Source organism: Paenirhodobacter hankyongi (assembly GCF_003664585.1).
GTDB lineage: Bacteria > Pseudomonadota > Alphaproteobacteria > Rhodobacterales > Rhodobacteraceae > Rhodobacter > Rhodobacter hankyongi.
Window position 1 is genome coordinate 1 of the sequence record NZ_RCHI01000021.1, and the last position, 51,421, is coordinate 51,421.

45 protein-coding genes are annotated in these 51,421 nt (G+C 68.9%); 30 read left to right on the forward strand and 15 right to left on the reverse strand.

Annotated elements, in window-relative coordinates:
- The first annotated feature begins 424 nt into the window (after positions 1–424).
- The gene (locus tag DYS74_RS16560) at positions 425–1,063 is read left to right on the forward strand and encodes a TetR/AcrR family transcriptional regulator (protein ID WP_121534828.1); all 639 of its coding nucleotides are present in this window, start codon (positions 425–427) and stop codon (positions 1,061–1,063) included.
- Positions 1,064–1,210: 147 nt separating this feature from the next.
- On the opposite strand, the gene hpbA is transcribed toward DYS74_RS16560, so the two are convergent.
- Positions 1,211–3,247: an N-methyl-L-proline N-demethylase HpbA gene (hpbA, locus tag DYS74_RS16565; RefSeq protein WP_121534786.1), complete on the reverse strand. Its 2,037-nt coding sequence runs from the start codon at positions 3,245–3,247 to the stop codon at positions 1,211–1,213.
- 479 nt (positions 3,248–3,726) lie between these two features.
- Here hpbA and DYS74_RS16570 point away from each other — a divergent pair, with 479 nt between their 5' ends.
- From DYS74_RS16570 to DYS74_RS16590, 5 genes are all read left to right on the forward strand, one after another.
- The gene (locus DYS74_RS16570; protein WP_121534787.1) at positions 3,727–4,587 is read left to right on the forward strand and encodes an ABC transporter permease; all 861 of its coding nucleotides are present in this window, start codon (positions 3,727–3,729) and stop codon (positions 4,585–4,587) included.
- A complete protein-coding gene (locus tag DYS74_RS16575) occupies positions 4,584–5,360 on the forward strand; it encodes an ABC transporter permease (RefSeq protein ID WP_121534788.1) in 777 nt (258 codons plus the stop codon). Before DYS74_RS16570 ends, DYS74_RS16575 begins: the two co-directional genes overlap by 4 nt.
- A gap of 54 nt (positions 5,361–5,414) precedes the next feature.
- A complete protein-coding gene (locus tag DYS74_RS16580) occupies positions 5,415–6,455 on the forward strand; it encodes an ABC transporter substrate-binding protein (RefSeq protein ID WP_121534789.1) in 1,041 nt (346 codons plus the stop codon).
- Positions 6,456–6,523: 68 nt separating this feature from the next.
- A complete protein-coding gene (locus DYS74_RS16585; RefSeq protein WP_121534790.1) occupies positions 6,524–7,141 on the forward strand; it encodes a cupin domain-containing protein in 618 nt (205 codons plus the stop codon).
- Complete coding sequence (locus DYS74_RS16590; protein WP_121534791.1) at positions 7,131–8,195, forward strand: ABC transporter ATP-binding protein; 1,065 nt, start codon at positions 7,131–7,133, stop codon at positions 8,193–8,195. The genes DYS74_RS16585 and DYS74_RS16590 overlap by 11 nt, the downstream gene beginning before the upstream one ends.
- A 30-nt stretch (positions 8,196–8,225) precedes the next feature.
- Here DYS74_RS16590 and DYS74_RS16595 read toward each other — a convergent pair whose 3' ends face one another.
- A complete protein-coding gene (locus DYS74_RS16595; protein ID WP_121534829.1) occupies positions 8,226–8,477 on the reverse strand; it encodes a CBU_0592 family membrane protein in 252 nt (83 codons plus the stop codon).
- A gap of 196 nt (positions 8,478–8,673) precedes the next feature.
- Between DYS74_RS16595 and DYS74_RS16600 the strand changes: the two genes are divergently transcribed.
- The 6 genes from DYS74_RS16600 (at position 8,674) to DYS74_RS16625 (ending at position 16,740) form a co-directional block, all read left to right on the forward strand.
- Positions 8,674–9,591 carry a LysR family transcriptional regulator gene (locus tag DYS74_RS16600; protein WP_121534792.1) on the forward strand — a complete coding sequence of 306 codons (918 nt, stop codon included), beginning with the start codon at positions 8,674–8,676 and terminating at the stop codon, positions 9,589–9,591.
- 130 nt (positions 9,592–9,721) lie between these two features.
- Positions 9,722–11,275: an ABC transporter substrate-binding protein gene (locus DYS74_RS16605; RefSeq protein ID WP_121534793.1), complete on the forward strand. Its 1,554-nt coding sequence runs from the start codon at positions 9,722–9,724 to the stop codon at positions 11,273–11,275.
- Positions 11,275–12,234: an ABC transporter permease gene (locus DYS74_RS16610; protein ID WP_121534794.1), complete on the forward strand. Its 960-nt coding sequence runs from the start codon at positions 11,275–11,277 to the stop codon at positions 12,232–12,234. The genes DYS74_RS16605 and DYS74_RS16610 overlap by 1 nt, the downstream gene beginning before the upstream one ends.
- Before the next feature lies 1 nt (position 12,235).
- Positions 12,236–13,066, forward strand: a complete 831-nt coding sequence (locus tag DYS74_RS16615) for an ABC transporter permease (RefSeq protein WP_121534795.1) — start codon at positions 12,236–12,238, stop codon at positions 13,064–13,066.
- On the forward strand, positions 13,063–14,658 hold the full coding sequence (locus DYS74_RS16620; RefSeq protein ID WP_121534796.1) for an ABC transporter ATP-binding protein: 1,596 nt from the start codon (positions 13,063–13,065) through the stop codon (positions 14,656–14,658). The genes DYS74_RS16615 and DYS74_RS16620 overlap by 4 nt, the downstream gene beginning before the upstream one ends.
- Positions 14,659–14,730: 72 nt before the next feature.
- Positions 14,731–16,740: a CocE/NonD family hydrolase gene (locus tag DYS74_RS16625; RefSeq protein ID WP_121534797.1), complete on the forward strand. Its 2,010-nt coding sequence runs from the start codon at positions 14,731–14,733 to the stop codon at positions 16,738–16,740.
- Between the two features lie 277 nt (positions 16,741–17,017).
- On the opposite strand, the gene DYS74_RS16630 is transcribed toward DYS74_RS16625, so the two are convergent.
- Positions 17,018–18,022 (reverse strand): GntR family transcriptional regulator, encoded by a 1,005-nt coding sequence (locus tag DYS74_RS16630; protein WP_121534798.1) that lies wholly within the window; start codon positions 18,020–18,022, stop codon positions 17,018–17,020.
- A gap of 291 nt (positions 18,023–18,313) precedes the next feature.
- Here DYS74_RS16630 and DYS74_RS16635 point away from each other — a divergent pair, with 291 nt between their 5' ends.
- The 12 genes from DYS74_RS16635 to DYS74_RS16690 all read left to right on the forward strand — a co-directional run bounded on the left by DYS74_RS16635 (position 18,314) and on the right by DYS74_RS16690 (position 29,565).
- Complete coding sequence (locus DYS74_RS16635) at positions 18,314–19,336, forward strand: ABC transporter ATP-binding protein (RefSeq protein ID WP_245965321.1); 1,023 nt, start codon at positions 18,314–18,316, stop codon at positions 19,334–19,336.
- The gene (locus DYS74_RS16640) at positions 19,336–20,253 is read left to right on the forward strand and encodes an ABC transporter permease (protein ID WP_121534800.1); all 918 of its coding nucleotides are present in this window, start codon (positions 19,336–19,338) and stop codon (positions 20,251–20,253) included. The genes DYS74_RS16635 and DYS74_RS16640 overlap by 1 nt, the downstream gene beginning before the upstream one ends.
- Positions 20,254–20,256: 3 nt before the next feature.
- Positions 20,257–21,099: an ABC transporter permease gene (locus DYS74_RS16645; protein ID WP_121534801.1), complete on the forward strand. Its 843-nt coding sequence runs from the start codon at positions 20,257–20,259 to the stop codon at positions 21,097–21,099.
- Positions 21,099–21,827, forward strand: coding sequence for an SDR family NAD(P)-dependent oxidoreductase (locus DYS74_RS16650; RefSeq protein WP_121534802.1), 729 nt, complete (start codon positions 21,099–21,101; stop codon positions 21,825–21,827). The genes DYS74_RS16645 and DYS74_RS16650 overlap by 1 nt, the downstream gene beginning before the upstream one ends.
- A 24-nt stretch (positions 21,828–21,851) precedes the next feature.
- On the forward strand, positions 21,852–22,604 hold the full coding sequence (locus DYS74_RS16655; protein ID WP_220668870.1) for an SDR family NAD(P)-dependent oxidoreductase: 753 nt from the start codon (positions 21,852–21,854) through the stop codon (positions 22,602–22,604).
- Positions 22,605–22,690: 86 nt separating this feature from the next.
- Positions 22,691–23,911, forward strand: a complete 1,221-nt coding sequence (locus DYS74_RS16660; protein ID WP_121534804.1) for an ABC transporter substrate-binding protein — start codon at positions 22,691–22,693, stop codon at positions 23,909–23,911.
- 67 nt (positions 23,912–23,978) lie between these two features.
- Positions 23,979–25,046: an ABC transporter ATP-binding protein gene (locus DYS74_RS16665; RefSeq protein WP_121534805.1), complete on the forward strand. Its 1,068-nt coding sequence runs from the start codon at positions 23,979–23,981 to the stop codon at positions 25,044–25,046.
- A 22-nt stretch (positions 25,047–25,068) separates the two neighbouring features.
- Positions 25,069–25,947, forward strand: coding sequence for a polysaccharide deacetylase family protein (locus DYS74_RS16670; protein WP_121534806.1), 879 nt, complete (start codon positions 25,069–25,071; stop codon positions 25,945–25,947).
- 69 nt (positions 25,948–26,016) lie between these two features.
- On the forward strand, positions 26,017–26,346 hold the full coding sequence (locus tag DYS74_RS16675; RefSeq protein WP_121534807.1) for a hypothetical protein: 330 nt from the start codon (positions 26,017–26,019) through the stop codon (positions 26,344–26,346).
- The gene (locus DYS74_RS16680; protein WP_121534808.1) at positions 26,343–27,377 is read left to right on the forward strand and encodes a CobW family GTP-binding protein; all 1,035 of its coding nucleotides are present in this window, start codon (positions 26,343–26,345) and stop codon (positions 27,375–27,377) included. Before DYS74_RS16675 ends, DYS74_RS16680 begins: the two co-directional genes overlap by 4 nt.
- Positions 27,374–28,570, forward strand: coding sequence for an ABC transporter substrate-binding protein (locus tag DYS74_RS16685; protein WP_245965322.1), 1,197 nt, complete (start codon positions 27,374–27,376; stop codon positions 28,568–28,570). The genes DYS74_RS16680 and DYS74_RS16685 overlap by 4 nt, the downstream gene beginning before the upstream one ends.
- A gap of 11 nt (positions 28,571–28,581) precedes the next feature.
- Positions 28,582–29,565, forward strand: a complete 984-nt coding sequence (locus tag DYS74_RS16690; RefSeq protein WP_121534809.1) for an asparaginase — start codon at positions 28,582–28,584, stop codon at positions 29,563–29,565.
- A 4-nt stretch (positions 29,566–29,569) separates the two neighbouring features.
- Here the strand turns inward: DYS74_RS16690 and DYS74_RS16695 are convergent, their stop codons facing one another.
- From DYS74_RS16695 to DYS74_RS16735, 9 genes are all read right to left on the reverse strand, one after another.
- Positions 29,570–30,010: a MarR family winged helix-turn-helix transcriptional regulator gene (locus tag DYS74_RS16695; RefSeq protein ID WP_121534810.1), complete on the reverse strand. Its 441-nt coding sequence runs from the start codon at positions 30,008–30,010 to the stop codon at positions 29,570–29,572.
- 22 nt (positions 30,011–30,032) lie between these two features.
- The gene (locus DYS74_RS16700; protein WP_121534811.1) at positions 30,033–30,734 is read right to left on the reverse strand and encodes an ABC transporter ATP-binding protein; all 702 of its coding nucleotides are present in this window, start codon (positions 30,732–30,734) and stop codon (positions 30,033–30,035) included.
- The gene (locus tag DYS74_RS16705) at positions 30,727–31,497 is read right to left on the reverse strand and encodes an ABC transporter ATP-binding protein (protein ID WP_121534812.1); all 771 of its coding nucleotides are present in this window, start codon (positions 31,495–31,497) and stop codon (positions 30,727–30,729) included. The genes DYS74_RS16700 and DYS74_RS16705 overlap by 8 nt, the downstream gene beginning before the upstream one ends.
- A gap of 1 nt (position 31,498) precedes the next feature.
- A complete protein-coding gene (locus DYS74_RS16710; RefSeq protein ID WP_121534813.1) occupies positions 31,499–33,370 on the reverse strand; it encodes an ABC transporter permease in 1,872 nt (623 codons plus the stop codon).
- Between the two features lie 63 nt (positions 33,371–33,433).
- Entirely contained in the window at positions 33,434–34,636 is a 1,203-nt protein-coding gene (locus DYS74_RS16715; RefSeq protein ID WP_121534814.1) for an ABC transporter substrate-binding protein, read from the reverse strand.
- Between the two features lie 105 nt (positions 34,637–34,741).
- On the reverse strand, positions 34,742–35,326 hold the full coding sequence (locus DYS74_RS16720; RefSeq protein ID WP_121534815.1) for an amino acid synthesis family protein: 585 nt from the start codon (positions 35,324–35,326) through the stop codon (positions 34,742–34,744).
- Positions 35,326–35,910: an amino acid synthesis family protein gene (locus tag DYS74_RS16725; RefSeq protein ID WP_121534816.1), complete on the reverse strand. Its 585-nt coding sequence runs from the start codon at positions 35,908–35,910 to the stop codon at positions 35,326–35,328. The genes DYS74_RS16720 and DYS74_RS16725 overlap by 1 nt, the downstream gene beginning before the upstream one ends.
- A complete protein-coding gene (locus DYS74_RS16730; RefSeq protein ID WP_121534817.1) occupies positions 35,903–36,760 on the reverse strand; it encodes a UPF0280 family protein in 858 nt (285 codons plus the stop codon). The genes DYS74_RS16725 and DYS74_RS16730 overlap by 8 nt, the downstream gene beginning before the upstream one ends.
- Positions 36,757–38,208 carry a 6-hydroxynicotinate reductase gene (locus tag DYS74_RS16735; RefSeq protein WP_183077574.1) on the reverse strand — a complete coding sequence of 484 codons (1,452 nt, stop codon included), beginning with the start codon at positions 38,206–38,208 and terminating at the stop codon, positions 36,757–36,759. Before DYS74_RS16735 ends, DYS74_RS16730 begins: the two co-directional genes overlap by 4 nt.
- Before the next feature lie 551 nt (positions 38,209–38,759).
- Here DYS74_RS16735 and DYS74_RS16740 point away from each other — a divergent pair.
- Together DYS74_RS16740 and DYS74_RS16745 are read left to right on the forward strand one after the other, a co-directional pair.
- On the forward strand, positions 38,760–40,823 hold the full coding sequence (locus tag DYS74_RS16740; protein ID WP_121534819.1) for a hydantoinase/oxoprolinase family protein: 2,064 nt from the start codon (positions 38,760–38,762) through the stop codon (positions 40,821–40,823).
- Positions 40,820–42,565, forward strand: coding sequence for a hydantoinase B/oxoprolinase family protein (locus tag DYS74_RS16745; protein ID WP_121534820.1), 1,746 nt, complete (start codon positions 40,820–40,822; stop codon positions 42,563–42,565). Before DYS74_RS16740 ends, DYS74_RS16745 begins: the two co-directional genes overlap by 4 nt.
- A 60-nt stretch (positions 42,566–42,625) precedes the next feature.
- On the opposite strand, the gene DYS74_RS16750 is transcribed toward DYS74_RS16745, so the two are convergent.
- Both DYS74_RS16750 and DYS74_RS16755 read right to left on the reverse strand, forming a co-directional pair.
- A complete protein-coding gene (locus DYS74_RS16750; RefSeq protein ID WP_121534821.1) occupies positions 42,626–46,090 on the reverse strand; it encodes a molybdopterin cofactor-binding domain-containing protein in 3,465 nt (1,154 codons plus the stop codon).
- Complete coding sequence (locus DYS74_RS16755) at positions 46,087–46,560, reverse strand: (2Fe-2S)-binding protein (protein WP_121534822.1); 474 nt, start codon at positions 46,558–46,560, stop codon at positions 46,087–46,089. Before DYS74_RS16755 ends, DYS74_RS16750 begins: the two co-directional genes overlap by 4 nt.
- A 346-nt stretch (positions 46,561–46,906) precedes the next feature.
- On the opposite strand from DYS74_RS16755, the gene DYS74_RS16760 reads away from it, so the two are divergent.
- The 4 genes from DYS74_RS16760 (at position 46,907) to DYS74_RS16775 (ending at position 51,195) form a co-directional block, all read left to right on the forward strand.
- Complete coding sequence (locus DYS74_RS16760; RefSeq protein WP_121534823.1) at positions 46,907–48,124, forward strand: aminotransferase-like domain-containing protein; 1,218 nt, start codon at positions 46,907–46,909, stop codon at positions 48,122–48,124.
- A 79-nt stretch (positions 48,125–48,203) separates the two neighbouring features.
- Entirely contained in the window at positions 48,204–49,232 is a 1,029-nt protein-coding gene (locus DYS74_RS16765; RefSeq protein ID WP_121534824.1) for an NAD-dependent epimerase/dehydratase family protein, read from the forward strand.
- A gap of 146 nt (positions 49,233–49,378) precedes the next feature.
- A complete protein-coding gene (locus DYS74_RS16770; RefSeq protein WP_121534825.1) occupies positions 49,379–50,647 on the forward strand; it encodes an ATP-binding protein in 1,269 nt (422 codons plus the stop codon).
- Positions 50,644–51,195, forward strand: coding sequence for a response regulator transcription factor (locus DYS74_RS16775; RefSeq protein ID WP_121534826.1), 552 nt, complete (start codon positions 50,644–50,646; stop codon positions 51,193–51,195). Before DYS74_RS16770 ends, DYS74_RS16775 begins: the two co-directional genes overlap by 4 nt.
- Positions 51,196–51,300: 105 nt before the next feature.
- Here DYS74_RS16775 and cydX read toward each other — a convergent pair.
- On the reverse strand, positions 51,301–51,421 hold a 121-nt coding region (gene cydX, locus DYS74_RS16780; protein ID WP_121534827.1), incomplete at its 5' end, for a cytochrome bd-I oxidase subunit CydX.

Consider the following 51,421-nt stretch of genomic DNA (forward strand, 5'->3'; position numbering starts at 1 on the left):
GCTCTTCGCTGAAACGGCTTCTCTTCATCGTCTGTCTCCTTGGTTGGAGAACAGGCTAACCTCAAAACGAGGACGTTTCAGGGGAGCAGGTCACCATGCGCACACCTGCCGAGGCATTCAGATTAGCGGCTTAAACTGAGCAGATTCCGCTGGGTCAATACAAATCTTCGATCCCATCAACGACCCCCGGCGGAAGCTGCCACACCGCCGTCGGACCGAACTCCGCTCCGGGCAAGCAGACACCCCAGAAGCGCATTGTGCGCTTGCGCAATCAGAGCGCCCGGCCACGCCACCCGGCCACGCCACCCGGCCACGCTACCAATGATACGTCTCCCTATCTCTATACCGAACGCGCCCGTCACGAACGGGGGACCTAAGAGCGGAAGGCTTGCTCTTGCTTGCCATCCTGTCCTATGAAGTCGACATGACTGACCAATCTGATGCGGAAACCGGCTGGAGAGGCTCCTACGAAGGTTGGCTCGAGGCGGCCTATGAGGCGCTCGTCGAGAACGGCATCGACGCGGTCAAGATCCTGCCCCTTGCCAACCGTCTCAAGCTGTCCCGCACCAGTTTCTACTGGCATTTCAAGGATCGGGAGACGCTGCTCCAGGCGCTCGCCAGTCGTTGGGACACGCGCACGACGGCGCCGCTTGTCGCGGCGGCATCAAGCTATGCCGAAACCGAGGCCGAGGCGCTTTTGAACGTGATCGGGTGTTTCCTGCGCGAGGAGACCTTCGATGACAGGCTTGAATTCGCCGTGCGGAGCTGGGCGCTTCAGGACGACCGCATCATGGAGAGGGTCCGGGCCGCGGATTCACTGCGGCTGACGGCGCTTTGCGATCTGCTGCGCAAATGGGGGCATGAGCCGATCGACGCAGACGTGCGCGCCCGCACGATCTACCTTGCGCAGATCGGCTATATCTCGATGCAGGTTCGGGAACCGCTTGCCCTTCGCATGGCGCGGATCCCGAATTACGTCGAGATCTACAGTGGCGGCAAGGCGCCGGAGCCGCGCGAGATGGCCCGGTTCTATGCCAGGCATGACTATGTGCCCGTCAGCTGATCTGCGCGAGTGGACGGGGGGATTCCCGTCCGCTCGGTCCGTTGTGCCCTGCTCGCCGCGAGGATCTCGGCGCGCGTGCGACAGTCGCCGCCAACGGCCTTCGGGCAAGCGACACGCCGGCCCGAAGGGGCGCGGTGCGGGCCGGAGTCACAGATCCTTCACCAGCCGCAGCGCGTCATAGAGCGCCGCATGGGTGTTGCGCGCGGCCACCGCATCACCGATGCGGAACAGGCGGAACGCCCCGTCGGGATTGGGGGCGAGGGTCTGCAGACCGCCGGTCGTCAGGGCCTCGTAATCGACCTCGCCGAGGTTCGACGACAGCGGCTTCAGCTCGAAATAGAGCTCGTCGAGCGGCCGGGTGCCGTGGTTCACCACGACCTGATCGACCAGCCGGTCGCGCGTGACATCGCTGTAATCCGAGCCCAGCACCGCCCGCAACCGATTGCCCTCGCGCGCGACCGCGTGCAGCCGCCAGGTCACGGTGAAGGTCGTGTCGCGCTTTTGCAGATTGCGCATGTAGGGCACGAGGTTCATCGCCATCACCTCGGGCGCGAAGCTGCGGTCCGGGGTCACGATCTCGACCGCGGCGCCGGTGCGCGAGATCAGGTCGGCGGCCTGCAGGCCCGCGTGATCGCCCGCATCGTCGAAGATCAGCACCGTGCGGCCGGGCTTCACATCGCCCGAGAGAATGTCCCAGGCCGAACAGACGAGGTCGTTGCCGGCCGTGAGCACCTCGGTATGGGGTAGCCCGCCGGTCGCGATGATCACCTCGTTGGGCGCGGTGGCCAGAACGGTCCCGGCATCGGCAACAGTGTTGAAATGGAAGGTGACACCCTTCTTCTCGCATTGCGCCATGCGCCAGGCGATGATCGAGATCATCTCGCGGCGGCGTTCGTCAAGGGCAGTGAGGCGGATCTGGCCGCCGGGTTCGTCTGCCGCCTCGAAGACCGTCACCGCATGGCCGCGCTCGGCCGCGACACGGGCGGCCTCGATCCCGGCGGGACCGGCGCCGACGATGGTGACGCGGCGCCTTTCCGTGGCGGCGGGGATGGTCTGCGGCATCGTCTGCTCGCGCCCGGTGGCGGGGTTGTGCAGGCAAAACGCCATGCCGCCCTGGTAGATCCGGTCGAGGCAGTAGTTCGCACCGACGCAGGGGCGGATGTCGTCCTCGCGGCCCTCGATCACCTTGCGCACCAGATGCGGGTCGGCCATGTGGGCGCGGGTCATGCCGACCATGTCAACGAGCCCCGCGGCGATCGCGTGACGTGCCGTCGGCACATCGGGGATCTTGGCGGCGTGGAAGGTCGGGACATTGGTCGCGGCGCGGATCTTGCCGGCAAATTCCAGATGCGGCGCGTTGCGCATGCCCTGCACCGGGATCACATCGGTCAGCCCGGCGTCGGTGTCGATATGGCCCTTCACCACATTGAGGAAGTCGACCAGCCCGCTCTCCTTCAGCTTGTGCGAGATGGTGAGGCCGTCCTCGGCGGTCAGCCCACCGGGCAGATCCTCGTCGCCGGTATAGCGCACGCCGAGGATGAAATCCTCGCCGCAGCGGTCGCGGATGCCGCGCAGGATCTCGAAGGTGAAGCGCAGCCGGTTGTCGAGGCTGCCGCCATAGGGGCCGTCGAGATCATTGGTCAGCGGCGACCAGAACTGATCCATCAGATGGCCATAGGCCTGCAGTTCCAGCCCGTCGAGGCCGGCGGCCTTCATCCGTTCCGCCGCGTCGACATAGTCGTTGATGATGCGGGCGATATCCCAGTCTTCCAGCTTCTTCGGGAACGACCGGTGCGCCGCCTCGCGCTCATGTCCGGGCGAGACGACGGGCAGCCAGTCGGCCTTGTCCCAGCGGGTGCGGCGCCCGAGATGGGTCAGCTGGATCATCACCGCTGCGCCATGATCGTGGCATTCGTCGGCGAGCTGCTTCATCCAGCCGACGACCTCGTCCTTCCAGGCGAGGATGTTGTTGAACACCGGCGGGCTGTCGCGCGAAACCGAGGCCGATCCCGCCGTCATCGTCAGCGCCACCCCCGCCTTCGCCCGCTCGACGTGATAGGCGCGATACCGTTCCTTCGGCATGCCGTCCTCGGGATAGGCCGGCTCGTGGCTGGTGATCATGATGCGGTTGCGCAGCGTGAGATGCTTGAGCTGGAAGGGCTGGAGGAGGGGATCGTTCGACATCGGAGCGGCCTTTTCGGGTGGGATGTACGGAGAGATTGGCTGATAATGTTCACATGTGTCAATTAAAAGTCCGCGGGTGAACTCTCCGGGCGCCAATATGCCATCGAGGAGTACAGAGGTGGACATTATTCGTGCCGAGCGCGCCGGCCGGCCCGGCATGCCGTCCGTTCTCCATCGTCGGATCGAGCCGGATCAGGGGAGAAAACGCCACGGGACGGAAACGCCGCAACCGGATGGGGGGGGGCGTCCTTCGGGCACGGGGGCAGGCTTCGGCATGGCGACGATCGACCCCTCGGGATTTCAAGGCGGGTTTCCTCTCACCGGCTTTTGCAACCGGGCCGGGCGGCGAACGCAACCAACGCGCGGCACAGGGCATTTGACAGAAATGAAAATGACTCATAACTTTTCACGAAACGATAAATTATGGATCCGGTTTTCGATTCCCGCCGTGATCCCCCCGACATGGGAGGGGAGAGAAGATGCGACGACTGGCAAACGGGGCGGGGTTCCTGTGCGCGATGTCCTTGCCCGGCGCGCTGGTGACCTTCGGACTGGTGGCCTTTGCGCTGGCGCTGGTGCTGGGGCTCGGGTTCCGGGTCAATGACCAGGGGCTGCTGCGCGGCCCGCTGACGCTGGGCAATTTCGCGCAGATCCTGGCCGACCCGCTCTATGCCAAGGTGATGCTGCGCTCGCTCTGGATCTCGGGGCTGGTGACGCTGGCCACCGTCGTCACCGCCTATCCGGTCGCCTGGTATCTGGCCTTCCGCGCCGGGCGGCATCGCGGCCTGCTGCTGTTCCTCGTCACCTTGCCGTTCTGGACGAGCTACCTGCTGCGCGTCTTCGCCTGGAAGATCGTCCTTGCCTACAACGGCGTGCTGAACTCGGCGATGATCGAGCTTGGCCTGTGGGACAAGCCGTCGATGATGTTCCTGAACAACCCGGCGGCGGTGGTGCTGACGCTGGCCCATGCCTATGCGCCCTTCGCGATCCTGCCGATCTATGTCGCGCTGCAGACGATCCCGCGCTCGCTGCTCGAGGCGGGGGCGGATCTTGGTGCCACCAAGGCGCAGCTGTTTCGCCGCGTGGTGCTGCCGATCTCGATGCCCGGGGTTCTGGGCGGGGCGCTCGTCGTCTTCGTGCCGACGCTGGGCGACTACGTCACGCCGGCGATGGTCGGCGGCCCGGCCAGCACGATGATCGGCACCCTGATCCAGGCGCAGTTCGGCAAGGCGAACGACTGGCCGTTCGGCGCCGCACTCGCCACCGCCACCATGCTCGTCATCCTGATCGCCGTCGCGCTGGTGCGGCAGGCCGATCGCCGCTGGGGGAGCCGGACATGAAACAGGGCCGCCTGCTGCCGATCTACATCGGCGCCTATCTCGTCTTTCTCTATCTGCCCGTGGCGCTGATCCCGCTGTTCTCCTTCAACGATTCGATCCAGGCCGCGTTCCCGATGAAGGGGTTGACGCTCGAGTGGTATCGCACGCTGCTGCAAACCCCGGCGATCGGGCAGGCGCTGAGGAACAGCCTGGGCATCGCGATCGCCGCGGCCAGCATCGCGACGCTCTGCGCCACCACGATCACCTATCTCGAGGTCTTCCCGCGCCCCGTGCTGTCGCGGCTGATCGGGGTGCTCGCGCGGCTGCCGATCCTGATCCCGGGGGTCATCGTCGGCATCGCGCTGCTGATCCTCGTCAATCTCGCCGGCCTCGGCCCCTCGCGGATCGCGATCGTGCTGGGCCATGTGCTGGTCTGCCTGCCCGCGGCCGTCACCGTGCTGCGCGCGCGCTTCGCGGCGATCCCGCGCTCGATCGCCGAGGCGGCGGCCGACCTTGGCGCCTCGGATTTCACCGTGTTCCGCCGCGCCGTGCTGCCGCTCGCCTGGTCGGCGATCGGCTCGGCTTTCACGTTGTCCTTCCTCACCTCGTTCGACGAGTTCATCGTCGCCTATTTCCTCGCCGGCACGGAGCCCACGCTGCCGCTTTATATCTGGAGCCAGCTGCGCTTCCCGAAATCGCTGCCGGTGGTGATGGCGCTTGGCGCGCTGATCTTGCTGGTCTCGGCCCTGCTCGCGGGTCTCGCGGAGCTGCTGCGTCGGCGCAGCCGGGTCTGAGCCCGCCCGGAACGACAAGAAAACCAAGACGAACAACAACAGGAGGTCATACCAATGAAGAAGACGCTGCTTACGCTGACGCTTGCCGCCGGGGTCGCCACGCCCGCCTTGGCCGAGGACAAGCTCAGCTATTTCACCTGGTCGGGGTACGAGCTGCCCGAGTTCAGCCAGAGCTTCCTGAAGGCGCATCCCGACGCGCTCGAGACCTCGGTCTTCGGCGATGACGACGACGCCTTCACCAAGGTCAAGGCGGGCTTCCCCCCCGATGTCGCCCATCCCTGCTACGACAAGATCGCGCGCTGGAACAAGGAAGGCCTGCTGCAGCCGATCGACACTACGCGGATCAAGAACTGGAACAGCATCTTCCCGGTTCTGCGCGAGCTGCCCGACATCCAGGCGGGCGATGGCAAGGTCTGGATGGTGCCGTGGGACTGGGGCAATACCTCGGTGCTCTACCGCTCCGACATGGTCGCGCCCGATGCCGAGCAGAGCTGGAACATGCTCTGGGATCCGCAATATGCGGGCCGCCTTGCCACCATCGACGCGGTGCATGACACGCCGGTCGTCGCCGCGCTTCTGGCGGGGGTCAGCCCCTTCGACATGGACGCCGACGGCCTGAAGAAGGTCGAGGAGAAGCTGCGCGAACAGCGCCCGGTGCTGTCGAGCTATACCACCGACATGACCTCGGTCGAGCAGTCGCTCGCCTCGGGGGAACTCGTCGCGGCGATGACCTGGAACGCCTCTGCGGTGGCGCTGAAGAAGCAGGGCGTGCCGGTCGAGTTCATGAACCCGAAGGAAGGCATGCTGACCTGGACCTGCGGCTTCGTGCTGCTGAAGGACGCGAAGAACGTCGATCTCGCCTATGATCTGATCAACAGCCGCCTCGAGCCCGACTCGGGCAAGGCGCTGATCGAGAATTACGGCTATGGCGCCTCGACCGCGACCGCCTTCGCCGAGGTGCCGCAGGAGAAGCTCGACGAGCTGAAACTGCCCGCCGATCCGCAGACGATGCTCTCGACGACGGTCTTCACCGGGCCGATGAAGCAGAATGACGAGCTTGCCAAGATGTTCGAGCGGATCAAGGCCGGCGGCTGAGCAGGGCCAGGAACAGGGCGGGGGCCGGTGGCCTCTGCCCACAGCCGGAAAGCGAGAAGAAAGAGACGATGGGTCAGGACATTTCCACCGACGCCGCCGACACCGCGCGCGACGAGAACAACGCCGACGTCATGGTCGGGCGGCGCCTGCGCGCGCTTCGGCTCGAGGCGGGGCTATCGCTGACCGAACTTGCCGGGCAGGCGGGGATCTCGGTCGGCGCGCTCAGCCAGATCGAGCGCGGGGTCTCCTCGCTCCGGGTGCGCACGCTCTGGCCGCTCGCCACCGCGCTCGGCGTCGATGCCGCGCGGCTGCTCGAGGACAGTGCCGAGAGCAACGACATCTACTGCGTGCGCGCGGGCAACCGGCGTGACATCCCGGTGCATTCCGAGGGGGTGCGCAAGCAGCTCCTCTCCCCGCCCGGCGCCGCGCTCACCGGCATGCTGGTCGAGGTCGAGCCCGGCGGCGGCACCGCCGAGGCCTATTCGCATCAGGGCCACGAGTTCGGCTTCGTGATGCAGGGCACGGCGCAGCTGGTGATCGACGGCACCACCTATCATCTGCGCACCGGCGACAGCTTCGCCTTCCGCTCGTTGCTGCTCCACTCCTTCCGCAACGAGGGAGACGAGCGCTGCATCATCATCTGGATCAATGCCACCAAGAAATCGGAGGTGCGCGATGACGAATGACCCGCTCCTGAGCCTGCGCAAGGTCAGCAAGATCTTCGGCAACGGGCATTTCGGCCTGAAGGACATCGACCTCGACATTGCGGCCGGCGAATTCGTGAGCCTGCTCGGCCCCTCGGGCTGCGGCAAGACGACGACGCTGCGCGTGGTCGCGGGGTTCGAGGCGGCAAGTTCGGGGCAGATCCTGCTGGGCGGTGCCGAGATCGGCCATCTGCCGCCGAACCGCCGGCCGGTGAACACGGTGTTTCAGGATTACGCGGTCTTTCCGCACATGGATGTGGCCGAGAACGTGGCCTTCGGGCTTTCGGTGCGCGGCACGCCGCGGGCCGAGATCCGCCGCAAGGTGGCCGAGGCGCTCGAGCTCGTGGGCCTTGCCGACAAGGCGAAACGCCCGGTCTCGGCGCTCTCGGGCGGGCAGCGCCAGCGTGTGGCGCTGGCCCGCGCGATCGTCTGCGAGCCGCAGCTTCTGCTGCTGGACGAGCCGCTCTCGGCGCTGGACGCGAGCCTGCGCGAGCAGATGCAGATCGAGCTGAAGAACCTGCAGGCGCGGCTTGGCACCACCTTCGTGATGGTCACCCACGACCAGACCGAGGCGCTGTCGATCTCGGACCGGATCGCGGTGATGCAGGGCGGCGAGATCGAGCAGATCGCCTCGCCGGCCGAGCTTTACGATCGCCCCGCCACCCGCTTCGTCGCGGGGTTCATCGGCACGATGAACCTGCTGCCGGGCAAGGTCTCGGCCGATGGCCGGCTCGAGGTGCCGGGATCGAGCCTGCCGATGCCGGCCGAGGCGCATGGGTTCGGCGCGGGCAGCGCCGTGGTTCTGGGCCTGCGCCCCGAGGATCTCGAGCTGTCGACCGCCGCCGCCGGCATCCCGATCCGGGTCGAGAACGTGGTCTTCCACGGCCGCAGCCTGCGGGTGATCGGCCGGGTTTCCAGCGGCGAGGAGATGATCCTCGACGTGCCGCGTTCGGCCGCGGCCGAACTGCCCGCCGCCGGGGCGAGTGCGGCGCTGCGCCTGCGCGCGGGCGCGGTGCCGGTGGTGCTGCCGGCCTGAGCCCGGTCCGATCTTTACGGGTGGCGCGCCTCAGGCGGCGCGCCGCTGCGGGGCCGCGTTGCGCAGGAACCCCACCACGGTGAACAGCAGCCACGCGCCTTGCGACACGAAGGCGCCCAGATTCCACTGCCAGAACAGCGACGTCAGCAGCGCCAGCGCGCCAAGCACGTTCAGCAGCGCATAGCGCCCGTCGCGGACGGAAAGCCGCCCCATCTGCAACAGCGCATAGGCGCCAAGGTAGGCTCCGGCCCCGACAAGGCCGATCACGTCAGGCAGGTTCATGCCCGTCACTCCGAGACTGCCGGGTGCGACCGGCGGGATATCTTGCGCGGCCGCGACGCGCGTCCGTGTGCCGCCGTTCTAGACCACGCGGTGGAAAACGAAAGGGGGGCTTGCGTCTGGAGCCATGATAAATTTTCATGGCGGGTGTCCGGCCGGTTTCATGCCATTCCTGCCGCCATCTCCACTCGAGGAACGCATGACGACCGGCCCGCGCATCCCCCCGCTCAACGCCCTGATCGCCTTCCAGACGGTGGCGCGCTGCGGCTCGATCTCGGCCGCGGCGCAGATGCTTGGGCTGACGCAAAGCGGGGTCAGCCGGCAGATCTCGCGGCTCGAGGACCACGTCGGCGCGGTGCTCTTCGAGCGCACCGCCGCGGGGGTCGCGCTGAACGCGCTTGGGCAGGAATATGCGCTGCAGGTCGGGCAGGCGATGGATGCGCTCTCGGTGCTGGGCGAGGGCATGCAGGGGGCGCGCGACAGCCACCGTGTGGTGCTCGCCTGTTCGCAGGGCGTGGCCGATCTGTGGATCATGCCGCGCCTTGCCGCGCTGCGCCGCGAGCTGCCCTGGCTGGAGCTGAAGCTGCGGGTGGACGAGAACATCTCGCAGCTGCGGCCCGACGAATACGATCTGGGGATCTATCACCGCCCGGTGCGGATGGCCGATTTCGTCATGCAGCCGCTTGGCCCCGAGCAGATGGTGCCGGTCTGTGCGCCCGGTCAGCCGCCGCTGGTCGAGATGGAGGCGCCGCTGTTGCTGACCATGGAGGAGACCTTCAAGGAATGGACGGACTGGGGCAATTGGCTGTTCAGTGCCGATGTGGCGCTGCCGCCCGACACGCTGCGCTGGAAGATGGGCAGCTACCGGCTGGCGATCGAGGCCGCGATGCAGGGCATCGGCGTCGCCATGGGCTGGACCTGGCTGGTGCAGGACCTGATCGACGCCGGCCGGCTGGTCGAGGCGCATCCGCATCGCCTGACCGGGCAGGGACAATATTACCTGATGCGCTCGAGCCAGCGCCACCTGCGCCAGTCGGCCCGGCGTCTGGCTGACTGGCTGGTCGCCAGCAACCGTCACGGCACCGGCGCGCCCGCGCCGCCGGGGCCGGGCGACTGACCGTCCGTCACGGGGGTATGACGGAAATTCATTTGCCCGCCGGGGCGGTTTCCCTAGGTTCGAGTGAACAACGAAGCGACCCCGGTCAGGGGCAACACCAGGGAGACGCCGCGAAAGCGTGCGGGGCAAGATGACGACACGAGGAACGGGATTTCAGATCGGGCGCCGCGGCCTGCTGGCCGGCGCCGCGGGGCTTTCGGCGCTGTCGCTGCTGCCCGGGCAGCTGCGCGCCGAAGACGCGCCGAAGCGCGGCGGACTGCTGCGCATGGGCATCGGCGGCGGCTCGACCACCGACGATTTCGACCTGCGCAAGCTGAACGACTGGGTGCCGGTGAACCAAGCCTACATGGTGATGAACGGCCTCGTCGAGATCGACGCCGACAACATCGCCCGGCCCGAGCTGTTCGAAAGCTGGGAAGCGGGTGCGGGCGCGCTGGAATGGGTGTTCAAGGTGCGCCAGGGCGTGACCTTCCACAACGGCAAGACGCTCACCGCCGATGACGTGGTCTATTCGCTGAACCTGCACCGCGGCGACAGCTCCTCGGCGGCGCGCTCGGTCGCGGCGGCCTTTGCCGATGTGCAGAAGCTGTCGGAGCACGAGGTGAAGATCACCCTCGCCTCGGGCAATGCCGACCTGCCCTATGTGCTGTCGGATTATCACTTCCTGGTGGTGCCCACGGGCTTTGACGACTGGGCGAACCCGATCGGCACCGGCCCCTTCATCCCGGATAGCATCGAGCCCGGCGTGCGCGCCCGCTTCACCCGCAACCCGAACTACTGGAAGCCGGGCTGTGCCAATGTCGATGCGGTCGAGGTGATCGTCATCAACGACATCGCGGCGCGGACCAATGCGCTGATGTCGGGGCAGGTGCAGGCGATCAACAGCCTCGACTTCAAGACCGTCGACCTGCTCGCCCGCAACAAGAACCTGCAGATCGTGCGCTCGAAGGGCGGGCAGCACTACACCTTCCTGATGGATTGCACGCAGGCGCCCTTCACCGATGTGAACGTGCGCCAGGCGGTGAAATACGCCGTCAACCGCGAGCAGCTGCTGCAGACCGCGCTTTTGGGCTATGGCACGCTTGGCAATGACCACCCGATCCCGGTCACCGACCGCTTCTTCAACACCGAGCTGGCGCAGCGCGCCTATGACCCGGAGAAGGCGAAGTTCTTCCTGAAACAGGCGGGCATGGACGGGCTGAAGCTGACGCTGCAAAGCTCGGATGCGGCCTTCCCGGGGGCGGTCGACGCGGCGGCGATCTATCGCACGGCGGCGGCGCCCGCCGGCATCGAGGTGTCGATCCAGCGCGAGCCGGCCGATGGCTATTGGGACAATGTCTGGATGAAGGCGCCGTTCTGCATGTCCTATTGGGGCGGGCGGCCGACGGCGGACCAGATGCTGACCATCGCCTATTCCTCGGCCTCGGCGCAGAACGACACGCATTGGGCCAATGCCGATTTCGACCGGCTGCTGGGCGAGGCCCGCGCGCTGCTCGACGACCAGAAGCGGCGCGAGATCTATTGGGAGCTGCAGCGCATGATCCATGACGAGGGTGGCGCGATGATCCCGATGTTCGGCGACTATCTCGACGGGGTGTCGAAGAAGGTGAAGGGCGTGACCCCGCACCCGATGTTCAACCTGATGGGCGCCCGGCTCGCCGAAAAGGTCTGGCTGGACAGCTGATGGGCAAGCTGATCGTGCAACGTCTGGGGCTGGGGGTCGTGACCCTCGCCCTGGTTTCCGTGCTGGTCTTCGCCGGCACGGAACTCCTGCCCGGCGATGTCGCCGCGGCGATCCTGGGACAGAATGCGACGCCCGAGTCGCTGGCCGCGCTGCGCGAGCAGCTGGGCCTGAACGCCGGGCCGGTGGCGCGCTATCTCGGCTGGGCCGCGGGCATCGTGCAGGGCGATCTGGGCGTGTCGCTGGCGAACCGGCAGCCGGTGGGCGAGCTGCTCTGGCCGCGGTTCTGGAACACCATGGCGCTCGCGGGCTATGCCGCGGTGATCGCGGTGCCGCTGGCCGTCGGGCTGGGCATCGCCTCGGCGGCGTTCCGCGGCTCGCTCTTCGACCGGGTGGCGACTGTGGTGGCGCTGGCCACCGTGTCGCTGCCGGAGTATTTCCTCGGCCTGCTGCTGATCCTCTTCGTGTCCGTGCAATACGGGCTGCTGCCGAGCCTTGCCGACACCTGGTCGGGGATGGGGCTTGCCGCCTGGCTCGAGGCCACCACCCTGCCGATGCTGGTGCTGGTTCTGGTCACCGTGGCGCAGATCATGCGGATGACGCGCACCACCGTGCTTGCGGTGATGGACCAGCCCTATATCGAGACCGCCTATCTCAAGGGCATGAGGAACGGCCGCGTCGTGCTGCGCCATGCCGCGCCGAACGCCCTGGCGCCGATCGTCAACGTCGTCGCCTTCAACCTGACCTATCTGATCGCCGGCGTCGTGCTGGTCGAGTCGATCTTCAACTACAACGGGCTGGGCCGGTTCATGGTCGATGCGGTGTCGAAACGCGACCTGCCGATGGTGCAGGCGGCGGCGATGGTCTTTGCCGCGGTCTATGTCGTGCTGAATCTCGTGGCCGATGTCGCCGCGATCGCGCTGAACCCGCGCCTGCGCCATCCGCGCGCGAAGGAGGTCTGAGATGACCCTTCCGGTTTTCGGGCGGCTGCCGCTTTCTGCCCTGCTCGGGCTGCTGATCGTCACCGCCACCGCGGCGCTGTTTCTGTTCGGGCCGATGCTCGCCCCCTTCGGGCAGGAGGAGGTGCTGGGTACGCCCTTCGCCGACCCCTCTGCGGGCCATCTGCTCGGCCTCGACCAGAACGGGCGCGACATGCTCTCGCGGCTGCTCTATGGCGCGCGGATGTCGGTCGGCGTGTCGCTTGCGGCGGTGGTGATCTCGTTCTGCATCGGTGTTCCGCTGGGCTTTCTGGCCGCGCTGAACGGCGGCTGGCCCGACCTGATCGGCGCGCGGCTGATCGACGTCATCATGTCGATCCCGGTGCTGATCTCGGCCCTCGTGGTGCTGCAGGCGCTCGGCTCCAGCCTGCCGGTGCTGATCGGCACCATCGCGCTTTTGGACAGCACGCGGGTGTTCCGGCTGTCGCGCGTGGTGGCCCAGGGCATCGTGGTGATGGAATATGCCGAGGTCGCCCGCCTGCGCGGCGAGGGGCTGTGGTGGATGCTGCGCCGCGAGATCCTGCCCAATGCGCTGCCGCCGCTGATGGCCGAATTCGGCATGCGCTTCTGCTTCACCTTCCTGTTCGTGGCGGGCCTGTCCTATCTGGGCCTTGGCGTGCAGCCGCCCTTCGCCGACTGGGGCGGCATGGTGCGCGACAACCAGCAGGGCATCCTTTACGGCCTCTACGCGCCGCTGTTCCCGGCCGGGGCGATCGCGCTGGTCACCATCGGCGTCAACCTCGTCGTCGACTGGGCGCTGGCCGGCCGCACCACCGTGCAGGGGGAAAACCGATGAGCCATGTGCTTGAAATCCGCGACCTGCGGGTCGAGGCGCCGAATGGCGCGGTGCTGCTGCACGGCGTCTCGCTCGATCTGAACCCGGGCGAGGTGCTCGGCCTGATCGGCGAATCCGGGGCCGGCAAGTCGACGATCGGTCTGGCCTCGATGGGCTATGGCCGCGGCGGCTGCCGGATCACCGGCGGCGAGATCCGCCTTGTCGGCACCGAGATGCGCGAGGCCTCGCGCCCCACCCGCGAGGCCCTGCGCGGCACCCGCATCGCCTATGTCGCGCAAAGCGCGGCCGCCGCCTTCAACCCGGCGATGCGGCTCGATACCCAGATCCTCGAGGTGCCGCTGCTGCACGGGCTGATGCCCGAGGCCGAGGCCCGCGCCTGGATGCTCGAGCTGTTCCGGGCGCTGCAACTGCCCGACCCAGAGCATTTCGGCGCGCGCTATCCGCATCAGGTCTCGGGCGGCCAGCTGCAGCGCGCGATGATCGCGATGGCGATGGCGGGCAAGCCCGACATCCTGGTGCTCGACGAGCCCACCACCGCGCTTGACGTGACGACCCAGATCGAGGTGCTGGCCCTTCTGCGCGAGGTGATCCGGCGCTATGGCACCGCGGCGCTCTACATCACCCATGACCTCGCCGTGATCGCGCAGATCGCCGACCGGCTGATGGTGCTGCGCCATGGCCGCGAGGTGGAAACCGGTCCCACCGCCGCGCTGCTCGAGGCGCCGCAGCAGGACTATACCCGCGCGCTGGTGTCGGAGCGGCGCGAGAGCCTTGGCGCGGTCTCGGGCGCGCATCACCGCACCGGCAAGGCGCTGCTGTCTGTCGAGAAGGTCACTGCAAGCTATGGCCAGACGCCGGTGCTGCATGACGTCTCGCTGACGCTGAAGCGGGGCGAGACGCTGGCGGTGGTGGGTGAATCCGGTTCGGGCAAGTCGACGCTGGCGCGGCTGGTGTCGGGGCTGTTGCCGCCGCGCGCCGGCTCCGTCGCCTTCGACGGCACGTCCCTGCCGCCGCGGTTCCGCGACCGGAGCCCCGCGCAGCTGCGGCGCATCCAGCTCGTCTATCAGCTGCCCGACGTGGCGCTGAACCCGCGCCAGAGCGTGGGCGAGGCGATCGGCCGGCCGCTGGCGCTGTTCCGCGGGCTGCGCGGCAAGGCGCTGGCGGATGAGGTGGCGCGGCTGCTCGAGCAGATCGGCCTGCCGGCCGACTTCGCCGCGCGCCTGCCCTCGGCGCTCTCGGGCGGACAGAAGCAGCGGGTCTGCATTGCCCGCGCGCTTGCCGCCGAGCCCGAGCTGATGATCTGCGACGAGGTGACCTCGGCGCTCGATCCGCTGGTGGCCGAGGAGATCCTGCGGCTTCTGCGCAAGCTGCAGGACGAGCTGGGGATGACCTATCTCTTCATCACCCATGACCTCTCGGTGGTGCAGCGCCTCGCCGATCGGGTGATGGTGATGCAGAAGGGCCGGGTGGTCGAGACCGGCGAGACCGCCGCGCTGTTCGCCGATCCGCAGGACCCCTACACGCGCCGGCTGCTCGATGCGGTGCCGCAACTGCGCACCGACTGGCTCGACGAGGTCATGGCCGCGCGCTGACCCGAATTTCCTCAAGATCCTGCAGGGGGCGCGCCGCGCCCCCCGTTTCCCGACATGCCTTCGGAGGGCAAAATGAACTTGGAAATCATTGAAAACACGTGGATCACGCTGCGCGATGGCACTCGCCTCGCGGCCCGGATCTGGTTGCCCGAGGGGGCGCGGTCGAAGCCGGTGCCGGCGGTTCTCGAATACATTCCCTACCGCAAGCGCGACGGCACCCGCGGCCGGGACGAGCCGATGCACGGCTATTTCGCGCAAAACGGCTATGCCGCGGTGCGCGTCGACATTCGCGGCACGGGCGACTCCGACGGGCATATGGCCGATGAATACCTGAAGCTCGAGCAGGACGACGCGCTCGAGGTGATCGCCTGGATCGCGGCGCAGGACTGGTGCTCGGGCAACGTGGGCATGATGGGCAAGAGCTGGTCGGGCTTCAACTGCCTGCAGGTGGCGATGCGCCGCCCGCCGGCGCTGAAGGCGATCCTGACCTGCTATTCCACCGACGACCGCTTCCGCGACGACATCCATTTCATGGGCGGCTGCCTGCTGAACGACAACCTGTGGTGGGGCTCGATCATGCTGGCCTATCAGTCGCGCCCGCTCGATCCCGAGATCGCGGGCGAGGGCTGGCGCGCGCGCTGGCTCGACCGGATCGCGACCTTGCCGTTCTTCCCGGGGATCTGGACCGAACACCAGACCTATGACGCCTACTGGAAGCACGGCTCGGTGCAGGAGGACTGGTCGGCGATCCAGTGCCCGGTGCTGGTGGTGGGCGGCTGGGCCGACAGCTACACCAACACCGTGCCGCGGCTGCTGGCCAATCTGCAGGTGCCCGCGCGTGGCATCATCGGGCCCTGGGGCCACATCTACCCGATGGACGGCGTGCCCGGCCCGGCGATCGGCTTCCTGCAGGAGGCGGTGCGCTGGTGGGACCAGTGGCTGAAGGGCGTCGACACCGGGGTGATGGACGAGCCGCAGCTGCGCGCCTTCATCAACGACCCGGTCGCGCCCACCGGCACCCGCAAGGCGCAGCCCGGCCGCTGGGTCGGCGAGCCCTCCTGGCCGAGCCCGGCGATCGCCGACCGGCTGTTGCACCTGCGCGCCGACGGCGCGCTTGCGGACACGCCCGAGAGCTCGGATGCGACGCTGCCGGTCTGCTCGCCGCAGGACCACGGCCGCGCGGCGGGCGAATGGATGGGCACCGGCTGCGACGGCGAGATGCCGACCGACCAGCGGCTCGATGATGGCGGCTCGCTGAACTTCACCACGCCGGTGCTCGAGGAGGCGATCGAGATCCTCGGCGCGCCCGAGCTGATGCTTGAGCTCAGCGCCGATGCGCCAGTGGCGCAGCTGGCGGTGCGGCTGTGCGACGTGCTGCCCTCGGGCGAGGTGCTGCGGGTCTCGTATCAGGTGCTGAACCTGACGCATCGCGACAGCCACGAGACGCCCGCGCCGCTCGTGCCCGGCAAACCCTATCGGGTCCGGGTGACGCTTTCGGCCTGTGGTCATCGCTTCCTGCCCGGCCACCGGATCCGGGTCTCGGTCGGCACCGCCTATTGGCCGGCGATCTGGCCCGCGCCGAGCGCCGCCACCGTCACCGTCACCCCGGCGGGCTCGACGCTCGCCCTGCCGGTGCGCGACCCGGCCGCGCCGCAGGCCGAGGTGCGTTTCGCGCCGCCCGCCCATGGGCCGCGCACGCCGATGACCCAGACCGACCCGGGGCTGATGCTGCGGCAGTCGAGTTTCGACCATCTGACCGGCGTCGCGACCTATGTCACGGAAGGGCGCGGCGGCCTCTTCGGCGAGGGCGTCGTGCGCTTCGACGAGATCGGCACCGAGCTGGAACACAACCTGCGGCGCGAGCTGACGATCCGGCCCGAGGACCCGCTCTCGGCGCGCTACGTGCTGACGCAAAGCTACGAGATGGGGCGCGAGGGCTGGCGCACCCGGGTCGAGACGGTGACCGAGATGACCTCGGATGCGACGCATTTCCACCTCAGCGGCCATCTGGTCGCGCGCGAGGGCGACAGCGAGGTGGCGCGCCGCGACTGGTCCGAGACCATCCCGCGCCACCTGATCTGAGCTGGGGACGGGGGCCGCAGCGGCCCCCGTCCGGCCCCTCAGGGCATTGTGCCGCGCGCGATCGCGTCTTCGCGCTGCCCGGCAAGGACGTCCTCGGCTGCATCCGCGACCCCGGGCACGCGCATCGTTCCCCTCAGCGCCCCCCCGGCTGCGGCAGGGACTTCACCTGCCGTCACGTCGATGAGGTGATGTCGACGAGCGGGCGGTGCTGACCTGTCTCGACGGCGATCCGACGGCGCAGGCCGGCCGCGCTTTTTCGTTTCGCGCAGTCGCCCGCTCAGGCGGGCTGCAGATAGTCCGGGAAATCGGAGGCCGGCTCGATGATCGAGGTGATCTTGAGCTGCGCGATCGTCCGCTCGCGCGCCTTGTGCAGATGCGTCGCGAGCATGCTGGCCGCGGCCGAGATCGAGCCCGACAGCGCCAGCTCGACCACCTGCCCGAGTTCGAGCAGCGATTGCGTGTCGGGCGGCAGGCCGAGCGAGAACAGCGCCGACTGGCAGGCCTCGAGCGCAAGCCGGTTGCTCGAGGCATAGCCCGCCAGATCCTCATTCGGGGTGGTCAGGATCATCATCTCGAAGAAGCGCCGGTCGAGCGAGAACCATTGCCCCGGGGTCAGCCGCGTGCGCGGCGACAGCGCCGCGATCTCGTCCGCCAGCCCGCGCAGCTCGGCCACCGGGAACTTGGCCGAGCGCAGCGCCGCGGTCTCGAGGATCACCCGCAGCTCGTACTTGTCCTTGATCCGCTGCGAGGTCAGTGGCTCGACCACCCACCGCGAGGTGCGGCTTTTCTGGATCAGGCCGCGCTCCTGCAACCGGCCCAGCACGTCGCGGATGATGGTGCGCGAGACGCCATATTCCTCGGCCACCAGCGCCTCGATGATCCGGTAGCGGCCGAAGGCCGGGCAGCGCGTCACGTGATGGGCGACGTCGTCATAGATGCGCAGCCAGTTCGGCTTGCCCACGCTGTCGTCGAGGCCGGTCAGGTCGAGCTCGATCTGGCGCAGGTCGTCGCGGCGCGGATCGCCGCTGCCGCCGCAGACGAGGAAGCCGCGACCGGAAAAGCGGCGGATCCGGCCCTCGGCCTCGATCATCTCGAGCGCGCGTTTCACCGTCGCGCGCGACATCTCCATCCGTTCGGAGAGCGCGCTTTCCTGCAGCACGAGGCCGGGGGACAGCCGCCCGGTCTCGATGTTGTGGCGGATCAGGTCCGCGGCCAGCTCGAACAGGGTCGAAGGCCTGTCCGAGTCATCCGCCTCGCGCGCGGGGAGTGCTGAAACCGGCATCCGGGCCTCGTGTCGTGTCGTTCCGTCAGAACCATACGAAGCCCGCGGCCCAGAGGGAAACGCTTTTTGTTTGCATGCAAAATTCGTTTAGTGCGCGCCGCTGTTTTCTGGGTTTGCACAAGATTTGTGCGAAAATTCAGCATTGCTGGCGCGTCTTCTGGCGCTGCACTTGCAGCATACATTGGTTTTCGTCCGGTAAAATGATTTTTTGAATGCCGAAATCATTTTCTGTTTGATCGGACTCGCGAATCGATGTTTGCATGCGAAAAATCGATAAACGGGGAGACCGATGTGCTGACGCTCAGCCGAGTAACGCGCCGATATGGCGCGAACACCGCCCTCGATGGCGTGGACCTCGTCGTTCCGGACAACACCTACATGGCGCTGCTCGGTGCGTCGGGGGCGGGCAAGACGACGCTTTTGCGCCTGATCGCGGGCTTCGAGGAGCCCGATCAGGGCGAGATCGCGATTCATGGCGAGCGCATCGACGGCCAGCCGCCGCATCTGCGCGACATCGGCTTCGTGTTCCAGAACTTCGCACTGTTTCCGCATCTGACCGTGGCGCAGAACGTCGAATTCGGCCTGCGTCATCGCGCGCGGGCCCCGATCACCGACGACGCCGAGATCCGCGCCCGGGCCGAGGCGGCGCTCGAGCTCGTGGGGCTTGCGGGCTTTGGCCATCGCGGCGTCGGCGCGATCTCGGGCGGCCAGCGCCAGCGTGTCGCGCTGGCGCGCACCCTGGTGTGCGAACCGCGCATCGTGCTGCTGGATGAACCGCTCGGCGCGCTCGATGCGAACTTGCGCGCGCGGATGTGCGACGAGCTGCGCGCGATCCGCGAGCGGCTGAAGGTCAGCTTCCTGCATGTCACCGGCTCCGAGACCGAGGCGCTGACGATGGGCGACGAGGTCGCGGTGCTGGCGGGCGGGCGGATCGTGCAGTCGGACGCGCCCGAGATGCTGTTCACCGCCCCGCGCAATGCCGCCGCGGCGCGCCATCTGAACGCCTGGAACATCTTTCCCGCCGGGCTGTGCGCGGGCGGCGCGGCGCAGGGCGAGATCGCCGTGCGCTTCGACCAGATCGACGTCAGCCCCCCCGGCGCCGTGCCCGACGGGCGCCCGCATCTTGCCGCGCAGTATCTGACCGGCGAGTTCAACGGCCCGACGGCGCTGTCCTTCTTCCGTGCCGAGGACGGCACGCTGTTGCAGGTGGTCGACCATCTCAGCACCCCGCGCCTGCCCGAACTGACCGAGGGCGCGCGCTATGACCTTCACTTCGCGCCCGATGCCGCGCGCCAGTTCCACGGAGCCGCCTGATGACCGCCCTGTCGACGGAGACCCCGTCCCGCCCCGCCGCCGCCGCCTCGCCCGCCGCGCTGCGCGCGCGCAAGGACCGCAACCGCGCCCTCGCCCTGCTCTCGCCGGGGCTGATCTGGATGGCACTCTTCATGGTGCTGCCGATGTGCATGGTGGTCTATGTCTCGTTCTGGACGCAGACCACCTTCTCGGTGGAACCCTCGCTGACCACCGCAAGCTGGCAGCGCTTCCTCGGCTCGTCGACCTATCTTGCGGCGATCGGCACGACGCTGCGGATCTGGGCGATCGTCCTCGTCGCGACGGTGGCGATCGGCTATCCGGTGGCGCTGTTCATCGGGCTGTTCGTGCGCAACAAGACGGTGCAGACGGCGCTGCTGGTCGCCTGCGTGATCCCGTTCTGGACCTCGTTCCTGATCCGCGTCATCGCCTGGCGGCCGATGCTGGGCACCGAGGGCGCGATCAACATGATCCTGATGAAGCTCGGGATCATCTCGCATCCGCTCGAGTTCCTGCTGTTTTCTGAATTCTCGGTGCTGGTCGGGATGACGCAGATCTACTGCGTGTTCATGGTCGGGCCGATCACCTTCATGCTGGGCCGGATCGAGCCCTCGGTGATCGAGGCGGCGCGCGATCTTGGCGCCTCCTTCGGCACCATCTTCCGCCGCATCATCCTGCCGCTGTCGCTGCCCGGGGTGATGGTCGGGGCGATCTTCGTCTCGGTCATGGTGCTCGGCGAATTCGCCACCGCCGCCTCGCTGTCGGGGCGCAAGGTGAACCTGCTCGGCAACATCATCGTGAGCCAGGTCGGCTCGCTCAAATGGGCCTTCGCGGCGGTGGCCGGCGTGGTGCTCACCGTCATCATCACCGCCGTCATCGCGCTCGCGCTGCGCCTCGTCGATCTGCGCAAGGAGATGTGAGCCATGCAATCCCGTGCTCTCCGCCCCGTTCTCGCCACCTATACCGCGCTGTTCCTGCTGTTCCTCTACGGGCCGATGATCGTGCTTGCGATCCTGTCCTTCCAGGGGCCCGAGGGCGGGCCGCAGTTCCCGATCCAGGAATGGTCGGTCTACTGGTACAAGCATCTGCTCGGGTTCGCCGGCACCTCCCGCGTCTCGCAGCTGCCGGTGGGCGACAGCCTGCTGCGCTCGATCGCGCTCGCCTTCATGACCACCGTCGTCTCGACCGTGCTCGGGGTGATGAGCGCCGAGGCCTTCCGCACCCGCTTCAAGGGCTCGGGGCCGGCCTTCTACCTGATCATCCTCGGCATGATGGTGCCGGGCGTGCTGGTCGGGCTGGGCATGGCGCTGCTGTCGAACACGCTGGGCCTCTCGCGCGCCTGGTGGAGCACCTCCTTCGTGCTGCACGTGGTCTATACCTATCCCTTCGCCTTCCTGGTGATGCTGGCGATCTTCAATCGCTTCGACCGCTCGGTCGAGGAGGCCTCGCTCTCGCTCGGCGTCAGCCCGGCACAGACCTTCCGGCGGGTGACCTTCCCGATCATCTTCCCGGGCGTGCTGTCGGCGATGCTGTTCTCCTTCACCCTCAGCTATGACGAATTCGCCCGCACGCTGTTTACCGCCGGCCGCGCGCTGACGCTGCCGCTGGCGATCTACGGCACCTTCTCGGTCGAGATTCACCCCAACATCTTCGCCTTCGGCGTGCTGACCACGCTGTTCAGCTTCACCCTGCTCGTCGTCTACGGCCTGCTGATGAAGCGTTTCACCGCGCGGGCCGCGCGCTTCCACGGACAGGAGGAAAGCTGATGATCGCCCTTGTCACCGGCGCGGGCTCCGGCATCGGTGCCGCCATCGCCCTGCGTCTTGCCGCCGACGGCCATGCGGTCGCGGTCAACGACCTCTCGCTTGCCGCCGCCGAGGCCACCGTGGCGCAGATCGCCGCGGCCGGCGGCAGCGCCCGCGCCTATGCCGCCGATGTCTCGGACGAGGCCGCGGTCGGCGCGATGGTCGCGGCCGTCACCGCCGATCTCGGCGCGCCGGAGATCCTGGTGAACAACGCGGGCTTCGGGCATCAGGCGCCGTTCCTCGAGATCACGCCGGCACAGTTCGACCGGATGTTCGCGGTGCATGTGCGCGGCACCTACCTGTGCACCCGTGCCTGCCTGCCGGCGATGCTCGATCGCGGCGCCGGGATCATCGTCAACGTCGCCTCGCAGCTTGGCCAGATCGGCGGGGTCGAGCTTGTCCATTACGCCGGCGCCAAGGCCGCGATCATCGGCATGACCAAGTCGCTGGCGCGCGAGGTCTCGGCCCGGGGTGTGCGGGTGAATGCGGTGGCGCCGGGACCGATCAACACCCCGCTCGTCGAGGCGCTGTCGGAAGACTGGAAGACCGCCAAGCGCGCCGAGCTGCCGCTCGGTCGCTTCGGCGAGACCGCCGAGGTGGGCGGCGTCGTCTCCTTCCTGTGCTCGCCCGATGCGGCGCTGTTCGTCGGCCAGACGCTCGGCCCGAACTCCGGCGACGTGATGCTCTGACTTTCAGATAGGGACATGAACCAGATGGATAAGCGAATTGTGCTCGTCACCGGGGCGGGCATCGGGATCGGCCGTGCCGCGGCGATGACCTTTGCCGCGGCGGGCGACCACGTCATCGTCACCGATGTGCTGGCGGCCGAGGGCCAGGCGGTGGCCGACGAGATCGTGGCCGCCGGCGGCAGCGCCGAGTTTCACGCCCTCGATGTGCGCTCGACCGAGGCGGCCGATGCGCTGGTCGGCGATCTGAACGCGCGCTTCGGCGGCATCGACGTGATCGTCGCCAATGCCGGCATCGCGCTGCGCGTGCCGATGGCCGAGATGACCGACGAGAAATGGCACCAGACGCTCGACGTCGACCTTTACGGCATGCTGCGGGTGATCCGCCCGGCACTGCCGGCGATGAAGCCGGGCGCGGCGATCATCTGCCTCTCCTCGATCATGGGCACCGCCTATGGCTGGGACGAACACGTCCATTACTCGACCGCGAAATCGGGGGTGATCGGGATGGTGCGCGGCCTTGCCGTCGAATACGCGCGCCGCGGCATCCGGGTGAACGGCGTCGCGCCGGGCTACATCCGCACCGCGCAGCTGCTGAACCCGGGCCACAGCCTCGGCCCCGACGCGGCCGAGATCGCCTCGCCCTACATCCCGATGGGCCGCCTTGGCGAGCCCGAGGAGATCGCCCGGGTGATCCGTTTCCTTGCCTCTTCCGACGCCTCCTACCTGACCGGGCAGGTGGTGACGGTGGATGGCGGGCTGACGCCGGGCCGCTACTGAGCGCCCGCAACACGAGGGGCGGCGAACGCCCCCGTTCCTTCGCCAAGACCTTGCAACGTTCATCTCTCACCAACAGGGAAAACCAGATGACCTTCAAGACCGACCGACGTTCCTTTCTGAAATACGGCGCCGCCGGTGGCGCCGCGCTGCTGGGCTCGGGGCTGCACCCCTGGTCGCGCATGGCCTATGCCGCCAATCTCGCGGATCAGGAGCTGCGCACCACCGGCCTGTCGACCACGGTGCAGGACCGCCTGCTCGAGATGTTCAAGAAGCAGGCCGGCGTGCGCGCCGTCTCGGGCACGCCCTCGACCTATCCGGACGCGCAGACGAAGATCCTCTCGGGCTCGTCCGACTATGACTGCTGGGAAATCATCGCCGAGCGACTGCCCGCGATCATCGCCACCGACAATGTCGAGCCGATCCCGGTGGCCGACCTGCCGAACTGGGCCGACATCCGCGACACCTTCACCAAGACCGACCCGAAATGGGACGCCAAGGCGCAGATCTCGGGGCAGATCTGGGCCGACGAGGCGCAAAGCCAGCTTTACATGGTGCCGGCCGTCTACAACTACGACTCGATCGGCTACAACCCCGAGGTGCTGAGCGCCGAGGAGGCGAACAGCTGGACCGCGATCTTCGACAGCAAGTGGAAGGGCAAGTCGGGTCTCAACGTCGACCCGCTGATCGCCATCGGCCAGGCGATCCTGGCGATGAACTCGCTGGGCCTCCTCGAGGCGAAGAACCCCGGCAACCCGACCGCCGACGAAATCGACGAGGCGGCGAAGTTCCTGATCTCGAAGAAGAAGGAGGGCCAGTTCCGCGCGCTCTGGGGCGATTTCGGCGAACTCGTCAACCTGCTCGCCTCGGGCGAGATGGTGGTCTGCGACGCCTGGCAGCCGGCGGTGCTGGCGGTGAAGGCGCAGGGCAAGCCGGCGAAATACGCGACGCCGAAGGAAGGCTATCGCGGCTGGGCGATCGGGCCGTCGATGCTGAAGGGCACGCCGAACCGCGACGCGGTCATCGCCTATGCCGATTTCTGGCTGTCGGGCGAGCCGGGCATCGTGGTGACCGAACAGGGCTATTACTCGCCCTCGAAGACCATCGAGAAGGTCATGGACCCGGCCAAATATGCCTTCTGGTACGAGGGCAAACCCTGGGTCGGCGCCTCCGAGCGCGGCATCAACGAGGGCGACCTGCGCGACGGCGGCTCGCTCGCCGAACGCGCCGCGAACGTCGCCTACTGGCACCAGTGGCCGGATGAATACGACCACCTGATCCAGCGCTGGGACGAGTTCCTGAACGCCTGATGCCCACGGGGCGGGCGGGTCTTTCCCGTCCGTCCCCCTCTTCCCCCTGACGCGAGGCCCGCACGCCATGCTCTACGATCTCGAGCTGATTTCGGTCGGCAAGACCTATCCCGACGGCACCGTCGCCGTCTCCGACTTCGATCTTCGGGTGGAGAAGGGCGAGTTCGTCGCCTTCCTCGGCCCCTCGGGCTGCGGCAAGTCGACGACGCTGCGGATGATCGCCGGCTTCGAGGAGATCACCAACGGCGAGATCCTGATGATGTCGCACAACGTGACCCATGTGCCGCCGGAAAAGCGTCCGACCTCGATGATCTTCCAGAATTACGCGCTGTTCCCGCACATGACGGTGCGCGAGAACGTCGCCTTCGGCCTTGACGTCAAGGGCACGCCGCGAGCCGAGCGCGACCGCAAGGTCGAGCGCATCCTCGACATGTTCGACCTGACCGCCTTCGCCGACCGCAAGGCCGACCGGCTGTCGGGCGGCCAGCGCCAGCGCATCGCACTGGCCCGCGGGCTGGTGGTCGAGCCCGAGATCCTGCTGCTCGACGAACCGCTCGGTGCGCTTGACGCGAACTTGCGCCGGATCATCCAGAACGAGCTGAAGCTCTTGCAGCGCGAGCTGGGCATCACCTTCATCTTCGTCACCCATGCCCAGTCCGAGGCGCTTGGCCTGTCGGACCGGGTGGTGGTGATGTCGAACGGCGTGGTCGAGCAGATCTCGCCGCCGCGCGAACTCTACCGCCGCCCCGCGACCCCCTTCGTGGCGGGCTTCATCGGCTCGAACACGCTGATCGAGGGTGCGCCGCTCGGCGCGGCCGCGGCGGGGTTCGGCCGGCTCGACACCCCGGTGGGCGTGATCGAGGGCGTGGGCCGCGGCGACGAGCGGCTTGCGGTGATCCCGGCCGAGGCCTTCCGCCTGGTGCCGCAGGGCACGCCCGGCGAGCTGCACCTGCCCGGCACCGTCGTCGGACGTCACCTTGTCGGCGCGGTCGGCCACCTGACCGTGCGCCTTGCCGACGGCAGCGATGTTGCCGTCGAGACCAGTTCCCACCGGCCCGAGGTGCGCGCGCTTGCGCCCGGGATGCCGGTCACGCTCGGGGTCGATCCGGCCTCGGTCACCCTCGTTCATGCCTAATCATCCAAGGAGAGACTTCCCAATGGCAAAAGAAATTCTCGTCGGTTTCGGGATCGATGTGGACGCCGTGGCCGGCTGGCTCGGCTCCTACGGCGGCGAAGACAGCCCCGACGACATCTCGCGCGGGCTGTTCGCGGGCGAGGTCGGCTCGATCCGCCTGCTCGACATGTTCGACAAGTTCGGGATCAAGACCACCTGGTTCATCCCCGGCCACTCGGTCGAGACCTTCCCCGAGCAGATGAAGGAAGTGGCGCGCCGCGGCCACGAGATCGGCGTGCATGGCTACAGCCACGAGAACCCGATCGCGATGACCCCCGAGCAGGAAGAGGCGGTGCTCGACAAGTGCATCGGCCTGATCACCGAGCTCTCGGGCAAGCGGCCCACCGGCTATGTCGCGCCGTGGTGGGAATTCTCGAACGTCACCAACGAGCTGCTGCTGAAGAAGGGGATCAAGTACGATCACTCGCTGATGCACAAGGACTTCGAGCCCTACCGCGTGCGTGTGGGCGACCGCTGGACCAAGATCGACTATGCCGCCCAGCCCGAGGACTGGATGCAGCCGCTGGTGCGCGGCGAGGAGACCGATCTGATCGAGATCCCGGCGAACTGGTATCTCGACGACCTGCCGCCGATGATGTTCATCAAGAAGTCGCCGAACTCGCATGGCTTCGTGAACCCGCGCGACATCGAGGAAATGTGGCGCGACCAGTTCGACTGGGTCTATGCGAACATGGATTACGCGGTCTTCCCGATCACCATCCACCCCGACGTCTCGGGCCGGCCGCAGGTGCTGATGATGCTCGAGCGGCTGTTCGAGCACATGAAATCCCATGCAGGCGTGAAGTTCGTCACCATGAACGAGATGGCCGACGATTACGACGCGAAGTTCCCCCGCAGGTGACCTCTGCGACCTGGCGGCGGGGGGCTTGCCCTCTGCCGCCCTTTTCCCCTTCCGGAAAGGAGCGCGACGATGTGCTCGCTGTGCGGCATCCTCGGCTGTGACGACCACTGGACGAACGCGGTCGCGCGTCCGGGCGTCTATACCCGCAATCTCGACAGCCGTGCGCGCCGGGCCGAGACCGCGCGCCGGCTGGGCGCGGCAAACGCGATCCTGTCCTATCGGCGGCTGCGGCTCGATGTCTGGCAGGGGCGCTCCTATGTCGTCTCCTCGCCCACCGGCGCGAGCAGCGTGTTCGAGGCGCTCGCGCATCTGTGGCCCGAGGCCGAGACCCTTGCCGGGCGTGCCTTCGATCCGCTTGACGAGGCGCTGATCGCCTGGATGGAACGGGGGCGCGCATGACCCCCGTGATCCTGCTCAGCGGTTTTCTCGGTTCGGGCAAGACCACCTTGCTGCAGCGCCTGCTGGCCGATCCGGCGATGCAGGGGGCGGCGGTGCTGATCAACGAATTCGGCGAGGTCGGCCTTGACCACCATCTGCTTGACCGCATCGACGACACCGTGGTGCTGCTGAAGTCGGGCTGCATCTGCTGCACCGTGCGCGGCGAGGTGGCCGAGGCGCTCGGCAATCTCCACAGCCTGCGCGCCCGTGGCGAGATCGCCTTCGACCGCGTGGTGATCGAGACCACGGGGCTCGCCGATCCCTATCCGGTGCTGCAGACGCTGACCGCGCATCCGGTGCTGCGCTCGCATTTCCGCAATGGCGGCGTGCTGATCACCGTCGATGCGGTGAACGCCGCGCTGCAGGTCGCGCATCGCGCCGAGGCGGTGCGCCAGATCGCCGCGGCCGACCGCATCGTGCTGACCAAGACCGATCTGGCCGAGCCGGAGTCGGTGGCGGCGCTGCGCACGCGGCTGGCCCGGCTGAACCCGGTGGCGCGGGTGCTGAGCTCGCAGGACAGCGTCGCCGACATCCTCACCGGCTTCGGTCCCGGCGTCGCCGAGTTCGCGCCGCTTGCGGCCTGTGGGGCGGGCTGTTCCGACCCGACGCATCACCACCATGACCACGATCATTCGCATGCCCACGCCCATCACGCCGATGCCGACGGCACGCTCGGCGTGACCAGCTTCTCGCTGGTGATCGAGGGCGCGATCGATTGGACTATGTTCGGAACCTGGCTTACATTGCTGCTTCACAGGCATGGTGACAGGATTTTCCGGGTGAAAGGCATTTTGGCGCTCGAAGGCGAGGATCGGCCGGTGGCGATTCACGGTGTCCAGCATCTGGTGCATGCCCCGACCCACATGGCGCATTGGCCCGAGGGGCCGCGGCACTCGCGCATCGTCTTCATCCTCGAGGATCTCTCGCCCGACCTGATCCGGCGCTCGTTTGCGGCCTTCACCGGGCTTGCCGCAGTCAGAACGGCGGCATGATGAGCGCCCCCCTGCGCATCCTCACGACCGAGATCCAGCCCTGGCGCTTCCTGCAGGCGCGGGCCGAGGCCGATCTGGGCTTTCCACTCGAATTCATCGAGATGGATTTCATCAGCGCGCAGCGGACGGCCGCGGTCGATCCGGCAGGCTATGACATCTACGACCAGTGTTTCCACAACCTCGACATCGTCTGGTACTGGCGTGCGATCCAGGCGATCGACACCCGCCGGATCGACCGCTGGGACGAGATCGACGACATCAGCCGGATGCCGGGCACACCGGGGCAGAACGGGCGCGGCGACGTGCCGTCCTCGCGGCTCTTCGTGCAGCATGACGCGACGCTCTCGGACAGCCCGACCGGACGGATCTCGATGTTGCCGACCTTCTACAACTTCGACAGTTTCGCGGTCGAGACGACCGGCATCGACGTCGACCGCGAGGTGACGAGCTGGGCCGAACTCGTCAATCCCCGCTGGGCGGGGCGGGTGGCACTGGTCGACGAGCCGGCGATCGGTGCCTTCGATCTGGCGATGGCGCTGCAGGCGGCGGGGCGGATGAGCTTTCGCGACATGGGCAACATGTCGGTCGCCGAGATCGACCTGCTGATCGAGCACGGCCGCGCGCTGGTGCAGTCGGGCCATCTCCGGCCGTTCTGGCTGCGCGCGAACGAACCGGTCGAGCGCTTCCTCGATGGCGAGCTGAAGCTTGCCTCGATCTGGTCGCCGACGATCGTGCAGATGAAGCGCGCCGGCATCAGGGTGCGTCAGGCCCGGCCGGTCGAGGGCTATCGCGGCTGGCACGGCGGCATGTGCCTGTCGCGCCATCTGACGGGCGAGCGGCTCGACCGCGCCTATGCCTGGCTGAACTGGTATCTCGACGGCTTTGCCGGGGCTGTCGTGGCGCGGCAGGGCTATTACATGTCGGTGCCCGAGCGGGTGAAGGCCTGCCTGCCGCAGGCGGACTGGGATTACTGGTATGAGGGGCTGCCCGCCGCCACTGATCTGTGCGACGCCTCGGGCCGGCCCGCGGTGCGGGCGGGCGAGGTGCGCTCGGGCGGGGCGCGGCGCGCGCGCGCGCGCCATGTCGCGATCTGGAACACCACCATGGACGAGCACAATTATCTGGTGCGCCGCTGGAACGAACTGGTCGCGCTGGCCGCGCCGAAGGGCCGGGCGCAGCGTCGCGCAAGCTGAAGGACATCCCGATGAAACACGTCACCCTGATCGCCACCGGCGGCACCATCGCCTCCTCCGCCGACACCGCCGCCGGCGCGGTCAATGCCGGACTGAGCGGCGAGACCCTGCTGGCCAGCCTGCACGAGCCGCTCGCGGGCATCACCGTCAGCGTCGAGAATTTCGAGGCGGCGGGCAGCTATGCGCTCGATCTCGCCACGCTCCACCGGCTGTGCCGGCATATCGACGCGGTTCTGGCGCGCGACGATGTCGATGGCGTCGTCGTCACCCATGGCACCGACACGATGGAGGAAAGCGCCTTCCTCGCCTGGCTGCTGGTGCGCTCGGACAAGCCCGTGGTCTTCACCGGGGCGCAGCGCCACGCCGGCCAGCCCGACACCGACGGGCCGCGCAACATCCATGACGCGCTCTGTGCCGCCGCCTGCGCGCAGCTGCGCGGGATCGGCGCGGTGATCCTGTTCGAGGGCGACCTGCATGGCGCGCGCTATGTGACGAAGGCGCATACCTCGCGCGTCGACACCTTCCGCTCGGTCGGGCATGGCAAGCTCGGCGAGGTCGACCATGGCGAGGTGCACCTTTACGCCCGCCCGGCGCATCCGCGCCCGGGGCTCGACACACCGGCCCTCGATCCCGAGGTCGAGCTGATCGCGCTTGGCCTTGGCAGCACGCCGCGGCTGATGCGGCTTGCGGCGGGGGCCGGGGCGCGGGGGATCGTGCTGTCGGCCTTTGGCCGCGGCAATGCGCCGAAGGGGTTCGGCGCGGCCACCGCCGAGCTGGTCGCCGCGGGCTGCCCGGTCGTCGTCGCCTCGCGCTGCCACGAGGGGCGGACCCGCGCGATCTATGGCAAGGACAGCGGCGGGGTGACGCTGGTCGAGAGCGGCGCGCTCTTGGCGGGTGATCTGTCGGCGATCAAGGCGCGGCTGGTGCTGAGCGCGCTGCTCGGGCAGGGGCTGCAGGGCGCGGCGCTGGCCGAGGCTTTCGCGGCCGTCGCCTGAGCCCTCACATCAGCCGGGCCAGAAGCCGCAGGAAGGTCTTGCGCTCGGCCGGACGCAGCGGCGCAAGGGTGGTGCGCGTCACCTCCTTCGCCGCGGCGATCGCCCCGGCCAGCACCGCCGCCCCCTCGGGCGTCAGCGACACCGTGCGCCGGCGCCGGTCGGCGGGGTCGGGCGCGGTCGCCAGCAGCCCGCGCTGCGCCAGCCGGTCGACCACCCCCTTCGTCGTCGCCCCGTCCATCTCGACCGAGCGGCCGAGCATGTTCTGTGACATCGCCCCCTGCGTGCCGAGCCGGTAGAGCACGGAAAACTGCGTCGTCGTCAGCCCGCCCGGCACCAGTTCGGAAAAGATCAGCGAGTTGCGCTGATAGGCGCGGCGCAGCATGTAGCCGACCTGCTCGTCCAGAACATAGCCATGCCCGGCGTCGGGGGCCTCCTCGTCCTCCATCTGTCCTCCTCCTCGGGCGGTCTCACACCGCCAGATAGGCGTCGCGGATCTCGGGCTTGGCTGCAAGCTCCTCGAAGCTGCCGTCGAACTTTTTCGCCCCGCTTTCGATGATGATCGCCCGATCGGCGACGACGCGGGCGAAATGCAGGTTCTGCTCGGAGATCATCACCGTCAGCCCCTGCGCCTTCAGCCGCAGGATGGCATGGGCCATCTGTTCGACGATCACCGGGGCGATGCCTTCGGAGGGCTCGTCAAGCAGCAGGAGCGAGGGGTTGCCCATCAGCGTGCGGGCGATGGTCAGCATCTGCTGTTCGCCGCCCGACATCGCCTTGCCGAGCCGGTTGCGGCGCTCGTAGAGGTTCGGGAACAGCTCGAAGAGCGCGTCCACCGTCCAGAACGGCGCCCCGTCGCGGCGCGGCTGTCGCCCGACCTCGAGGTTCTCGAGCACGGTGAGGGCGGTGAAGATGCGCCGGTCCTCGGGGACATAGCCGATGCCCGATCGCGCCACCCGGTAGGAGGGCTGGCCCACGAGCTCGCGCCCGGCAAGGGTCACGCTGCCCGAGCGCGGCCGCACGATCTGGATGATCGACTTCATCGTCGTGCTCTTGCCCGCGCCGTTGCGGCCCAGAAGCGCCACCACCTCGCCACAGCCGACCGAGAAGGACAGGTCCTGCAGGATATGCGCCTTGCCGTAGAAGCTGTTGACGTCGCGCAGCTCAAGCATGGTCGATCTCCTTGAAGAGCATCCCGCCGCCCAGATAGACCTCCTGCACCTGCGGGTTGGCGCGCACCTCGGCGGCATTGCCGTCGGCGATCAGCTCGCCGCGGTTCAGCACCATGATGTGATGGGCATGGGCAAAGACCACGTCCATGTCATGCTCGGTGAAGAGCACGCTCAACCCCTCCTCGGCAACGATCTCGGCGGTGAGCTGCATCAGCGCGATCCGGGCCGAGGGCGCCATGCCGGCGGTCGGTTCGTCCATCAGCAGCAGCCGCGGCCGGTGCGCAAGGGCAATGGCCAGTTCCAGCTTCTTCAGATCGCCATAGGCCAGCACCGAGCAGGGCCGCTCAGCCTGATCGGCCATCCCGGCCCGGTCGAGCAGCGCCAGCGCCTCGGTCCGGTAAAGCGCGCGGGCCCGGCCGAAGAGCGAGAACACCCGCCGGTTGTGGCTGATCAGCGCCATCTGCACGTTCTCGATCACCGTCATCGACTGATAGGTGCCGGTGATCTGGAAGGTGCGCCCGACGCCGCGGCGCCAGATCACCCGCGGTGGCAGGCCGGTGATGCGCGCGCCGTCCAGGAAGACCTCGCCGCGCGTCGGCCGGATCTGCCCGGTCAGCATGTTGAAGCAGGTCGACTTGCCCGCGCCGTTCGGCCCGATCAGCGCCTTCATCTCGCCCTCGCGGACGGTGAAGCTGATGCCCTTCACCGCCTCGAAGGTGCCATAGGACTTGGCGAGGTTCTCGACCCTCAGGATCTCGGTCATCTCAATCCGCCTCCGTGTGCTTCACCAGACCAAGGCGCAGCCCCAGCCGGCGTGCCGAGCCGACGATGCCCTCGGGGGCGAGGATCACGACGGCGATGATGAGCAGGCCCAAAAGCAGCCGCCAGTAGTGGAGCCGCGTCAGCCAGTCCTCGACCGCCGCCATGAAGCTGGCGCCGACGATGCCGCCCGAGAGCGTCTTCACCCCGCCGAGGAAGACGACGATGAGCGCGTCGAAGCTCTTGCCGATCTCGAGCTCGGTCGGGAAGACGGAGCCCTTGGCGAAGACGAAAAGCCCGCCTGCGAGCCCCGCCAGCGCACCGGCAAGCGCGAAGGCCACGTATTGCACGCGCTTGACGTCGATCCCCATCGCCTCGGCCTGCCGCGCGCTGTCACGGCCGGCGCGCAGCGCATAGCCGAAGGGGGCATGGATCACCGTGCGCAGGAACAGGATGCCGAGCACGCCGACAACCAGGGTGAAGTAGTAATAGGGCACGGTTCCCGAGAGCCACGCCGAGGGCCAGATGTCGATCAGCCCGTCATCGCCACGGGTGACGGCGCGCCACTGGAACACCAGCGACCAGACCAGCTGGCTGAAGGCGAGGGTGAGCATGGCAAAATAGACGCCCGAGAGCCGGATGCAGAACCAGCCGATGACAAGCGCCAGCATCCCCGCGCCGAGCGGGGCGAAGAGGAAGGCGATCTCCATTGGGGTCTTCGCATAGGTCACCATCAGCGCCGCGGCATAGGCGCCGCCGCCATAGAAGGCCGCGTGGCCGAAGCTGACGAGCCCGCCGGTGCCCAGGATGAACTGCAGCGAGGCGGCGAAGAGCGCGAAGATCACGATGTCGGTCAGCAGCACCAGCGCGAAGGGCTGGGTCACCAGCGGCAGCAGCGCCAGCACCAGCAAGAGCCCCGCCACGGCGATCTTGCCGCGCTGGCCGAAGGGGCGGATCGGGGTCTCGGGGGCGCCGGACTGGCCATGCTCGCCCGCCACCTCCTCCTTGCCCAGAAGCCCGTAGGGCCGCACGATCAGCACGATCGCCATCACCACGAACATCAGCACCAGCGTCGATTGCGGCATATAGGCGACGCCGAACACGTTCAGCACCGAGATCAGCACCGCGGCGATGAAGGCGCCGGGCAGGCTGCCCATGCCGCCGATCACGGTGACGACGAAGAGCGGGCCGATGATGTTGAAATCCATCAGGAGGTCGGCGCCGCCCTTCGGCAGCTGCAGCGCGCCGCCCCAGCTGGCAAGCGCCGAGCCGAGCGCGAAGACCCCGGTGAAGAGCCAGCGCTGGTTGACGCCAAGCGCCGCCACCATCTCGCGGTCCTGGGTCGCGGCGCGCACCAGCACGCCAAGCCGCGTCTTCGCGATCAGCGCCCAGAGGGCCAGCAGGATGAACGGGGTGATGCAGATCAGCACGATGTCGTATTTCGGGATCGGCTCGCCCAGGATGCGGAACACGCCGCGCAGGCCGGGCGCGCGCGGGCCCATCTGGTCCTCCGCCCCCCAGACCATCAGCGCGAGGTCCTGGACGACCAGGATCACGCCGAAGGTGGCGACCAGCTGGAACAGCTCGGGCGCGCGATAGATCGGCCGCAGCACGACGATCTCGACCAGCGCACCGGCGAGGCCGACGATCAGCCCGGTGAGCACGATCGCGCCCCAGAAGCCGAAATGCGGGCCCAGAACCCCGGGCAGCACGCCCATCAGCGTGATCCCGACATAGGCGCCGAGCATGTAGAACGAGCCATGGGCGAAGTTGACGATCCGGGTCACGCCGAAGATCAGCGACAGCCCCGAGGCGACAAGAAACAGCGCCGCGGCATTGGCGAGCCCGGTCAGGAGCTGCGCGATGAAGAATCCCATCGGGACATCCTCTGTCGGAAGGAGGACCCGGCCCCGGGAAGAGGGGCCGGGCAGGGGGCCGGCTCAGTTCGCCGGGCGCATCGCCCGGATCTCGTCATCCGAGGGCATGTAGGGCACGGGGTTCTTGTATTCCCAGTCGACCATCACGCCCTTGCCGTCCTTGACGGCGAGCGTGCCGACATAGGCGCCGAGCGTCGACTGATGGTCGATCGCACGGTATTCGAGCGGCCCGACCGGGGTCGACGGCACCTCGAGCCCCTCGAAGGCCTTGATCAGCGAGGCGGTGTCGGTGGCGCCGGCCTTCTGGATCGCCGCGGCCACGGATTTCGCCATCGTGTAGCCGACAAGGCTGCCCATCTTCGGCGTCTCGCCGGTGGCCTTCTCATAGGCCGCGACGAAGTCCTTGCCGGGGCCGTCGGGCAGGTCGTACCAGGGGTAGCCGGTCACGTACCAGCCCTCGGGCGCCTCCTCGCCGAGCGGTTCGAGATATTCCGGCTCGCCGGTCAGCATCGAATAGACGCCGCGCCCGTCGAAGAGGCCGCGGTCGCTGCCCTCGCGCACGAATTTCGCGAGGTCGGCGCCGAATGTGACGTTGAAGATCGCGTCGGGCTTGGCCTTCTCGATCGCCTGCACCTCGGCCGCGGCGTCGATCTTGAACAGCGCCGGCCATTGCTCGTCGACGAATTCGACGTCGGGCTTCAGCCGCTTGAGGTTCGCCTTGAACGCCTCGACCGCCTCGGTGCCGTAGGAATAGTTCGGTGCGATCGTGGCATAGGTCCTGGCGTCGGTCTTCGCCGCCTGTTCGGCCAGCATCGCCGCCTGCACCCAGGTCGAGACCCGCAGCCGGAAGGTGTTCGGGTTGCCCGACTTCCACACCAGCGTATCGGCGAGCGGCTCGCCGGCGAGATAGAGATAGTTCTTCTCCTTGGCGAAGGACGACAGCGCGATGCCCACGTTCGACAGGATCGCGCCGGTGAACATCACCGTGCCCTCGCGGGTCATCAGATCCTCGGCGATCTTCACCGCCTCGCCGGGGTCGCCCTGATCGTCGCGGAAGACGAATTCGAGCGGCCGGCCCAGCACGCCGCCCCCGGCGTTGACCTCGGAGACCGCCAGCTCGATGCCCTTGCGATAGGGTTCGGCGAAGGCGGCCATGCGCTTGTAATGGTTGATGTCACCGATCTTGATCGGGTCCTCGGCGAAGGCCGGGGCCGAGAGCACGGTGACCGCCGTGGCAGCGGCGAGCAGGCTGCGTAGGATGTTCATGTGGTCGTCTCTCCTGTTGGCGGGGCGGGGCCCCGGTTGCCATGTGCCGGGTTTGCCCCGGTCATCGTTAGCATTCCTCGGCCGGGGATGTCCCCGGCAAAGCTCTCAGCGCAGACCGTCCTTCCCCTCGGCCTCGGCATGGCTCAGCCCGCCGACGCGGGCGAGCGGCCGCCCGCCGGTGGCAAGCGCGATGGCGACGACGATCTCGCCCGGGCGGGGCGCGTCTGCAATGCGGATCTCCATGCCGTCGAAATGGCTGCGGACATAGGCCGCGTCCTTGTGGCCAAGCGGGATGTCCAGGACCTGCCCGATGCCGCCCATCTTCTTCGAGGACGGCACCAGCGCCGCGCCGCCGCCAAGCGCCGCGCGCAGCGGTGCCCCCATCTTCGGGTGCAAAAGCGCCGCGGCATGTTCGAGCTCGCCCGCCTCGCCGACCAGCGCCGCCTTGCCATAGCTTTGCACCGCCGCCGCATCGCCGCCGAGCGCGGCAATCGCCTCGGCGGCGAGCAGCCCGCCCAGCTCGGCGCCGATCTCGATCAGCTCGGCGAGGTCCTCGGCATAGCGGCCGGCGAAGGGGTTCGCGATCACCGCCGCGGCGGCGGCGCGGCGCGCGGGCGGGGCGACGGGGCGGCCCATCTCGCGCTCGACCGTCTCGGTCAGGGTCACGAGCTTGCGGATCGCGGCCCGCATCAGCGCAGCCCGTCTTCGCCGATCACGTCCTCGGCCTTCAGGCCGCCGACGCGGGCGTGGATGCGCGGGCCGGTGGTCATCACCAGCACCAGAAGCAGCTCGTCGGCCTTCGGCGCGTCGGCCAGCCCCACCTCCATCGCGTCGAAATGGCTGCGCACATAGGAGGCGTTCGAATGGGTGATCGGCACGTCAAGCCGCGTGCCCGGCCCGCCGAGCTTCTTCGTCGAGGGCACGATCGCGGCCGAGGCTGGCAGCAGCTCGCGCATCGCATAGCCGCCCGGCACATGCCACAGCGCGCCATGCTCGATCTCGCCCGCGGCGCCGACGATGGCGCCCTTGCCATAGCCCTCGATCGCCGCCGGATCGCCACCGAGCGCGTCGATCAGCTCGCGCGCCATGCGCAGGCCAAGGGGCTTCAGATCGTCCATGAAGCCCGCGATCTCGGCGTGATAGGCGCCGGCGAAGGGGTTCTTGATGACGACGAGCGCGGCGCCCTTCTTCAGCGGCACCTCGGCGGCCGGGCCGCCCTCGTGCCAGATCGTCTCGATCTGGAGCGCGGTTTTGCGGATCTCGGGTTCAGGCACGGGAAAGCTCCTTTCCGGCAAGGGTGCGGCGATGCTCGCCGAGCGAGAGATAGGCGGCGCGGATCAGACCGCGCGCGCGAAAGGTTTCGGCGCAGGCGCAGCCGCTGTCGAGGGCCATCTCGCACTCGGCCGCGCTCAGCGCGCCGACATCGGTGGTCACCGGGATCTCGCCAAGGTCGCTGTCGGGAAACAGCGTGCGGGCCGGGGCGCGGGTGATGGCGCCATGGCCGGGCAGGTCGACTGCATTGGCGATCAGCGTCGCCGCGACATCGGCACTGGCGGCGTCGGCGGCCAGCACCGTCACCGCATCGGCGATGCCGCGCGAGAAGGAGCGCCCGCGCCAGCCCGAGGTGGCGATGCCGCCGATGCCGGCGTCGGCCGGCAGCTCGATCCGGCCACCGGCGCGCCCGGTCTGCGGGTCGTCGCAGATCGCGATGCGCACGGCGCCCGCGCCCTGCCACAGCGCGATATCGCCGCCGTTGTTGACCGAGAGCCGGGTGAGGCCGTGGCCGGGCAGCAGGGCAGCCGCCAGCAGGTGGTCGGCGGTCGCGCCGGCGACGGCCGCCATCGGGGTGACGAAGACGCCCGCGAAGGGGGCAATGGCCGCCACCATTCGCCGCGCCACGGCGCCCGCGGGCATCGCCCCTTCGGGGGCGCGCAGCCGCGGCAGCTCGGCGGCAAGCTCGGCCAGCAGCGGTGCAAAGGTGGCACGGATCCGCGCGAAGGCCGCCATCCGCGCCGGCGCCTCGCCCTCGGCGGTGACGATCACGTCCGAGGGGCCATGCACCAGCCGCAGCCGGCGCCCGTCGGCCGAGACAATGACGTCGAGGCTGTCGGCGAGATCCCTCATCGTGCGTCCTTGCCGAGCGGCGTGACCGGCCAGGGCGCGCCCGCGGCCGTTCCCGCCACGCGGCGGCCCGAGAGGATATGGTCGCTTTGTCGCCCCGGCACGCCCTTCAGCGCCTCGCTCAGCGGCACGACATGATCCATGTGCCCGCCAAGCGCGGCGTAATCGTCGCGGCGCAGGGTGAATTCGATCGGCGCGACAAGGGCCGGGGTCGGCACATAGCCGAAGGCGTTCTTCGGCATCTGCGTCACGTCGGCCATGAAGGTGATGCCGCCGCCCGGCCAGATATAGGCGGGCGCGCCGCCCACCGTCACCCGCGTCAGCGCCGCCTGCACCGAGCGGGTGAGCCCGACCGGATTTTGCGTGACCCCGGCGCGCAGGCTGCCGCCGGCGCCCGCCATGAACAGCACCGAGGCGCGGGCGGGTTCGCAATTCTCGGCGATGCGGCGGGTCGAGGGCAGAAGCCGCGCGGGGATCTCCGTCTCGACCGGCCGCAGGTCTTCGTCGAGTTCGTAATAGGCGGCGTGCTCGCCGGTGGTCGAGACCATCAGCAGCGACAGCCCCGGTCGCGCCACCTTCGGGTTCCACGGCCCGAGAATGGCCAGCGGGTCGGTCAGGTCGGTGCCGCCCCAGCCGGTGCCGGGCTCGGCCACCTGGAAATAGCGCCCGGGCGTCGAGCGGCGGCCGAGCAGCTTGATCCCGGTGGCCTCCCAGCCGATCACCTTGCCGGCCTGATGCTCGCTCATCACCCCGGTGATGTGGTCATCGACCACCACCACCTCGTCGACCAGCCCCTGCCACTGTGCCGCGAACATGCCGACCGTGGCCGAGCCGCAGCCGACGCGCATCCGCTCCTCGGTCTGCCCGTTCACCACCGGCGCGTGGCCCGCCTGCACCGTCAGTTCGGCACCATTGTCGATCGTCAGATCGACCGCCTCGCCGTTGCACAGCGCCAGCAGCGTCGCGCAGGTGACCCGGCCCTCCTTCTTCGAGCCGCCGGTGAGGTGGTTCACCCCGCCGAGGCTGAGCATCTGGCTGCCGTATTCCGAGGTGGTGACATGGCCGATCACCTCGCCCTCGGCACGCACCGCGGCGCATTCGCTGCCCAGATGCCGGTCGGTGTCGATCTTCACCTTGGCGCCGCAATAGGAAAAGATCCCCTCGGTCACCACCGTCACCATGTCCGCCCCCTCATACTCCGAGGCGACGATGAAGGGCGCGGGCTTGTAGTCGGGATAGGTGGTGCCGGCGCCGATCGCGGTGACGAATTGCTGGCCGCCGCCGATCACGTCGCCGTCCCAGTCGCGCTCGAGGAAGGGCACGAGGCGCTCTTCGCTGCCGGCGCGGGCGCGGTTCTCGAGAATGGTGAGCGGGTCGAGACGAACCAGCTGTCCGTCCTCGTTGGCATAGCGGTCACAGGCGCCGGCGCGCCCCTCGGCGATGTAGCACATCACCGGGCAGGCATCGCAGCGGATCTTCGCGGCGGCATCGCGGGGCGTTTCGGCGCTCTCGGTCTGGGTCACGGGACACCTCTCGGGCATCCGGGCAAGCGGATGCACAAATCGTTTGCATACAAGCGGACACGAGTCGCGCTCTGCGTCAACAGTTTCTGTCCTTCTGGTCGGCGCTCCGGGCGCCCAATGGGGGTAAATGGGGCATTTGCCCGGAAACCCGGCAGTTTCGCCGGCGCCTGCTGCTTTTCCCGCAAGTTTCAATGAAATCTGCATGGAATACCCCAACGGGAAGGGGCGGCGGAGCGGCAGCGGGGACGGTTCGCAACCCGGGGGCGGGCCCGGATCCGTTCCGTGCGCTGCCTGATTTTGTGGCGCCAGATGCCGAATTTGCATGCAAATTATCGTTCGTATACGAATGAAATCTTTCGCGCAGGACTTTCCGTTCCGCCGACCCCGTCACGCGATTGACAGCCGGCCGGCGCGGTTCCTAGCCTGATCGGGCCGGCCCTGCGCCGGACCCCTCCGACAGCGGTTCAGGACGAAGACCCATGACAGAGACTGCAGCCAGTTCCGGCATCGTCGCCGGCATCGACGTCGGCGGCACCTTCACCGATCTCGTGCTCTATGACAGCCGGGCGGGGGCGGTGCGGCTTGCCAAGGTGCCGACCACGCTCGACAACCAGTCGACCGGCGTCGTCGGGGCGCTCGATGCCGCGGGGGCCGAGATCGCGGCGCTCGACCTGATCGTGCACGGCACCACCACCACCACCAACGCGGTGCTGGAGCGCGCCCTGTGCAAGACCGGGCTGATCACCACGATGGGCTTTCGCGACGTGCTGGAGCTTGGCCGCCGCACCCGGCCGCAGGCCTATGGGCTGAAGGGCAGCTTCCGGCCGCTGATCCCGCGCGACCTGCGGCTCGAGATCCCCGAGCGGATGGATGCCTCGGGCGCCGAGCTGGTGGCGCTCGACGAGCCGGCGCTGCGCGACGCGATCGAGCGGCTGAAGGCCGAGGGCTGCGAGGCGCTGGTGATCCATTTCCTCCATGCCTACGCCAACCCCGCGCACGAGCTGCGGGCAGGCGAGATCGCGGCCGAGCTCTGGCCGAACGAGAACATCACGCTCGGCCATGCGCTGCTGTCGGAAAGCCGCGAGTTCGAGCGCGGCGTGACCGCGGCGGTCAATGCCTCGGTGCAGCCGCTGCTGCGCCGCTATGTCGAGCGGCTGGCCGACAGGCTGGTGGCGCGCGGCTATCGGCACGAGCTCCTGGTGATGAACGGCAACGGCGGCATGGTCTCGGCGCGGATCGTGGCGAAGGAGGCGGCGAAGACGGTGATGTCGGGGCCGGCCTCGGGGGTGATGGCGGCGGCCTATACCGGGCGGCGTGCCGGCATCCCCGACCTGCTGACCTATGACATGGGCGGCACCTCGACCGATGTCGCGCTGATCCGCGGCGCCGAACCCGCGGTGAGCCACGAGATCGAGATCGAATATGCGATGCCGATCCATGTGCCGATGGTCGACGTGCGCACGGTCGGCGCCGGCGGCGGCTCGATTGCGCGGGTGAACGCGGCGGGGCTGTTGCAGGTGGGGCCCGAGTCGGCGGGCTCGACCCCCGGGCCGATCTGCTATGGCCGCGGCGGCACGCGGCCGACGATCTCGGACGCGAACCTGCTGCTGGGCCGGATGAACCCCGAAAAGCTGAACGCGGCCTCCTCGCAGGTCTCGCTCGACACGATCCGCACGATCTTTGCCGCCGATCTGGGGGTTCCGCTGGGTGTCACCGCCGAGGATGCGGCGGCGGCGGTGCTGCGGATCGCCACGGCGAAGATGGCCGATGCCGTGCGCATGGTCTCGATCAGCCTCGGCGAAGACCCGCGCGATTTCGCGCTCTTCGCCTTCGGTGGCGCCGGGCCGCTCCATGCCAGCGCCATCGCGCGCGAACTCGGCGTGCCGCGGGTGCTGGTGCCGGCGCGGCCGGGCATCACCAATGCGCTTGGCTGCGTCGTGGCCGATCTGCGTCATGACTTCGTGAACACGGTGAACAAGCCGCTTGATCTGGTCGACATCGAGGCGCTGCACGCGGTCTTTGCCCGGCAGATCGAGACCGGCACCGCGGCGATCGCGGCCGAGGCGGTCGAGGTCGAGGAGATCCGGGTGATCCCCTCGGTCGACATGCAGTTCATCGGCCAGACCCACCTGCTGCGGGTGCCGTTGCCGGGCCCGACGCCCACGCGCGAGGAGCTGCGCGCGCTCTTCGAGGCGGCCTATTTCCGCCGCTTCCAGGTCGAGCTGCCCGAGATCCGGCCGGCGCTCGTCAACGTCAACACCTCGGTCATCGGGCGCCGCTCCGAAATCGACCTCGGCTTGCTGATCGACGCCGCCGGCCGCCGCGCGACGCTGGCCGAGGCGCAGACCGGCAGCCGCCCGGTGTGGTTCGACGGCTGGGTCGAGACCCCGGTCTACTGGCGCGACCACCTGCCGGCGACGGCGGTGATCGCCGGCCCCGCGATCATCGAGCAGATGGACACGACCATCGTCCTCGAGCCCGGCGACAGCGCCGCGCAGGACCATGACGGCAACATCCTCATCACCCTGAAAGGTGCGGCATGACCCTCGATCCGATCACCCTGTCGGTCATCCAGTCCGGTCTGCAGCAGGTCTGCGACGAAATGGATCTGAGCTTTTCGCGCGCCGCCTTCTCGCCGGTGATCGCCGAGGCGAACGACCGCTCCGACGGTATCTATTCGGCCGAGGACGGCTCGCTGATCGCGCAGGGCTCGCAGGGGCTGCCGGTCTTCGTCGGCACGATGCAGTATTCGACCCGGACGCTGATCGAATGGATCGCCGACGGCCGGGCGATCGCGCCGAAGCCCGGTGACATCTACATCGTCAACGACCCCTATCTGGGCGGCACCCACCTGATGGATGTGCGCTTTGCCATGCCGGTGTGGCGCGATGGCAAGATCTTCTGCTGGCTCAGCAACACCGGGCACTGGCCCGATACCGGCGGCGCGGTGCCGGGCGGGTTCTCGGCCTCGGCCACCGCGGTCGAGCAGGAGGGGCTGCGGTTGCCTCCCGTTCGGCTGTTCAAGGAAGGCAAGCTCGATCCCGAGATCTACGGCATCATCTGCTCGAACATCCGGGTGGCCGATCAGCGCATCGGCGACGTCAAGGCGCAGGCCGCGGCGCTTTATGTGGGCGAGAGCCGGCTCACGCGGCTCCTTGACCGCTATGGCGACGACACCGTGCGCGCCGCCATCGCCGAGCTGCGCGTCCGCGCCGCCGAGCAGATGCGCGCCGGCATCCGCGAGATCGCGCCCGGCACCTATGCCGCGACCGCCTATGTCGACAGCGACGGCGTGGTGAACGAGCCGCTCGAGATCCGCCTGACGATCACCGCGACGGGCGAGAAGCTGATCTTCGACTTCGCCGGCTCCTCGGCGCCCTGCGCGGGGCCGATGAACTCGGTTCTGGCGACGACGCTGTCCTCGGTCTACCTCGCGATGCGGCACATCTTCCCCGACGTGCCGATCTCGGCGGGCGCCTTCGAGCCGCTCGAGATCATCCGCCCCACCGGCACCTTCCTTGACGCGCAATACCCCCGCCCGGTCTCGGGCTGCGCGGCCGAGGTCAGCCAGCGCATCGCCGAGGCGGTCTTTGCCGCCCTCGTCGAGGCGCTGCCCGAGCGGGTCACCGCTTCGCCCGCGGGCTCCTCGGGCAACTTCGCCCTCGGCGGCTCGGTGCCGGAAGAGGGGCGCAACTTCGTCATGTATCAGATCTCGGGCGGCGGCTATGGCGGCTGGTCGGGGGGCGACGGCATCTCGAACGGCTGCTCGACCATCGGCATCTCGAAGGCGCCGCCGGTCGAGATCATGGAACAGGCCTATCCGGTGCTTTATCACCGCTATGCCCTGCGCGAGGGCTCGGGTGGGGCGGGGCGGCACCGCGGCGGCTTCGGCCTCGATTACGAGGTCGAGCTGCGCAAGGGCACGGCACGGGCGAGCTTCGTGATGGACCACGGCCGCTTCGGGCCACAGGGCGCGCTGGGCGGGCGCGACGGCATGGTGAACCACGTCACCGTCACCCGCGGCGGCGAGACCTTCACCCCCGAGCATCTGTCGAAGGCGCAGGACATCCCTCTGACCGCGGGCGACCGGGTGCGCGTCGGCACGCCGGGCGGTGGCGGCTATGGCGACCCGTTCACCCGCCCGCCCGAGCTGGTGGCCGAGGATGTGCGCCTTGGCCGCTATTCGGCCGAGGAGGCGCGGGCGCTGTTCGGTGTGGCGCTCGGTGCGGGCTGCGTGCCCGATATCGTGGCGACCGAGGCCCTGCGGGCCGCGCGCCGGTTCTGACGGGTTCCGAAGAAGACCACTCACGACAGGGAAGGGGGCCTTTGCGGGCCCCCTTTCGCGTCAGTGCCGGGTGGCGCGGGCGCGCGCGACGGTCTCGGTCAGCCCGGTCCACTCCGCTTTCCCGGGCGCGAGGGTGCGGCGCAGGAAGCCCGCAATCTCGGCGATGCGGGCATCGCTCAGCGCCGGGGCGAAGCCCGGCATCGACGCGCCGCCGCCCGGTGTGGCGGGCACGCCCTCGAGGATCGCGTGAATGAGCCCGTCGGGGCGCTCGGCATGGACCGTGCTTGAAAAGGCAAGCGGCACCGTGGCGGCCGAGGCGAGGCGCAGCGGCCCGGGCATGTGGCACGAGCCGCAGGCGGCGGTGAACAGCCGCGCGGCCGGATCGGTCGCGGTCTCGAGCGCCTCTTGCGCCGTGGCGGCCAGCGTCTCGGCTGTGGGCTCGGGCGCCGCGGGGGCGGGGGCGAGACTCGCGAGATAGGTCGCCATCGCGCGGATGTCGCTGTCGGGGAGTTCGGCGAGCGCCGCGATCACCGGCGCCATCGGCCCCGCCGCCGCGCCATGGCGGTTTGAGCGGCCGTCGCGCAGGTAATCGTAAAGATCCGCCTCGGTCCAGGCGAGGGGGCCGGGCCCGGTGCCGTTCAGCGCCGGCGCCGTCCAGCCGCCCACCGTGCCGCCCGCCAGATGCGCGGCCCCCGTCCGTTCGGCCCCAAGCGCGTTGCGCGGGCTGTGGCACGAGGCGCAATGCCCCGCCCCCTCGACCAGATAGGCGCCGCGGTTCCAGACCGCACCTTGCGCCGGGTCGGGGGTGAAGGGCGTCGCGGTGTGGAACAGCGCGTTCCACGCCGCCATCGTGCCGCGCAGGTTCACCGGCGCGATCATCCGGCCTGGCGGCACCTCGGCGCGCACCGGCGGCAGCGACTGGATATAGGCGTAAAGCGCCTGCATGTCGTCCTCGGTGATCCGGGCGAAGGCGGTGTAGGGGAAAGCCGGATAGAGGTGATGGCCATCGCGCGAGATCCCCTCGCGCATCGCCCGCGCGAAGGCGGGGTAGGACCAGGCGCCGAGCCCCGTCTCCGGGTCGGGGGTCAGGTTGGTCGAATGCACGGTGCCGAAGGGCGTCTCGATCGCGCGGCCGCCGGTCAGCGGCACGCCGCCCTCGGCCGTGTGGCAGGCGGCGCAATCGCCCGCGGCAAAGACCTGCCGGCCACGCGCGAGGGTCTCGGCCGACCACAGCCCGGCGGCGGGGGGGGCGCTGCGCGGGATCTCGGCGCGCAAGGCGGGGAAGGCGACGGCGCCGGCCATCAGCCCGCCGGCAATCCCCGCCGCAAGCGTCGCCGCCATCCGCGCAAAGCGGCGCCGCCGCGGCGGCGGGGCGGCCAGCGCGCGCGGCATCGGTGCGCCGGCAAGGGCTGCGCGCACCCGCTCGGGGGTGAAGGGCAGCTCGCGCATCCGCACCCCGGTCGCGTCGAAGATCGCGTTGGCGATCGCCGCGGCCGAGGGCACCGAGGCGCTTTCGCCGACGCCAAGGGGCGGCTCCTCGGGGCGCTCGATCAGCACCGAACGGACCTCGGGCAGATCCTCGAAGCGGGCGAGCGGATAGGCGCCCCAGTCCTGGTCGGCGACCGAGATCGCGTCGAAGGTGACGGCCTCGGTCAGGGTGCGGCTGAGCGATTGCACGACATTGCCGTGCAGCTGGTGGCGCACGCCGTCGGGGTTGATCATCAGCCCCGAATCCTGCCCGACCAGCACCTTCGTCAGGCTGACCTCGCCGGTGCGCCGGTTCACCGCCACCTCGGCCATCCAGGCGGCCTGCGCCGCGGCGACGCCCGGGAAGGTGCCGTGCACATAGGTCGCGTAGGCAAAGCCCTGACCGAAGGCGAAGTCGCCCTCGCCATGCAGCCGGGGGCCGGAGCGGGGCTGCCAGCCGCCTTCCTCGGCGGTGCGGCGGATCAGCTCGGCGGTGCGGGCATCGTCGATATGGCGCAGCCGGAAGGCGACCGGGTCCTCGCCCGCCTCGGCCGCCAGCTCGTCGATGAAGCTTTCATGCGCGAAGGTGTTGGGCAGGGCCGAGACGCCGCGAAACCACGAGGCGCGCACGATCGGCGCCATGTCATGCACCGCGACGCGCAGGTTCTCGATGCGGTAGGGCGGGATTGCGGTGCGGTCGCCCATGTCCGAGGGCTGCGGCGAAGGGGCGATCGCCCCGGTCAGCAACAGCGCCAGGTTCGGCCCGCGGTTCGAGGGATAGCGGGTCTCGAAATCATAGGCATCGAAGCGGCCGTCTTCGCCGAGCCCGCCGCGCACATCCATCAGCTGCGCCGCGCCCTTCGGCTCCCACAGGTGTTCCTGTTCGCGCGTCAGCTGCACCCGCACCGGCCGCCCGACGGCGCGGGCCAGAAGCGCCGCATCGCCGCAGACGTCGTCGGCGCAGTTGCGGCCATAGCAGCCCGCGGCTTCGTGGCGGTGGATGTCGATCGCCTCCTCGGGCATCTCCATCAGCCGGGCGATGTCGCCGCGCAGCATGTGCGGGTTCTGCGTGCCCGACCAGATCTCGAGCCGGCCGCCCTCGAACCGCGCCACCGCGCAGGAGGGGCCGATCGAGCCGTGCATCTGCCAGGGCCAGCTGTAGCTGCGGGCAAGCTGCACCTTGGCGCGGGAAAGTGCCGCCTCGACATCGCCGCGATCGGTCAGCATCCGCTTCGTCGCCGGCAGGTCGCGCAGGGTGCCGGCGATGTTGCCCAGATCCGGCAGCTCGGGCGGCAGCGCCCAGCGGACCTTCAGCGCCTCGGCGATGGTGCGGGCCTGGCCCTCGCGCTCGGCCACCACGGCGAGGAAGTCGCGGATCCGGACGATGGCGACAAGGCCCGGCAGATGCGCGACCGAGGCCTCGTCGACCGCAAGCAGGCTGTGGCCGATGAAGGGGCCGCTGTCGCGCCCGGCATAGGGCGGGCGGAGCACATGGCCATGCAGCATCCCGGGCAGGCGCACGTCATGGACATAGGTCCAGGTGCCGGTGGCCTTGCCGGGCAGGTCGACGCGCGGGCTCGACCGGCCGACGGTGCGATACTCGGCCGGCGTCTTGACCCGGGCGGCGGGGTCGAGCTCGGCGCGGATCGACTGGTTCGCCAGCAGCGCGGCGAAATCGGCGGTGCCGGCCCCGCCCGTGACCACGCCGTCGCGGAGCGTCAGCGCTCCGGGGGGGCAGCCGAAGCGGGCGGCGGCAAGCGCGAGCAGGATCGCGCGGGCCTGGGCCGCCGCCGCGCGCAGCGGCACCGCGGCGAACTGGATCGTCTCCGAGGCGATGGTCGGCCCCTGATCGGGGGTGCGCGCGGTGTCGCCCAGCACCATGCGCACGCGTGCGGGCGGCAGGTCGAGCTCCTCGGCGACGATCTGGCCAAGCGCGGTGCGGATGCCGGTGCCAAGGTCGACATGGCCGTTGAAGCCGGTGACGGTGCCCGCGGGGTCGATTTCCAGCAGGGTCTCGGGCCCGGCCTTGCCCGTGCGCCAGATCGTGAGCGCGGTCATTTCCGTGCCTCGGCCATCAGTGTGACGGCCCGTTCGGCGGCGCGCAGGATCTCGAGATGCGTGCCGCAGCGGCACAGGTTGTGGCGCAGCGCGCGGGCGAGGGTGGCGCGGTCAGGCGCGGGCGTGTCGCGCAGCAGCGCCGTCACCGTCACGATCATGCCGTTCAGGCAATAGCCGCATTGCGCGCCCTCTTCCTCGATGAAGGCGCGCTGCACCGGATGCGGCGCCTCGGGCGTGCCAAGCCCCTCGAGCGTCGTCACCTGCCGCCCCGCGACCGCGCCCAGCGTCATCACGCAGGCACGCGCCGCCTGCCCGTCCACCAGAACGGAGCAGGCGCCGCATTCGCCATAGCCGCAACCGTATTTCGGCCCGTTCAGGCCAAGGTCGTTGCGCAGCACCTCGAGCAGCGAGGTCTGCGGTGGCAGATCGAAGGCATGGTCCTGCCCGTTCACGGCAAGGCGGATGGTCATTCCCGGGCTCCCTGTTGTGCGCGCCGTGGCCGGGTCCGGGGCCCGTGCGACGGCGGGGTCCGTGTCTCGAAACCGTTTGCATACAAATAAACCGGGCCAGCCCCCCGGCCGTCAAGAAAAGCCGTGCGCGGGGGAGGCCGCGGCGGGCGCGCGGCCGATGCCGCGGGCAATCGTGCGGAAAATGCGGGCAGTCGCGAAAGGGGGAGGGGCGAGGCAGGCCCTTGCGCCGGCGGGGTGGAAAATCCGCGCTCCGTGCATGGCGGGATTGATCACATTTCATGTCAGCCATATTGACTTGTTCCGCGGCCGGGTGGACGAGAGCCCACTTGATGATCTGGGGGAAAGCATGTCCTTGACGAATCTTTTTGCCACGCGGACCGAAGGAATGAAGGCTTCGGAGATCCGCGAGCTGCTCAAGCTTCTGGACCAGCCCGAGATCATTTCCTTCGCCGGCGGCATCCCCGACCCGGCGCTGTTCCCGCGCGAGGCATTTGAGCGCGCCATGGCCCGTGCCGTCTCGGCCGAGGCGGCGGGCACCACGCTGCAATATGCGCCCTCCGAGGGCTATCTGCCGCTGCGCCGCTGGATCGTCGGCTACATGGCGACGCTGGGCATCGCCTGCACGCCCGAGAACGTGCTGATCACCGCGGGCTCGCAGCAGGCGCTTGATTACCTCGGCAAGCTGTTCGTCGACCCGAACGACACCGCGCTTGTCGGCTGGCCGACCTATCTGGGCGCGCTTGGCGCCTTCAACGCCTATCAGCCGCGCTATGACCGGCTCGACCCGGCGGCGAACCGCGGCCCGGCCGAGATCGCGGCCGATGCCGAAGCCGCGGGCGGGCGGGTGAAATTCGCCTATCTCTCGGCCGATTTCGCCAACCCGACCGGCGTCACGCTGGATCTGGCCGAGCGCGAGGCGGTGCTCGACATGGCGGAAACGCTCGACATCGCGGTGATCGAGGACGCGGCCTATCAGGCGCTGCGCTATTCGGGCACCGCCTATCCGCCGCTGCTGGCGATCGAGATCGCGCGCAAGGGCGATCTCGAGGCCTGCCGGACGATCTATTGCGGCTCCTTCTCGAAGACGCTGGCGCCCGGTCTGCGCGTGGGCTGGGTGGTGGCGGCAAAGCCGGTCATCGGCCAGATGGTGCTGATGAAGCAGGCGGCCGACCTGCAGACCGCGACGCTGAACCAGGTGGTCACCGCCGAGGTCGCCGAGGAGCTCTTCGACGAGCACGTGGCGATGCTGCGCAAGGTCTATGGCGCGCGGCTGCAGGCGATGCTCGCCTCGCTCGAGCGGCACATGCCGAAAGGCGTGAGCTGGACCCGGCCCGAGGGCGGCATGTTCGTCTGGATGCACCTGCCCGAGGGGTATGACGGGGCCGAGCTGCTGGAACGCGCGCTGGCCACCGAGAAGGTCGCCTTCGTGCCCGGCAACGCCTTCTTCGCTGACGGCTCGAACCGCAACACGCTGCGGCTGAACTTCTCGATGTCGGACGAGGCGGCGATCGACGCGGGCATCCAGCGCCTTGCGCGGGTAATGGACGCCGCCGGCATCCGCTGAACGGCCCCTTGCGTGCGGCAAAGGCTGGCCTGAGCCGCGCGCAGGCGTTACTGAAGGGCGTATTCTGTCCGGAGGTTTCATGTCCGCTGCCCTTTCTCCCCGCACCGCGCTCGTCACCGGCTCGTCCGGCTTCATCGGTTTCCACCTGTGCCGGCGGCTGCTCGACGAGGGCTGGCGGGTGGTCGGCCTCGACAACCTGTCGGATTACTACGACGTCTCGCTGAAGGAACGCCGGCAGGCGATGCTGGCGCAGAATGCGGGCTTCTCGGTGGTCAATGACAGCGTCGAGACCCCCGGCCTGATGATGCGGCTGTTCGAGGAACACCGCCCCGATGTGGTGGTGCATCTGGCCGCGCAGGCGGGCGTGCGCTACTCGATCGAGAACCCGCGCTCCTATCTCGAGAGCAACATCGCCGGCACCTTCGAGATCCTCGAGGCCGCGCGCGCCTTCCCGCCGGCGCATATGCTGCTCGCCTCCACCTCCTCGGCCTATGGCGCGAACACCGAGATGCCCTATCGCGAGGTGATGAAGGCCGATCACCAGATGTCCTTCTATGCCGCGACGAAGAAGGCGACCGAGGCGATGGCGCATTCCTATGCCCATCTCTTCGGCCTGCCGGTCACCATGTTCCGCTTCTTCACCGTCTATGGCCCCTGGGGCCGGCCGGACATGGCGCTGTTCAAGTTCACCAAGGCGATCCTCGAAGGCCGCCCGATCGACGTCTACAATTACGGCGACATGAAGCGCGACTTCACCTATGTCACCGATCTGGTCGAGGCGATCCGGCTGCTGATCGACGCGGTGCCGGTGCGGCCCGAGGACGGCGTCGTGGCCGAGGGCGACAGCCTGTCGCCGGTGGCGCCCTGGCGCGTCGTCAACATCGGCAATTCCGAGCCGGTGCAGCTGACCGATTACATCGCCGCGATCGAGACGGCGACGGGCCGCGTGGCCGAGCGCAACCTGATGCCGATGCAGGCGGGGGACGTGCCCGCGACCTGGGCCGACACCACGCTGCTGCAGTCGCTGACCGGCTATCATCCCAGGACCCGGGTGCCCGAGGGGGTGAAGGCCTTCGTCGACTGGTATCGCGACTACTATCAGGTCTGAGCCCGTCTCGGATCCGGGCGGTCGCTGCGGCATTGCGGGCGGTTGCGCCGGCCGGACATATCGGTCAAGTCTCGGGCCGGCGCGGGGGCAGGGCTGCCGCGCCGCTGTCCGCCTCCGGCTGCGGGGGCCATCCCGAGGGAGAGGCGATGACGCCGGTTCCGCCCGCCGCCCCGCAGCGGCCCGACCCAGAGCATGTTGCCGCGCATGACACCGCGTGGCTGCTGGTGCAGATCCGCTGGGTGGCGATCGCCAGCCAGTTCGCCGCCACCGTCTATGCCGCGCAGGTGCTGGGCATCGACCTGCCGCGCGGCGAGATGGCCACGGTCTCGGCGCTGCTTGTCGCCTTCAACCTGCTCACCGCGCTGTCGCTGCGGCCGAAGGGGCCGCCGGTGCCCGACTGGGTGATTGCCGCGCAGCTCGGCTTCGACACGCTCGCCGGCACGGTGCTGCTGGCGCTGTCGGGCGGTGCGCAGAACCCCTTCACGCTGCTGCTGCTGGTGCCGGTGATGCTGGCGGTCTCGCTCTGCGCCCCGTCGCGGGCCTTGCCGATCTACCTGCTCGCCAATGCCTGCTTCTGGGGGCTGACGTTGCTGCCCGCATCGTCCGGGCGCGGTGGCGGGGCGATCTTCCTCGCCTTCATCCTCGCCTCGACCATCCTCAGCTGGTTCACCCTGCGCCTGCGCGCGAATCTCGCCGCCCGCGCCGCCGCGATCGAGGCATTGCGCCGCGAACGCGCCGAGGCCGATCAGCTGGTGGGGCTTGGCCTTCTGGCCTCGGGCATGGCGCACGAGCTCGGCACGCCGCTGACCACGCTTGCCGTCACCCTCGACGACTGGGCCGATCTCGGCCTGCCCGACGAACCCGCCCGCGGCGCGGCGCTGAGCGCGATGATCGCCGAGGTGAAGCGCTGCCGCGAGATCGTCAGCCGCACCCTGCGCGCCGCCGGCCGCGAGCGTTTCGAGGCCGCCGCCGAGGCCTGCGCCGAGACCGAATTCCGCCGCCTGCTCGCGCTGTGGAGCACGACGCGCGACCGGCCCCCGGTGCCGCTCACCATCGCTCCGGGCACGCGGGCACGCTTCCTGACCGAACCGATGTTCGAGGCGGCGGCGCTCAACCTGCTCGACAATGCCGAGGCGGCGGCGCCCGGCACGCTGTCGGCCACGCTGACGGTCACCGCCGGGGAGGTCGTCTTCACCCTGACCGACCGCGGTCCCGGCTTTCCGGCCGCGGTGCTCGACCATCCCGGCGCGCCCTTCGTCTCGGGCAGCCCCGAGGCCGGCCGCGGCCTTGGCCTCTTCCTCACCCGCAATGCGCTTGCCCGTCTCGGCGGGCGGATGGAGCTTGCCAACAGCGACAGGGGCGCGGTGATCCGCATCACCCTGCCGCGCCTTGACCGCGACGGAGACCTTGCATGACCGATGACGCCCCCCGCCGCCTGCTGATCGTCGAGGATGACGCCCGCCTTGCCGCGACGCTTGCCGAATCCTTCCTGCGCCGCGGCTATCAGGTGCAGGTCGCCGCGCGCGAGGCGGGCGCGCTCGAGACCGCGCGGCGCCACCCGCCGACCCATGCGATCGTCGATCTGAAGCTCGCCGAGGGCTCAGGGCTTGGTGTCGTGCAGGGGCTGGCCGCGCGCGATCCGCAGACCCGGATCGTCGTGCTGACCGGCTTTGCCGCGATCTCGACCGCGGTCGAGGCGATCAAGCTCGGCGCCACGCAATACCTTGCGAAACCCGCGACCGCGCGCGAGATCGAGGCCGCCTTCGGCCATCGCGCGGGCGAGGCCCTGCCCGAGATCGAGGCGCCGCAGACCGGGCTGCGCGAACAGGAATGGGAGCTGATCCAGCGCACCCTCGCCGAGGCCGACTTCAACATCTCCGAGGCGGCGCGGCGGCTCGGCCTGCACCGGCGCACGCTGGCGCGCAAGCTGGCGGCGCGGCGCGAGGGCGGCGAGGCGGACTGAAAAGGCCGCCCGGGGTAAGGAGACCCGGGCGGCGAGTGAACCCAAGACCAAAGGGACGCGGTCAGGGCTTTGCGGCGGCTGGACCCCGCCGCGAAGGGGGTGGGGTCACGGCTTCGGGTCGTGACCGCCGATCATCTTCCGATCGTTGAGCATTTCGAGCCACATTGCGTTAGCGACGGCGATGAGGGCAGCGAGGGGGAGGCCGAGGATCCAGGCGAAGTACCAC

What these genes read in the sequence shown, in the direction of transcription:
- DYS74_RS16560 (WP_121534828.1), top strand. Translation starts at nt 425, where the DNA reads ATGACTGACCAATCTGATGCGGAAACCGGCTGGAGAGGCTCCTACGAA.
- hpbA (WP_121534786.1), bottom strand. Translation starts at nt 3,247, where the DNA reads ATGTCGAACGATCCCCTCCTCCAGCCCTTCCAGCTCAAGCATCTCACG.
- DYS74_RS16570 (WP_121534787.1), top strand. Translation starts at nt 3,727, where the DNA reads ATGCGACGACTGGCAAACGGGGCGGGGTTCCTGTGCGCGATGTCCTTG.
- DYS74_RS16575 (WP_121534788.1), top strand. Translation starts at nt 4,584, where the DNA reads ATGAAACAGGGCCGCCTGCTGCCGATCTACATCGGCGCCTATCTCGTC.
- DYS74_RS16580 (WP_121534789.1), top strand. Translation starts at nt 5,415, where the DNA reads ATGAAGAAGACGCTGCTTACGCTGACGCTTGCCGCCGGGGTCGCCACG.
- DYS74_RS16585 (WP_121534790.1), top strand. Translation starts at nt 6,524, where the DNA reads ATGGGTCAGGACATTTCCACCGACGCCGCCGACACCGCGCGCGACGAG.
- DYS74_RS16590 (WP_121534791.1), top strand. Translation starts at nt 7,131, where the DNA reads ATGACGAATGACCCGCTCCTGAGCCTGCGCAAGGTCAGCAAGATCTTC.
- DYS74_RS16595 (WP_121534829.1), bottom strand. Translation starts at nt 8,477, where the DNA reads ATGAACCTGCCTGACGTGATCGGCCTTGTCGGGGCCGGAGCCTACCTT.
- DYS74_RS16600 (WP_121534792.1), top strand. Translation starts at nt 8,674, where the DNA reads ATGACGACCGGCCCGCGCATCCCCCCGCTCAACGCCCTGATCGCCTTC.
- DYS74_RS16605 (WP_121534793.1), top strand. Translation starts at nt 9,722, where the DNA reads ATGACGACACGAGGAACGGGATTTCAGATCGGGCGCCGCGGCCTGCTG.
- DYS74_RS16610 (WP_121534794.1), top strand. Translation starts at nt 11,275, where the DNA reads ATGGGCAAGCTGATCGTGCAACGTCTGGGGCTGGGGGTCGTGACCCTC.
- DYS74_RS16615 (WP_121534795.1), top strand. Translation starts at nt 12,236, where the DNA reads ATGACCCTTCCGGTTTTCGGGCGGCTGCCGCTTTCTGCCCTGCTCGGG.
- DYS74_RS16620 (WP_121534796.1), top strand. Translation starts at nt 13,063, where the DNA reads ATGAGCCATGTGCTTGAAATCCGCGACCTGCGGGTCGAGGCGCCGAAT.
- DYS74_RS16625 (WP_121534797.1), top strand. Translation starts at nt 14,731, where the DNA reads ATGAACTTGGAAATCATTGAAAACACGTGGATCACGCTGCGCGATGGC.
- DYS74_RS16630 (WP_121534798.1), bottom strand. Translation starts at nt 18,022, where the DNA reads ATGCCGGTTTCAGCACTCCCCGCGCGCGAGGCGGATGACTCGGACAGG.
- DYS74_RS16640 (WP_121534800.1), top strand. Translation starts at nt 19,336, where the DNA reads ATGACCGCCCTGTCGACGGAGACCCCGTCCCGCCCCGCCGCCGCCGCC.
- DYS74_RS16645 (WP_121534801.1), top strand. Translation starts at nt 20,257, where the DNA reads ATGCAATCCCGTGCTCTCCGCCCCGTTCTCGCCACCTATACCGCGCTG.
- DYS74_RS16650 (WP_121534802.1), top strand. Translation starts at nt 21,099, where the DNA reads ATGATCGCCCTTGTCACCGGCGCGGGCTCCGGCATCGGTGCCGCCATC.
- DYS74_RS16655 (WP_220668870.1), top strand. Translation starts at nt 21,852, where the DNA reads ATGGATAAGCGAATTGTGCTCGTCACCGGGGCGGGCATCGGGATCGGC.
- DYS74_RS16660 (WP_121534804.1), top strand. Translation starts at nt 22,691, where the DNA reads ATGACCTTCAAGACCGACCGACGTTCCTTTCTGAAATACGGCGCCGCC.
- DYS74_RS16665 (WP_121534805.1), top strand. Translation starts at nt 23,979, where the DNA reads ATGCTCTACGATCTCGAGCTGATTTCGGTCGGCAAGACCTATCCCGAC.
- DYS74_RS16670 (WP_121534806.1), top strand. Translation starts at nt 25,069, where the DNA reads ATGGCAAAAGAAATTCTCGTCGGTTTCGGGATCGATGTGGACGCCGTG.
- DYS74_RS16675 (WP_121534807.1), top strand. Translation starts at nt 26,017, where the DNA reads ATGTGCTCGCTGTGCGGCATCCTCGGCTGTGACGACCACTGGACGAAC.
- DYS74_RS16680 (WP_121534808.1), top strand. Translation starts at nt 26,343, where the DNA reads ATGACCCCCGTGATCCTGCTCAGCGGTTTTCTCGGTTCGGGCAAGACC.
- DYS74_RS16685 (WP_245965322.1), top strand. Translation starts at nt 27,374, where the DNA reads ATGATGAGCGCCCCCCTGCGCATCCTCACGACCGAGATCCAGCCCTGG.
- DYS74_RS16690 (WP_121534809.1), top strand. Translation starts at nt 28,582, where the DNA reads ATGAAACACGTCACCCTGATCGCCACCGGCGGCACCATCGCCTCCTCC.
- DYS74_RS16695 (WP_121534810.1), bottom strand. Translation starts at nt 30,010, where the DNA reads ATGGAGGACGAGGAGGCCCCCGACGCCGGGCATGGCTATGTTCTGGAC.
- DYS74_RS16700 (WP_121534811.1), bottom strand. Translation starts at nt 30,734, where the DNA reads ATGCTTGAGCTGCGCGACGTCAACAGCTTCTACGGCAAGGCGCATATC.
- DYS74_RS16705 (WP_121534812.1), bottom strand. Translation starts at nt 31,497, where the DNA reads ATGACCGAGATCCTGAGGGTCGAGAACCTCGCCAAGTCCTATGGCACC.
- DYS74_RS16710 (WP_121534813.1), bottom strand. Translation starts at nt 33,370, where the DNA reads ATGGGATTCTTCATCGCGCAGCTCCTGACCGGGCTCGCCAATGCCGCG.
- DYS74_RS16715 (WP_121534814.1), bottom strand. Translation starts at nt 34,636, where the DNA reads ATGAACATCCTACGCAGCCTGCTCGCCGCTGCCACGGCGGTCACCGTG.
- DYS74_RS16720 (WP_121534815.1), bottom strand. Translation starts at nt 35,326, where the DNA reads ATGCGGGCCGCGATCCGCAAGCTCGTGACCCTGACCGAGACGGTCGAG.
- DYS74_RS16730 (WP_121534817.1), bottom strand. Translation starts at nt 36,760, where the DNA reads ATGAGGGATCTCGCCGACAGCCTCGACGTCATTGTCTCGGCCGACGGG.
- DYS74_RS16735 (WP_183077574.1), bottom strand. Translation starts at nt 38,208, where the DNA reads ATGTGCTACATCGCCGAGGGGCGCGCCGGCGCCTGTGACCGCTATGCC.
- DYS74_RS16740 (WP_121534819.1), top strand. Translation starts at nt 38,760, where the DNA reads ATGACAGAGACTGCAGCCAGTTCCGGCATCGTCGCCGGCATCGACGTC.
- DYS74_RS16745 (WP_121534820.1), top strand. Translation starts at nt 40,820, where the DNA reads ATGACCCTCGATCCGATCACCCTGTCGGTCATCCAGTCCGGTCTGCAG.
- DYS74_RS16750 (WP_121534821.1), bottom strand. Translation starts at nt 46,090, where the DNA reads ATGACCGCGCTCACGATCTGGCGCACGGGCAAGGCCGGGCCCGAGACC.
- DYS74_RS16755 (WP_121534822.1), bottom strand. Translation starts at nt 46,560, where the DNA reads ATGACCATCCGCCTTGCCGTGAACGGGCAGGACCATGCCTTCGATCTG.
- DYS74_RS16760 (WP_121534823.1), top strand. Translation starts at nt 46,907, where the DNA reads ATGTCCTTGACGAATCTTTTTGCCACGCGGACCGAAGGAATGAAGGCT.
- DYS74_RS16765 (WP_121534824.1), top strand. Translation starts at nt 48,204, where the DNA reads ATGTCCGCTGCCCTTTCTCCCCGCACCGCGCTCGTCACCGGCTCGTCC.
- DYS74_RS16770 (WP_121534825.1), top strand. Translation starts at nt 49,379, where the DNA reads ATGACGCCGGTTCCGCCCGCCGCCCCGCAGCGGCCCGACCCAGAGCAT.
- DYS74_RS16775 (WP_121534826.1), top strand. Translation starts at nt 50,644, where the DNA reads ATGACCGATGACGCCCCCCGCCGCCTGCTGATCGTCGAGGATGACGCC.